This is a genomic window from Streptomyces sp. NPDC093984 (genome assembly GCF_044764595.1).
GTDB lineage: Bacteria > Actinomycetota > Actinomycetes > Streptomycetales > Streptomycetaceae > Streptomyces > Streptomyces cynarae.
The window spans coordinates 57,672-105,661 of sequence record NZ_JBIWIM010000015.1 but is presented as its reverse complement, the minus strand read 5'-3'; the positions used below and the strand labels follow the sequence as shown (position 1 = coordinate 105,661).

At 71.7% G+C, this 47,990-nt stretch carries 38 protein-coding genes and 1 pseudogene; 30 read left to right on the top strand and 9 right to left on the bottom strand.

The genetic code is table 11. The features are described 5' to 3' along the window. The 10 genes and pseudogenes from ACIRC0_RS34520 to ACIRC0_RS34475 form a co-directional block, all read left to right on the top strand. A partial coding sequence (locus ACIRC0_RS34520; protein WP_403624409.1) for a carbohydrate ABC transporter permease occupies positions 1–654 on the top strand: 654 nt, incomplete at its 5' end. A gap of 122 nt (positions 655–776) precedes the next feature. Then, a complete protein-coding gene (locus tag ACIRC0_RS34515; RefSeq protein ID WP_403624407.1) occupies positions 777–3,002 on the top strand; it encodes a WD40/YVTN/BNR-like repeat-containing protein in 2,226 nt (741 codons plus the stop codon). Continuing rightward, a complete protein-coding gene (locus ACIRC0_RS34510) occupies positions 3,002–4,996 on the top strand; it encodes a beta-galactosidase (protein ID WP_403624404.1) in 1,995 nt (664 codons plus the stop codon). Before ACIRC0_RS34515 ends, ACIRC0_RS34510 begins: the two co-directional genes overlap by 1 nt. Further along, on the top strand, positions 4,993–7,245 hold the full coding sequence (locus ACIRC0_RS34505) for a glycosyl hydrolase family 95 catalytic domain-containing protein (RefSeq protein ID WP_403624401.1): 2,253 nt from the start codon (positions 4,993–4,995) through the stop codon (positions 7,243–7,245). The genes ACIRC0_RS34510 and ACIRC0_RS34505 overlap by 4 nt, the downstream gene beginning before the upstream one ends. Then, a complete protein-coding gene (locus tag ACIRC0_RS34500; RefSeq protein WP_403624398.1) occupies positions 7,227–7,940 on the top strand; it encodes a hypothetical protein in 714 nt (237 codons plus the stop codon). Before ACIRC0_RS34505 ends, ACIRC0_RS34500 begins: the two co-directional genes overlap by 19 nt. Before the next feature lie 187 nt (positions 7,941–8,127). Beyond that, positions 8,128–9,897, top strand: coding sequence for an ABC transporter ATP-binding protein (locus tag ACIRC0_RS34495; RefSeq protein ID WP_403624395.1), 1,770 nt, complete (start codon positions 8,128–8,130; stop codon positions 9,895–9,897). Beyond that, positions 9,894–11,687, top strand: coding sequence for an ABC transporter ATP-binding protein (locus tag ACIRC0_RS34490; RefSeq protein WP_403624392.1), 1,794 nt, complete (start codon positions 9,894–9,896; stop codon positions 11,685–11,687). Before ACIRC0_RS34495 ends, ACIRC0_RS34490 begins: the two co-directional genes overlap by 4 nt. A 117-nt stretch (positions 11,688–11,804) precedes the next feature. Next, positions 11,805–12,110, top strand: a pseudogene (locus ACIRC0_RS34485) (class I SAM-dependent methyltransferase); the annotation flags it as partial. 363 nt (positions 12,111–12,473) lie between these two features. After that, positions 12,474–12,596, top strand: coding sequence for a pyridoxamine 5'-phosphate oxidase family protein (locus ACIRC0_RS34480; protein ID WP_403624389.1), 123 nt, complete (start codon positions 12,474–12,476; stop codon positions 12,594–12,596). 66 nt (positions 12,597–12,662) lie between these two features. Further along, positions 12,663–12,860: a hypothetical protein gene (locus tag ACIRC0_RS34475; RefSeq protein WP_403624386.1), complete on the top strand. Its 198-nt coding sequence runs from the start codon at positions 12,663–12,665 to the stop codon at positions 12,858–12,860. A 103-nt stretch (positions 12,861–12,963) separates the two neighbouring features. Here ACIRC0_RS34475 and ACIRC0_RS34470 read toward each other — a convergent pair whose 3' ends face one another. After that, a complete protein-coding gene (locus ACIRC0_RS34470; RefSeq protein WP_403624383.1) occupies positions 12,964–15,006 on the bottom strand; it encodes a TIM-barrel domain-containing protein in 2,043 nt (680 codons plus the stop codon). Positions 15,007–15,137: 131 nt separating this feature from the next. Next, a complete protein-coding gene (locus tag ACIRC0_RS34465) occupies positions 15,138–16,151 on the bottom strand; it encodes a LacI family DNA-binding transcriptional regulator (RefSeq protein WP_403624380.1) in 1,014 nt (337 codons plus the stop codon). A gap of 471 nt (positions 16,152–16,622) precedes the next feature. Between ACIRC0_RS34465 and ACIRC0_RS34460 the strand changes: the two genes are divergently transcribed. The 9 genes from ACIRC0_RS34460 to ACIRC0_RS34420 all read left to right on the top strand — a co-directional run bounded on the left by ACIRC0_RS34460 (position 16,623) and on the right by ACIRC0_RS34420 (position 28,019). Beyond that, positions 16,623–18,563, top strand: a complete 1,941-nt coding sequence (locus ACIRC0_RS34460; protein WP_403624377.1) for an acyl-CoA dehydrogenase family protein — start codon at positions 16,623–16,625, stop codon at positions 18,561–18,563. 238 nt (positions 18,564–18,801) lie between these two features. Continuing rightward, a complete protein-coding gene (gene dxr, locus ACIRC0_RS34455) occupies positions 18,802–20,058 on the top strand; it encodes a 1-deoxy-D-xylulose-5-phosphate reductoisomerase (protein ID WP_403624374.1) in 1,257 nt (418 codons plus the stop codon). Then, entirely contained in the window at positions 20,055–21,359 is a 1,305-nt protein-coding gene (locus ACIRC0_RS34450) for a M50 family metallopeptidase (protein ID WP_403624372.1), read from the top strand. The genes dxr and ACIRC0_RS34450 overlap by 4 nt, the downstream gene beginning before the upstream one ends. A 168-nt stretch (positions 21,360–21,527) precedes the next feature. Continuing rightward, the gene (gene ispG / locus ACIRC0_RS34445; RefSeq protein ID WP_403624369.1) at positions 21,528–22,685 is read left to right on the top strand and encodes a flavodoxin-dependent (E)-4-hydroxy-3-methylbut-2-enyl-diphosphate synthase; all 1,158 of its coding nucleotides are present in this window, start codon (positions 21,528–21,530) and stop codon (positions 22,683–22,685) included. Between the two features lie 331 nt (positions 22,686–23,016). Then, positions 23,017–23,865: a GNAT family N-acetyltransferase gene (locus tag ACIRC0_RS34440; protein WP_403624366.1), complete on the top strand. Its 849-nt coding sequence runs from the start codon at positions 23,017–23,019 to the stop codon at positions 23,863–23,865. Between the two features lie 88 nt (positions 23,866–23,953). Further along, positions 23,954–24,502 (top strand): GNAT family N-acetyltransferase, encoded by a 549-nt coding sequence (locus ACIRC0_RS34435; protein ID WP_200422676.1) that lies wholly within the window; start codon positions 23,954–23,956, stop codon positions 24,500–24,502. Between the two features lie 73 nt (positions 24,503–24,575). After that, positions 24,576–26,279, top strand: a complete 1,704-nt coding sequence (locus ACIRC0_RS34430) for a proline--tRNA ligase (protein ID WP_403624362.1) — start codon at positions 24,576–24,578, stop codon at positions 26,277–26,279. Between the two features lie 265 nt (positions 26,280–26,544). After that, a complete protein-coding gene (locus ACIRC0_RS34425) occupies positions 26,545–27,288 on the top strand; it encodes an ABC transporter ATP-binding protein (protein WP_403624415.1) in 744 nt (247 codons plus the stop codon). Then, positions 27,285–28,019, top strand: a complete 735-nt coding sequence (locus tag ACIRC0_RS34420) for an ABC transporter permease (RefSeq protein WP_403624359.1) — start codon at positions 27,285–27,287, stop codon at positions 28,017–28,019. The genes ACIRC0_RS34425 and ACIRC0_RS34420 overlap by 4 nt, the downstream gene beginning before the upstream one ends. 28 nt (positions 28,020–28,047) lie before the next feature. Here the strand turns inward: ACIRC0_RS34420 and ACIRC0_RS34415 are convergent, their stop codons facing one another. The 4 genes from ACIRC0_RS34415 to ACIRC0_RS34400 form a co-directional block, all read right to left on the bottom strand. Further along, positions 28,048–28,347, bottom strand: coding sequence for a DUF5808 domain-containing protein (locus ACIRC0_RS34415; RefSeq protein WP_403624356.1), 300 nt, complete (start codon positions 28,345–28,347; stop codon positions 28,048–28,050). 109 nt (positions 28,348–28,456) lie between these two features. Next, positions 28,457–29,377, bottom strand: coding sequence for an aminoglycoside phosphotransferase family protein (locus ACIRC0_RS34410; protein WP_403624353.1), 921 nt, complete (start codon positions 29,375–29,377; stop codon positions 28,457–28,459). Positions 29,378–29,434: 57 nt separating this feature from the next. After that, on the bottom strand, positions 29,435–29,923 hold the full coding sequence (locus ACIRC0_RS34405) for a ferritin-like domain-containing protein (protein ID WP_403624350.1): 489 nt from the start codon (positions 29,921–29,923) through the stop codon (positions 29,435–29,437). Next, positions 29,920–30,447 (bottom strand): hypothetical protein, encoded by a 528-nt coding sequence (locus tag ACIRC0_RS34400; protein WP_403624347.1) that lies wholly within the window; start codon positions 30,445–30,447, stop codon positions 29,920–29,922. Before ACIRC0_RS34400 ends, ACIRC0_RS34405 begins: the two co-directional genes overlap by 4 nt. A 262-nt stretch (positions 30,448–30,709) precedes the next feature. Here ACIRC0_RS34400 and rimP point away from each other — a divergent pair, with 262 nt between their 5' ends. The 9 genes from rimP to ACIRC0_RS34355 all read left to right on the top strand — a co-directional run bounded on the left by rimP (position 30,710) and on the right by ACIRC0_RS34355 (position 39,889). Continuing rightward, on the top strand, positions 30,710–31,219 hold the full coding sequence (gene rimP, locus ACIRC0_RS34395) for a ribosome maturation factor RimP (RefSeq protein ID WP_366027799.1): 510 nt from the start codon (positions 30,710–30,712) through the stop codon (positions 31,217–31,219). Between the two features lie 2 nt (positions 31,220–31,221). Then, positions 31,222–32,217: a transcription termination factor NusA gene (nusA, locus tag ACIRC0_RS34390; RefSeq protein ID WP_403624344.1), complete on the top strand. Its 996-nt coding sequence runs from the start codon at positions 31,222–31,224 to the stop codon at positions 32,215–32,217. A 127-nt stretch (positions 32,218–32,344) separates the two neighbouring features. Then, complete coding sequence (locus tag ACIRC0_RS34385; protein WP_403624341.1) at positions 32,345–32,656, top strand: YlxR family protein; 312 nt, start codon at positions 32,345–32,347, stop codon at positions 32,654–32,656. Positions 32,657–32,802: 146 nt separating this feature from the next. After that, on the top strand, positions 32,803–35,865 hold the full coding sequence (gene infB, locus ACIRC0_RS34380) for a translation initiation factor IF-2 (protein WP_403624338.1): 3,063 nt from the start codon (positions 32,803–32,805) through the stop codon (positions 35,863–35,865). Positions 35,866–36,537: 672 nt separating this feature from the next. Further along, positions 36,538–36,831 (top strand): DUF503 domain-containing protein, encoded by a 294-nt coding sequence (locus ACIRC0_RS34375; protein WP_200422685.1) that lies wholly within the window; start codon positions 36,538–36,540, stop codon positions 36,829–36,831. 45 nt (positions 36,832–36,876) lie between these two features. Further along, positions 36,877–37,329 carry a 30S ribosome-binding factor RbfA gene (gene rbfA, locus ACIRC0_RS34370; protein ID WP_366027795.1) on the top strand — a complete coding sequence of 151 codons (453 nt, stop codon included), beginning with the start codon at positions 36,877–36,879 and terminating at the stop codon, positions 37,327–37,329. After that, positions 37,326–38,231, top strand: a complete 906-nt coding sequence (gene truB, locus ACIRC0_RS34365) for a tRNA pseudouridine(55) synthase TruB (protein WP_403624334.1) — start codon at positions 37,326–37,328, stop codon at positions 38,229–38,231. The genes rbfA and truB overlap by 4 nt, the downstream gene beginning before the upstream one ends. A 374-nt stretch (positions 38,232–38,605) precedes the next feature. Beyond that, entirely contained in the window at positions 38,606–39,562 is a 957-nt protein-coding gene (locus ACIRC0_RS34360) for a bifunctional riboflavin kinase/FAD synthetase (protein WP_263232354.1), read from the top strand. 96 nt (positions 39,563–39,658) lie between these two features. Further along, positions 39,659–39,889 (top strand): DUF397 domain-containing protein, encoded by a 231-nt coding sequence (locus tag ACIRC0_RS34355; RefSeq protein ID WP_103845576.1) that lies wholly within the window; start codon positions 39,659–39,661, stop codon positions 39,887–39,889. 120 nt (positions 39,890–40,009) lie between these two features. On the opposite strand, the gene ACIRC0_RS34350 is transcribed toward ACIRC0_RS34355, so the two are convergent. From ACIRC0_RS34350 to eccE, 3 genes are all read right to left on the bottom strand, one after another. Next, positions 40,010–42,874, bottom strand: a complete 2,865-nt coding sequence (locus tag ACIRC0_RS34350; protein ID WP_403624330.1) for an SCO5717 family growth-regulating ATPase — start codon at positions 42,872–42,874, stop codon at positions 40,010–40,012. A 231-nt stretch (positions 42,875–43,105) separates the two neighbouring features. Next, positions 43,106–43,948: a hypothetical protein gene (locus ACIRC0_RS34345; protein WP_403624328.1), complete on the bottom strand. Its 843-nt coding sequence runs from the start codon at positions 43,946–43,948 to the stop codon at positions 43,106–43,108. Further along, positions 43,948–45,264 carry a type VII secretion protein EccE gene (gene eccE / locus ACIRC0_RS34340; RefSeq protein ID WP_403624325.1) on the bottom strand — a complete coding sequence of 439 codons (1,317 nt, stop codon included), beginning with the start codon at positions 45,262–45,264 and terminating at the stop codon, positions 43,948–43,950. The genes ACIRC0_RS34345 and eccE overlap by 1 nt, the downstream gene beginning before the upstream one ends. Before the next feature lie 520 nt (positions 45,265–45,784). Here eccE and eccB point away from each other — a divergent pair. Beyond that, positions 45,785–47,383, top strand: coding sequence for a type VII secretion protein EccB (eccB, locus tag ACIRC0_RS34335; RefSeq protein WP_403624322.1), 1,599 nt, complete (start codon positions 45,785–45,787; stop codon positions 47,381–47,383). Between the two features lie 208 nt (positions 47,384–47,591). Beyond that, a complete protein-coding gene (locus tag ACIRC0_RS34330; protein ID WP_103843682.1) occupies positions 47,592–47,903 on the top strand; it encodes a WXG100 family type VII secretion target in 312 nt (103 codons plus the stop codon). The last annotated feature ends 87 nt before the right edge of the window (positions 47,904–47,990 follow it).

Sequence of the window (47,990 nt, the reverse complement as noted above, 5' to 3'; positions counted from 1 at the left end):
ATGGTCTCGGTCGGCGTCACGCTCGCCGGCACGCTGTTCTCGATGACGGTGTCGGTCCTCGCGGCCTACGGCCTGTCCCGGCCGGGCACTCTGGGCCACCGGTTCTTCCTGATGACCATGATGACGACCATGTTCTTCGGCGCCGGCCTCATCCCGACGTACCTGCTGGTGCAGTCACTGGGGCTCACCGACACCTATCTGTCGCTGATCCTGCCGAGCGCGGTCAGCGTCTTCAACATCCTCGTGCTGCGGGCCTTCTTCATGGGGATCTCCCCCGAACTCACCGAGTCCGCCCGCATCGACGGGGCCAGTGACCTGCGCATCCTGCTGACCATCATCATGCCGCTGTCCCGGGCCGTGCTGGCCGTCATCTCCCTGTTCTACGCGGTCGGGTACTGGAGCGCCTGGTTCAACGCCTCCATCTACCTCACCGACCAGCAGATGATGCCGCTGCAGAACGTGCTCATCCAACTGGTCCAGAAGAACACCGAGGCCCCCACCGGCCTCCAGCAGGCGGTGCGTACGGGGCAGCTCTCCGCACTCGGACTGCAAATGGCCGTCATGGTCCTCGCACTGATCCCCGTCGCGGTCGCCTCCCCCTTCGTCCAACGGCACTTCAAAAAGGGCATGCTCACCGGCGCCATCAAGGGCTGACGCCCGGCGCTCCTCAGTCCCGCCGTGGCCGACCTGTTCCTGCCCCGCGGTCGGCCATGGCGCCTGCAACGCGTCACCTCCCCCCTCCGGGATCTCGCCGAGCCCACAGAACGAGGTAAGTCATGCACGCGTCCCACCCCCTGAGCAGACGTGCCGTCCTCGCCGGAACCGCGGCCGCCGCCGCGCTCACCACCGTCCCCTTCCTCCCCGGGCGCGCGCATGCCGCCGAGACCGCCACGACCGCCGCCGGCCAGGCGTACCGCTGGCGCAACGCCGCCATCGGCGGCACCGGCTTCATCACCGGCGTGCTGTTCCACCCCTCGGTGCGCGGCCTCGCCTACGCCCGCACCGACATCGGCGGTGCCTACCGTTGGGACGACCGTGCCGCCCACTGGACCCCCCTCATCGACCACATGGGCTGGGACGACTGGAACCTCCTGGGCGTCGAGGCCATGGCCGTCGACCCCGCCCACCCCGACCGGCTCTACCTCGCCCTCGGCACGTACACCCAGTCCTGGGCCGGCAATGGAGCGGTGCTGCGCTCCGACGACCGCGGCGCCACCTGGAAGCGCACCGACCTCAACGTGAAGCTCGGCGCCAACGAGGACGGCCGGGGCGCGGGGGAGCGGCTGCTGGTGGACCCGCGGAACAGCGACACCCTGTGGCTGGGCACCCGGCACGACGGGCTGCTGAAGTCGACCGACCGGGGCGCCACCTGGGCAGCCGCGCCCGGATTCCCGCCCTCTCCCTCCGCCTCCGGCCAGGGCGTCGTCCTCCTCGTCGCCGTCGGCCGTACCGTCTATGCCGGCTGGGGCGACTCCGACGGCAGCTCGGCGAACCTGTACCGCACCCCCGACGGCACGACCTGGGAGGCCGTCCCCGGACAGCCCACCGGCACCGCGGCCAAGGTGCCGATCCGCGCCGCGTACGACAGACACACACGCGAGCTGTACGTGACGTACGCCAACGCGCCCGGCCCCAACGGCCAGTCCGACGGCAGCGTCCACAAGCTCCACACCACGAGCGGCAAGTGGACCGAGGTCACCCCCGCCAAGCCGGGCGGCACCGCGAGTGACGGTTCGGCCGACACCTTCGGCTACGGCGGGGTCGCCGTCGACGCCCAGCGCCCCGGCACCGTCGTCGTCTCCACCAACAACCGCTGGGCCGAGGTCGACACCCTGTACCGGACCACCGACGGCGGCCGCACCTGGACGTCCCTGAAGGACAAGGCCGTCCTCGACGTCTCCGAGACCCCGTTCCTCACGTTCGGCGCCGGCAAGCCGAAGTTCGGCTGGTGGATCCAGGCGCTCGCCCTCGACCCGCACGACTCCCGGCACGTCGTCTACGGCACGGGCGCGACCCTCTACGGCACGCGCGACCTGAAGAACTGGGCCCCGCAGATCCGCGGCCTGGAGGAGACGGCCGTACGCCAGCTGATCTCACCCCCGGCCGGAACCGCGCACCTGATCAGTGCATGCGGGGACATCGGCGTGCTGTACCACGAGCGGCTCACGGCGTCCCCGTCGCGCGGCATGGCGACGAACCCCGCGTTCGGGACGGCGACCGGACTTGCGCAGGCCACGAAGAAGCCGTCGTACGTCGTCCGCTCGGGCTGGGGCGACCACGGTAACGGCGCCTACTCGGGCGACGGCGGGCAGACCTGGGCGCCCTTCGCGTCCCAGCCCGCCACCGCCAAGGACGCGCCCGGGCCGATCGCAACCAACGCCGACGGCAGTGTGGTGCTGTGGACCTTCGTGGCCGGGGACGGCACGAGGTACCCGGCGCAGCGTTCGGCGGACAACGGCGCGACCTGGACCGAGATCTCCACCTTCCCGAAGGGCGCCACGCCGGTCGCCGACCCGGTCGATCCCACCCGCTTCTACGTGTTCGACGCCGACACGGGATCGGTCCTCGTCAGCACGGACGGCGGCCTGACCTTCACCGAGGGCGCGACCGGTCTGCCCTTGGGCGACGCCCAGTTCAAGCTGGTCGCCGCCCCCGGGCGCTCCGGTGACCTGTGGCTGAGCACCAAGTGGAACGGGCTGTACCGCTCCACCGACGGCGGTGCCACCTTCTCGAAGGTCAGCAGTTGCTGGGCCTCGTACGTCCTCGGCTTCGGCAAGGCCGCCGACGGCGCCGACTACCCGGCGATCTACCAGGTCGGCTCGACGGAGAGCATCACCGCCGTCTATCGCTCCGACGACGAGGCCAGGACCTGGGTGCGAATCAACGACGACGCCCACCAGTGGGGGTACATCGGCGACGCCATCACCGGTGACCCGCGCGTCTACGGCCGCGTCTACCTCGCCACCAACGGGCGCGGCATCCAGTACGGGGAGCCCGTCTGATGGCCGAAAGAGCACGGCCCACCCTCGCGGACGTCACCCGCGGCCGCATCCTCTTCGGCGGCGACTACAACCCCGAGCAGTGGCCCGAGGAGACCTGGCACGAGGACGTCCGGCTGATGAAGGACGCCGGGGTCAACTCCGTGACGCTGGGTGTCTTCTCCTGGGCGAAGCTCGAACCCCACCCGGGTGCACGGGAGTTCGGCTGGCTGGACACGCTGATGGACCTGATGCACGGCAACGGCATCGGCGTCGTCCTCGCCACTCCCACCTCCTCGCCACCGCCCTGGATGGGCCGGCTGCACCCGGAGACCCTGCCCCGCGACGACGACGGCCGCATCGAGTGGTGGGGCGGCCGTCAGCACTTCTCGCACTCCAGCGCCACCTACCGGCGCTACGCCGCCGCCATCACCGAGGACCTGGCCGCCCGCTACGCCGGCCACCCGGCCCTCACCATGTGGCACATCAACAACGAGTACTGCACCTTCGACTACGGCGACGAGGCGGCCGCGGCGTTCCGCCGCTGGCTCCGCGCCAAGTACGGCACGCTCGAGGCGCTCAACACCGCTTGGGGCACGGCCTTCTGGAGCCAGGGCTACGACAGCTGGGACGGCATCCTGCCGCCCCGGCAGCCCCACTACATGAAGAATCCCACCCAGGTGCTGGACTTCCGGCGCTTCACCTCCGACATGCTCCTGGAGTGCTACGTCGCCGAGCGTGACATCGTCCGCCGGCACACCCCGCACATCCCGGTCACCACCAACTTCATGCCGCTGTGGTTCGGGCAGGACGCCTGGCGCTGGGCCGGGGAGGAGGACGTCGTCTCCGTCGACCTCTACCCCGACCCGCGTGATCCGCTGGGCGCCCAGCACGGCGCGCTCGTCCAGGACCTGACCCGCTCCCAGGCCCGCGGACCCTGGATGCTGATGGAGCAGGCGGCAGGACCCGTCAACTGGCGCGGCGTCAACCACCCCAAGCCCCCGGGCCTGGGCCGCCTCTGGTCCCTCCAGGCCGTCGCCCGCGGCGCCGACGCCGTCTGCTACTTCCAGTGGCGGCAGTCCCGGCAGGGCGCGGAGAAGTTCCACTCGGGCATGGTCAGCCACGCGGGCGAGCAGGGCCGCACCTTCCAAGAGGTCAAGCGGCTCGGCGCGGAGCTGGCGCGGCTCGGAGGCGAGGTGACGGGCAGTCACCTCAAGGCCGATGTGGCGATCCTCCACGACTGGCACTCCTGGTGGGCGGCCGCGCAGGACGGACGCCCCTCCACCGAGATCGACCACTCCGCCGTCCTCCACGCCTGGCACCGCGCCCTCTGGGACGCCCACCTCACCACCGACTTCGCCCACCCCGAGCACGACCTGTCCGCGTACCGTCTCGTCGTCGTCCCGCAGCTCCACCTCCTCACGGACGCCGCGATCGAGAACCTCCTGGGCCACGTCCGCGGCGGCGGCACCCTCGTCTGCGGCTTCCTGACCGGTGTCGCCGACGAGGACGACCGGATACGGCCCGGCGGCATGGACCCACGGCTGCGGGACCTGTTCGGCATCGGCACCCTGCACGAGTGGTGGCCGCTGGACGCCGGGGAGACCGTCGAGTGCGACGGCCCCCGAGGCGGCTTCCGCGGCACCCTGTGGTCCGAAGAACTCGAGGCCGCACGTCCCGACGCCGTGGCCGCCCGCTACAAGGGCGGCGAACTCGACGGACTCCCCGCCGTGCTGCGCACCGGCCGCGCCTGGTACCTGTCCACGCTCCCCGAGCCGGACGCGCTGCGCGACCTGCTCGCGGACATCGCCGCCGACGCGGGCGCACGCCCCGTGCTCGACGATCTGCCCACCGGGGTCGAGGCCGTCCGGCGCGGCGACCTGCTCTTCGTGCTCAACCACCGGCGCGAGCCGGTCCAGGTCACGGTGCCGGGCACCCACCACGACCTGCTCACCGGCGGGACGGTCACGGACACCCTCGCCCTCGGCCGATACGGAGTGGCGGTGCTGCGCCCATGACCGGTGGAGTCATCCATGGAACCTGGGAGCCCCGTCCCGCCGCCCGCTGGGAGGACGCCTTCCTGAGCGGCAACGGCCGACACGGCGCCATGATGTTCGGTGATCCGGAAGACGACCGGGTCATCGTCACGCACCACACCCTCGTACGCCCCAACGGCAGCGAACACGCACGGCCGCCCGAGCTGGCCTCCCGGCTCGCCGACCTCCAGGACCGGCTGCTCGCGGGCGAGACCGCGGCCGCCGAACGCTTCACCGACGGACGGCAGCTGCAGTGGGTGCAGCCGTTCCACCCGGCGTTCCAGACGCGGTTGCGGCGGCCCGCGGCGGAGGGGCGGCGGGACTACCGGCGGTCGGTGGACTTCACCACGGGCGTCACGGCGGCGCGGTGCGCGGGCTGGAGCAGCCGGGTCTTCGTCTCGCGCGCGGACGACGTGATCGTGCAGTACGTGACCGCACCCGGCCCCGTACTCGAGCTGTCCCTCGACCACCGGCTGCCCGGCGCCCCGCGCGACCTGGCCGTCGGCCACGGCACCGTCCTCACCGCCGAGGGCGCCCTCCTCACCCTGCGCGCCCGCTACCCGGGCAGCGACCGCGCCTACACCGGGGTGACGCTGGCCTTCGTCACCGGCGGCACGACCGCCCTCGCCCCGCAGGGCGTACGCATCACCGGCGCCGAGTCGGTGCTGCTGCTGACCCGGGTGCACCGGCACACCGGCGAACTGGACGCCCTCGCGGAGGCACGTGCCCTGCGCGTCCTGCTGCCGTCCGAGGAGCCCTTCGCCGGACTTCTCGACCGCCATCTGGCCCGCCACCGCCCGGCCTACCTCCGCGCCACCCTCGATCTCGACGCGGACGCCGCCGAACGCGCCCTGCCCGGCTCCGAACTCCTCCGGCGCCCCACGAGCGCCGCCCTTGTGGAGCGGCTCTTCGCCGCCGGCCGCTACCACCTGCTCAGCTCCAGCGGCATGCTCCCGCCCCGCCTGACCGGCCTGTGGACCGGCGACTGGAACACGGCGTGGTCCGGTGCGTTCACCACCGACGCCAACCTGAACCTGCAGACCGCCTCCGCGTCGGCGGGCGCCCTGCCCGAGGTCACGGAAGCCCACGCGGCGCTGGTCCACGGCCAACTCGACCACTGGCGGGAGAACGCCCGCGCCGTCCACGGCGCCCGGGGTGTCGTCGCGCCCGCGCACACCGACGGGGAGTCCGGGTACGCGTACCACTTCAGCCGGGAGTACCCGCTGCACCTGTGGACCGCGGGCGCCGACTGGCTGCTCAAGCCGCTCGTCGACCACGACGAGACCTACGGCGGGCAAGACCCGCGCACCGCCGCCGTCCTCGCCGAGGTCGCCGCGTTCTACGAGGACTTCCTCACCCGCACCGACGAGGAGGGACGGCTCGTAGTCGTCCCCTCCTACTCGCCCGAGAACCGGCCTGCGAACGCGAGCTGGGGCGCGATCAACGCCGCCATGGACCTCTCGGCGGCCCGGCACGCGCTGCTCACGGCCGCCTCCTACCACCCGGACCGGGCGGAGGACTGGCGCGCCCTCGCCGACCGCCTGCCGCCGCACCGCGTCAACTCCGACGGCGCGCTCGCCGAATGGGCCTGGCCGGGCCTGGACGACACCTACGACCACCGTCATCTCAGCCACCTCTACGGCGTGTGGCCGCTCGAGGAGATCAACCCCTATGACACGCCCGGCCTCGCCGCGGCCGCCCACCGGGCGCTCGAACTGCGCGGCGCCGAGAACGACTCGGCGCACGGGCACCTGCACCACGCGCTCGTCGCCGCACGTCTGCGCGACGCGGACCGGGTCGCGCACGCCCTCGGCCAGGTGCTGCAAGGCGACTACTTCCATCTCTCCCTGATGAGCGCGCACTACCCGCACCTCGACGTCTACAACGCCGACGCGGCCCACACGCTCCCGGCCGTGCTCATCGAAGCACTCGTCCAGTCGACGCCCGGCCGGCTGGCGCTGCTGCCCGCGCTGCCCGCCGCGTACCCCCGAGGCCGGCTCCTCGGCGTCCGGACCCGGTTCGGCGCCGAACTCGACCTCACCTGGAGCCCCGAGCGCACGACAGCCGTACTGCGCCCCACCCGCAGCTGCCGCGTCGACCTCAGGACTTCCGCCGGCGCGACCCCGCTCGACCTCGTCGCCGGCGAAGACTGCGTCCTCACCCTGGGGCCGCAGGATCAGCAGCAATTCCCCCCACCCATGGAAGGGACACCATGGCAATACGCACGCTGAACAGGCTGACCAAGGCGCTGATCGCCCCCGCGCTCGCGCTCGGCGCCACCGTCGGCATCGCCTCCGCCCCCGCCCAGGCCGCCGTGTGGAACTCCTGCGACCAGTGGGGCAGCACCACACTGAACGGCTACACGCTCTACAACAACATCTGGGGCTCCGGCGCCGGCAGCCAGTGCATCTGGGCCAACTCCGGCACCAACTGGGGCGTGTGGGCGAACCACCCCAACACCGGCGGCATCAAGTCCTACCCGAACGCCAAGAAGGTGATCAACAAGGCGATCACCTCGCTCTCCTCGCTGTCCAGCAGCTACAACGTCACGGTGCCGTCGTCCGGCGCGTACAACACGTCGTACGACATCTGGGACACCGGCTACAAGTACGAGATCATGCTCTGGGTCAACAAGACCGGAGCCGTCGGGCCGCTCGGCACCTCGCAGGGCAACGTGACGCTGGGCGGTCACACCTGGACCGTCTACAAGGGCAACAACGGCTCGAACGACGTCTTCTCGTTCGTCCGCACCTCCAACTCCAGCTCCGGCACCGTCAACATCCTGCCGATCCTCAAGTGGATCAAGGACACCAAGGGCTGGTTCGGCAACGTGACCATCGGAGACGTCCAGTTCGGCTACGAGATCACCTCGTCGTCGGGTGGTCTGGACTTCCAGACGAACAGCCTGACCGTCTCCAGCAGCTGACCGCCGTAAGAAAACCAGGGGCACGGAACCACAGCACCACGGCACCATGAAGCACCGACAGGGAGCCGGTCCCGTCCCGGGGCCGGCTCCACCGTCATCGGAACCCGTGAGGTGACCACTACTGTCCGGCCCACTCACGCAGCGCATCGAGCTGCTCCGCCCGCTCCGCACCGTACCCCGCCCCCTGGTGGCGGGGCTTTCGCTGCTTCTGCTCGCCCAGGCCCTGCTGCCCGCGGCGACCGCGGTGGCCATGGGGCACCTCATCGGCCGCGCCGAACGGTTGACCGGCGACGGAGCCCTCGGCGGCCTTCTATGGCCACTGTCCGCCTTCACCGTCCTCCTCCTCGCCGCGCACCTGCTCGAATCGTTCATCGAACCCCTGGACTGGCTGCTCAAGGCCCGGATCGTCGGCGCCCACCGGGCCGCGCTCCTGCGCCGGGCCGTCTCCGTCCCCACCATCGGCGCCCTGGAGCAGCCGAGGACCCAGCAACTCGTCCAGGCCGCCTCCGCGGACCCGGAGAACTGGACCGAGCGGACCCCGGCCGACGGCGCCGCCGCCCAGCTGCGGTTCATCAGCGCCGCGTGCGGCTTCGTCGCCTCCGCCACCGTGCTGGCCGCCTTCGCGTGGTGGGCGGTGCCCGTGATCCTGCTGCCCGTCGTCGCGCTGCGCATCCGCTCCGTACGCCGCTTCCTGAAGCTGATCCGGCAGTGGCTGACCGGCGCCGACCGCGCCCAGCAGGGCGGGGTGTGGGCGGATGCGGTGACGTCGCCGAGCACCGGGAAGGACGTACGGACCTTCGGCCTGGCCGAGTGGATGCTCGCCGAGCAGCGGCGGCATCTGATGGCCATGTTCGAGCCGCTGTGGCGCCGGACCGTGCGCCTCGTATGGGAGAACATCGGGCACGGACTCGTTGTCCTCGGCTGCCTGCTCGCCGTGTTCGTACCGGCAGCGGCGGGCGGAGCGGACGGCACGCAGTCGGCGGCCCTCGCCACCGCCGTGCTGAGCGCGGGCTGGTCGCTGGTGGCCCTTGTCGACTATGCCGACGGCCGCGATCTCGCCGGGGCCGAGGCCGCGGTCGAAGCCACCGCGGAGCTGGAGAAACTCTTGCCGGTGCCCGTGCCGCGGCAGGGCACCGAGGCCCTCACCGAATGTCCCCTCCGCGTTCGCTTCGAGGGCGTCTCCTTCCGCTACCCCGGCACCGAGCGCACCGTCCTCGATGGCCTGGACCTGGAGATCCGCCCCGGTGAACTCCTCGCCGTGGTCGGTCTCAACGGCGCCGGAAAGTCCACGCTCATCAAGCTGCTCTCCGGGCTGTACGAGCCGACCGGCGGCCGCATCACCGCGAACGGCACCGACCTGGCCTGCCTGGCGCCCGACGCCTGGCGCCGCCTCATCGCGGTTGTCTTCCAGGACTTCGTGCGCTACGAACTCTCCGCCGCCGACAACGTGACGCTCGGCCAGGCCTCCGTCCCCCGCGACGACACCGCGCTCGAAGCCGCCGCCCGCGACGCCGGGCTGACCGCCGTCCTCGAGCGGCTGCCGGGCGGCTGGGACACCCCGCTCGCCCGCTCCCGCACCGACGGCGTCGACCTGTCCGGCGGACAGTGGCAGCAGGTCGTCCTCGCCCGCGCGCTTTACGCCGTGCACACCGGCGCCCGACTCCTCGTACTCGACGAGCCGACCGCCCACCTCGACGTACGCACCGAGTTCGACGTCTTCGACCGGCTCTCGCGGGCTCGCGGCGACGATACCTCCGTCGTCCTGATCTCACACCGCCTGTCCACCGTCCGCCAGGCCGACCGGATCGTGCTCCTCGACGGCGGCCGCATCACCGAGTCCGGCACCCACGACGAACTGATCGCCCGACAGGGCGCGTACGCCGAGATGTTCGCGATCCAGGCCGAACGCTTCCGGCGCGGCCACGAGGACCGCATCGAGGAAGGGGAGTGCCAGTGAGGCGCACACTCGCGCTGTGGGGAGAGCTGTTCGCGCTCTCCTGCCGCCGCATCCCGGCCGCCACCGCGGCCACCCTCTCCGTACTGCTGATCGGCGTGGCCGCGACCACCGGAGTCGCGCTCTCCCTGCGCACCGCCGTGAACGGCGTCACCACCGGCGACCACGACACCGCAGTCCTGGGCGCGGTCTGCGCGGCATGCGCATACGCCGCGACCCACGCCCTGAACAAGAGCGCCCGCTCCCTGATGATCATGTCGACCGAGAAGATCGGGCTGACGGACATCCATGAGGGAATCCACCGCGACATCGCGACCCTGGAGGGCCTGGAGCACCTGGAGCGCACGGACTACCTGGACCGCGTGACCACGGTCCGAACCTCCGCCTGGGGCATCGTCGCCAGCATGTGGAGCGCCATCGCGATCTTCACGGACGTGCTCCAGCTCGTGGTGCTGCTCCTGCTTCTCGGGACGGTCAGCCCCTGGCTGCTGCTCCTGCTGCCCGCCGCCGCGCTCCCGCTGTGGGCCAACGCCCGCGGCCAGCGGCTGATCAACGCGGCCGAGACCGGCACCGCCGAGTACCACCGCGTGCAGCGCCATCTGTTCAAGCTCGGCACGCGCGCGGCGACCGGCAAGGAGCTCAGGGTCGCGGGCGCGGGGGAGGAGATCGTACGGCGGCAGAGCGCGGCCTACGGGAAGGCGGTCGAGGGCCGCTACCGGGCCCGGATGCGCTCCGCATGGCTGCGGGCGGCCGGCTGGACGGTCTTCACGCTCGGCTTCGGCGGGGGCCTCGCGCTCGTCGGCCACCGCACGGCGCAGGGCCTCGGCACGCCCGGCGACCTGGTGCTGACGATCACCGTGGCCGCGGCGCTGCGCCAGTCCGTGCAGCAGGCGGTGATGCGAGCGGGCGGGGCGATCGACTCGATGCGGCTGATCGGCCCGTACCTGTGGCTGCGCGAGTACGCCGCCGAGCACCGGAACCGCACCGCAGGCACGGCGCCCAGCCCGGACGCGCTCCGCGAGGGCATCACCCTCACCGACGTGTCATACGTCTACCCCGGCACGGAACGCCGCGCGCTCGACGGGATCAGCGTCACGCTGCCCGCCGGCGCCGTGATCGCGGTGGTCGGCGAGTTCGGCTCCGGCAAGACGACGCTGGTGAAGCTGCTGTCGAAGTTCTACCGGCCCGACGAGGGGCGGATCACCGTCGACGGAACCGACCTCGCCACGCTCGACACGGACGCCTGGCGGGCCCGGACCAGCGCCGCGTACCAGGACTTCGGGCGCTTCCACACCGTGTTCGCCCAGACCGTCGGACTCGGTGACCTGCCCTACATCGACGACCGCGAGCGGATCGCGGAGGCGGTCCGCGCGGCCGACGCCGAGGGCCTGGCCGCCCGCCTCCCGGAAGGCCTGGACACCCAGCTCGGCCGCGAACTGGGCGGCGTCGACCTCTCCGAAGGCCAGTGGCAGAAGACCGCGCTGGCACGCGCCTCCATGCGCCGCGACCCACTCCTCTTCGTCCTCGACGAACCCACGGCCTCCCTCGACGCCCCGAGCGAACAGGCCATCTTCCAGCGCTACATGGACCGCGCCCGCACCCTGGCCACCCGGACGGGCGCCGTGACCGTCATCGTCTCCCACCGCTTCTCGACAGTGAGCGGCGCCGACCTGATCCTCGTCCTCGACAAGGGCAGACTGACCGAGCACGGCACACACAAGGAACTGCTGGCGCTGGGCGGGCGGTACGCGGATCTGTACGGCATCCAGGCGACTGCGTACGCGGCGCCCTGAGCGGGCCCGGATGCCGGAGGACGGCCCCGATGCGCCCGCCCTCGTCTGATCACTCCCGTCTTCGGCGGGGTCGGACCGATGACCATCGCCGTCCTGCTGGCGCAGACCGTGGAGGGCCGGGCGCAGGAACTGACCGCCCCCGCTGCCCCGGTGACGTTCTCCATCGCGGATGCGCTCACCGGGATCCCCGCCGGTTCCTACGACGCCATCACGTGTGTCGCCGTCATCCACCATCTGCCGTTCACCGACGCGCTCACGACCTTTCGCCGGCACCTGGCACCGGGAGGAACGCTGGTGGTCGTCGGACTGGCTCGCGAGGAGACCCTCGGCGACAACCTGCTCAGTGTCGCCTCCATCCCGCTGAACGCCGCCATGGGCTGGTTCAAGAACAAGGGCCGTACGGCACCACGGCCGGTCTCGATGATCAAGATCTTCTGCGACTGCGCCCCCGCACTCGCCGCCGAACGGTTCCAGCAACGGACCCGCCACCCGGCCACCGGGACCCACAACTGACGCCCGATCAGGTCGCCGAAGGCATCGCCACGATCCGCGCAACCTACCCCGGTGCCTTGCGGCTGGGCGGCCCGCTGCCGACCATCGACACCAGTCAGCCTGTCGACGTCCCGTCGTCGTCAAGGAAGTCCGGGCTCTCCTCGATGCCTGACCGAGGTCCCGACCGAGCGGGCCGGCGCAGGGCGTGGCGGCCTCTGTCGCGGTGCCGGTTGACGGCCGGTATCCGGCCGCCTACCGGATGTCGGCCGCAGGTGGTGAGATGGGCGGATGCTCATGCCCACGCCCGCTGTCCTCGACCGCCTCGCCCGTGAGCGCAACGCCTGGCTGTGCACCGTACGCCCGGACGGTTCTCCTCATGTGACGCCGGTGTGGTTCCTCTACCTCCACGACACATGATGGATCGGTGCCGACGAGGGCGCGGTCAAGGTCCGCAACATCGAGAAGACGTCCCGCGTCTCCCTGGTGCTGGAGGACGGTGACGCGCCCGTAGTGGCGGAGGGCGAAGCGGCTGCGTACCGCGATGCTTTCCCGACGGAGGTCACGGCGGCCTTCACTGCGAAGTACGACTGGGACGTCGCTGCCCCGCGGAGCCCGGGTCGCGGCCGGGTGCTGCTGAAGGTGCCGGTACGCCGCTGGCTGCTGGCGGGCGTCGCCCAGTGACCCCCTTCTGTGCTCCCCGGCCGCGGGGATGACGTCGAGCCCGCACCCACGCATGGCCGAGGGCGGCCGTCCCCCAATGACCGGCCGCCCTCCTCCTATGCGGCTACCCCGCTACCGGCAGCCGCGCCCCGTCCCGCAGGAACAGCGGGATCCGGTCCAGTGGGGCGTCGACCGTCACGGTCGCTCCGCCCTCGTACTCCTCGCCCGTCCAGGCGTCCGTCCAGCGGGCGCCCGCCGGGAGGTACACCGTCCAGGTCGTCGCGCCCGCTTCCAGCACCGGGGCCACCAGCAGGTCCGGGCCGAACAGGTACGCGTCGTCCACCGACCAGGCCGCCTCGTCCCCGGGGAACTCGAGGAACAGCGGGCGCATCACCGGGAGGCCCTCCTCGTGGGCGGCGCGCATCACCTCGAGGACGTACGGCTTGAGGCGTTCGCGCAGGTGGAGGTACTTCTCGAGGATGGCGCCCGCCTCCTCGCCGTACGACCACACCTCGTTCGGGCCGCCCGTCATGTCGGGGCCCAACGGCATGCCCGGGTCGCGGAAGCCGTGCAGGCGCATCAGCGGGGACAGCGCGCCGAACTGGAACCAGCGGACCATGACCTCGCGGTAGGCCTCATCGTCCGGGTCGCCTCCGTGGAAGCCGCCGATGTCGGTGTTCCACCACGGGATGCCGGACAGCGCGGTGTTCAGGCCGGCCGCGATCTGGCGGCGCAGGGTCGCGAAGTCGGTGCCGATGTCGCCGGACCACAGGGCGGCGCCGTAGCGCTGACTGCCCGCCCACGCCGAGCGGTTGAGGGTGACGACGTCCGTCTCACCGGCCGCGACCATGCCCTCGTAGAAGGTGCGGGCGTTCTCGGCCGGGTAGATGTTGCCGACCTCCAGGCCCGGGCCCGCCCAGTAGCGCAGGTTCTCCTGGAAGCCGGGCTTCAGCTCCGGCTCGCAGGCGTCCAGCCAGAACGCCTTGATGCCGTACGCGTCGAGGTAGTTCTCCTTCACCCGTGACCACACGAACTCCCGGGCGTCCGGGTTCGTGGCGTCGTAGAAGGCGACCTGGACGGTGGAGGCGACCTCCTTGTCGGGCCAGTCGGCGTGCGCCAGGGGGCCGTACTGGGTGCCGATGAAGTAGCCGCGCTGCTCCATCACCGGGTGGTTCTCGCTCAGCGGCGACACGGACGGCCAGACGCTCACGACCAGCTTGATGCCGAGCTCGTCCAGCTCCCGCACCATCGCCGCCGGGTCCGGCCACTCCTTGGGATCGAACTTCCACTCGCCCAGGTGCGTCCAGTGGAAGAAGTCGCACACGATCGCGTCGATCGGCAGTCCGCGCCGTTTGTACTCCCTGGCCACGGCGAGGAGTTCGTCCTGGGTACGGTAGCGCAGCTTGCACTGCCAGAAGCCCGCCGCCCACTCCGGGAGCATCGGGGTGCGGCCGGTGACCGCGCTGTACGCGCGCTGCGCCTCGGCCGGGGCGCCCGCGGTGATCCAGTAGTCGATCTGACGGGCCGAGTCGGCCACCCAGCGGGTGCCGTTGCCCGCCAGCTCCACCCGGCCGATCGCCGGGTTGTTCCACAGCAGGGTGTAGCCGCGGCTGGAGGTCAGCACCGGGACGGAGACCTCGGCGTTGCGCTGGACCAGATCGACGACCAGCCCCTTCTGGTCCAGCCGCCCGTGCTGGTGCTGGCCCAGGCCGTACAGCCGCTCGTCGTCGTACGCGGCGAAACGCTGCTCCAGACGGTGGTGGCCGTTGCCGACTGCCGTGAACAGGCGCGGGCCCGGCCACCAGAAGTGGGCGCGCTCCTCGGCCAGCAGCTCGCCGCCGTCCTCCGTGCGCAGGAAGCGGATCAGGCCCTCGGCGTCGACGTCCACCGTGAGCGCGCCGACCGTCAGCCGCCCCCGCCCCTGTTCGATCTTGACGCTGCTCCCGGCGGCCGGCGGCTCGTCGAGCAGGGCGCCCGGCAGCCCGTCGAGGACCGGACCGCCGAGCCGGGCCCGCACGCGCACGGCGTCCGGCCCCCACGGCTCGATGCGTACGGTCTCCTGACGTCCGCTCCACTCCAGCGCACCGTCCCGCTCACGGAAGGTGCCCACGGTGGGGGAGGACTGGGCGAGGCTGACCTTGGGCTGGTTTTCGGCAGGCTGATTCACGGTGGGGTGCTCCTGGAGGGGTGCAGACAGGAAGGTGCCTGGAACTTCGGGCGCCGGGAACGGAAGGCGCCCGCGAGGAGTACGGCGTGGGGTGCCCCTGCGGCCGCGGGGTGCGGCGCGGAGCCCCGGTGTCAGGGCGCGGACGGCGCCGGGCCGGTGCTCGCCCGGACGGTGAGCTCCGGTGCGAGCAGCACCACTTCGTCCGTGCCGTGGCCGTCCAGCTTGGCGACCAGCAGTTCGACCGCGCGCCGGCCCATCTCCTGCGCGGGGATGGCGACGGACGTCAGCCGCACCGACGCCTGGGTGGCGACCTGGTCCGGGCAGACGGCGATCACCGAGACGTCTTCGGGGACGGCCCGGCCCTGCTGGCGCAGCAGCGCGAGCAGCGGTTCGACCGCGGACTCGTTCTGCACGACGAACCCGGTGGTCCCCGGCCGCTCGTCGAGGATCCGGGCCAGCGTCACGGCCATCGCGTCGTACCCGCCCTCGCAGGGGCGGTGCAGCACCCTGAGGCCGAGCTCCCGGGAGCGGGACCTGAGGCCGTCGAGGGTGCGCTCCGCGAAGCCGGTGTGCCGTTCGTAGACGGCGGGCGCCTCGCCGATGACAGCGATGTCACGGTGGCCGAGGACGGCGAGGTGCTCGGCGCACAGCGCGCCCGTCGCCCCGAAGTCGAGGTCCACACAGGTCAGTCCGGAGGTGCTGGCGGGCAGGCCGATGAGCACCGACGGCTGGTCCGTCTCGCGCAGCAGGGGCAGCCGCTCGTCGTCCAGTTCGACGTCCATGAGGATCATGGCGTCCGCGAGGCCGCTGCCCGTGACCCGGCGCACCGCGTCCGGGCCCTCCTCACCGGTGAGCAGCAGGATGTCGTACCCGTGAGCGCGCGCGGTGGTCGCCACGGCGATGGCGATCTCCATCATCACCGGCACGTACATGTCGGTGCGGAGCGGGATCATCAGCGCGATGATGTTCGACTTGTTGCTCGCCAGGGCGCGCGCCCCGGCGTTCGGGTGGTAGCCGAGCTCCCGGATGCTCCGCTCGACCCGCTGCCGGGTGGTCGCGGAGATGGACCGCTTGCCGCTGAGGACATAGCTCACCGTGCTCGCCGACACTCCGGCGTGCTGGGCGACCTCGGCGAGGGTGACCATCCAGCTCTCCAAGCTTGAGTGAAGCGCTTCGACAGTGCGCGCGCCGTGGGACAGGGGCGTGTGAGGGTGGATCGACAGTAGCTTGGCGTGAGTGGGCTGTCCATAGGCTGTCGAAGCGCTTCGACAACCAAAGGAAATTCACCGAGCGACCTTCGGCGAGTTCAGTGGCTCCGGGCGGCCGCTGAACGGGTGTACCCGAACCGTCCCCCGGAAGAGCCCCCGACGCAAGGACTTCGAGGGCGCCGGCCGACTTGACACCGAGGCGTACCCGGTGGGCGCCGGCTGAGCGTTTTTCCGCCGCCGATCGCTGCGCGAGGACTGGTGACCTTGCCCGGATCGGGGTACCAACGATCGAGTAGCACCGGTCAGTAACGTACGCCAGCAAGGTCGTCGTACGGCACCCTTGGTCGCCGTACGACACTTTGAGCGGTGTACGCCCCAAACATCCCGATTCGCGGCGAGGTGAGCCTCATGACCGCACCAACAGCCCCCACTCCCAAGCCAACGGTCACCGAGCGTGAGGCCCGCCAGGTCGCGGAGGCCGCGCGCGAGCAGGACTGGCGCAAGCCCAGCTTCGCCAAGGAACTGTTCCTCGGCCGCTTCCGGCTCGACCTCATCCATCCCCACCCGATGCCCGCCGAGGAGGCCGCGCAGCGCGGCGAGGAGTTCCTCGCCAAGCTGCGTGACTTCTGCGAGACGCACATCGACGGCGCCCGTATCGAGCGCGAGGCCCGGATCCCCGACGAGACGATCACCGGGCTCAAGGAGCTCGGCGCCTTCGGCATGAAGATCGACACGAAGTACGGCGGTCTCGGCCTCACCCAGGTGTACTACAACAAGGCGCTCGCCCTCGTCGGCTCCGCGAGCCCCGCGATCGGCGCGCTGCTGTCCGCGCATCAGTCGATCGGAGTACCGCAGCCGCTGAAGTTGTTCGGCACGCAGGAGCAGAAGGAGACGTTCCTGCCGCGCTGCGCCCGCACCGACATCTCCGCGTTCCTGCTCACCGAGCCGGACGTGGGCTCCGACCCGGCCCGCCTGGCCACCACGGCCGTCCCCGACGGCGACGACTACGTCCTCGACGGCGTGAAGCTGTGGACCACCAACGGCGTCGTCGCCGACCTGCTGGTCGTCATGGCGCGGGTGCCGAAGTCCGAGGGCCACAGGGGCGGCATCACGGCGTTCGTCGTGGAGTCGGCCTCCGAGGGCATCACCGTCGAGAACCGCAACGCCTTCATGGGTCTGCGGGGCCTGGAGAACGGCGTCACCCGCTTCCACCGCGTGCGGGTCCCGGCGGCCAACCGCATCGGCGAGGAGGGTCAGGGCCTCAAGATCGCCCTGACCACGCTGAACACCGGCCGGCTTTCCCTGCCCGCGATGTGCGTGGGCGCGGGCAAGTGGTGCCTGAAGATCGCCCGCGAGTGGTCGGCGGCCCGGGAGCAGTGGGGCAAACCGGTCGCGCTGCACGAGGCGGTCGGCTCGAAGATCTCCTTCATCGCGGCGACCACCTTCGCCCTGGAGGCCGTCGTCGACCTCTCGTCGCAGATGGCCGACGAGGACCGCAACGACATCCGCATCGAGGCCGCCCTCGCCAAGCTGTACGGCTCCGAGATGGCCTGGCTGATGGCCGACGAGCTGGTCCAGATCCGCGGCGGGCGCGGCTTCGAGACGGCGGAATCCCTCCGGGCCCGCGGCGAGCGGGGCGTGCCGGCCGAGCAGATGCTGCGCGACCTGCGCATCAACCGCATCTTCGAGGGCTCCACGGAGATCATGCACCTGCTGATCGCGAGGGAGGCGGTCGACGCCCACCTGTCGGTGGCCGGTGACCTGATCGATCCGGAGAAGTCCCTGTCCGACAAGGCGAGGGCGGGCGCGAACGCGGGCGTCTTCTACGCCAAGTGGCTGCCGAAGCTGGTCGCCGGGCAGGGGCAGGTGCCGGGCGCGTTCGGGGAGTTCCGCCGGGAGGTCGACCTCTCGGGGCATCTGCGCTACGTCGAGCGCAGCGCCCGCAAGCTGGCCCGCTCCACCTTCTACGGCATGTCCCGCTGGCAGGGCCGCATGGAGACCAAGCAGGGCTTCCTGGGCCGGGTCGTGGACATCGGCGCCGAGCTGTTCGCGATGGCTGCGACCTGCGTACGCGCCGAGCACCTGCGCAGGACCGGGGACCACGGCCGCGAGGCCTACCAGCTGGCCGACGCCTTCTGCCGGCAGTCCCGCATCCGTGTCGACGAACTGTTCGACCGCCTGTGGACCAACACGGACGACCTGGACCGCAAGGTGGTCAAGGGCGTGCTGACCGGCACGTACGAGTGGCTGGAGCAGGGGATCATCGACCCGTCCGGCGACGGCCCGTGGATCGCGGAGGCGACGCCGGGTCCGTCGCAACGGGAGAACGTGCACCGGCCGATCCGGTGACGGACGGTTCCGGGCTGCCCGGGGGCATCAGCCACCGGGCAGCCCGGCCGGTGACCGACGCGACGGTCTCCAGGCCGCTGTCGTGGCGCAGCACGGTGAACCCCCGCAGCTCGGCGGTGTCGCGGCGGGAAGCAGATCGACCGCGCCCGCCGAGCGGTGCCGGCCCGCACATGACGAACGACGCAGCCCTCGGGGGGACCCTGTCCTCCCCGCCCCGCCGAACCGCAACAATGGAGGGATGAGCGACAGCCCAGCCCCTCTTGCCGACCCCCATCTCGTCTTCGACCCCGTGGACGGAGTGCGGGACGTCGTGATCCTCGGCTCCACCGGCTCGATCGGCACCCAGGCCATCGACCTCGTGCTGCGCAACCCCGACCGGTTCCGCGTCACCGGGCTCTCCGCCAACGGCGGCCGGGTCGGCCTGCTCGCCGAGCAGGCCCACCGCCTGCGCGTGCGCACGGTCGCGGTCGCCCGCGAGGACGTCGTACCGGCCCTGAGGGAGGCCCTGAGCGCGCAGTACGGGCCGGGGGAGGCACTCCCGGAGATAATCGCCGGGGCCGACGCGGCCACCCGGCTCGCCACCTCCGACTGCCACACCGTGCTGAACGGCATCACCGGTTCCATCGGCCTCGCGCCCACCCTCGCCGCCCTCGAGGCGGGCCGCACGCTCGCGCTCGCCAACAAGGAGTCGCTCATCGTCGGCGGCCCGCTGGTGAAGGCCCTGGCCAAGCCCGGCCAGATCATCCCGGTGGACTCCGAGCACGCCGCCCTGTTCCAGGCCCTCGCCTCCGGCACCCGGGCCGACGTGCGCAGACTCGTCGTCACCGCCTCCGGCGGGCCGTTCCGCGGCCGCACGAAGGCGGAGCTCGCGACCGTGACGCCCAAGGACGCGCTCGCCCACCCCACCTGGGCCATGGGGCCCGTCATCACGGTCAACTCCGCCACCCTCGTCAACAAGGGCCTGGAAGTGATCGAGGCGCACCTGCTGTACGACATTCCCTTCGATCGCATTGAGGTCGTCGTACACCCGCAGTCGTATGTCCACTCGATGGTGGAATTCACGGATGGATCGACCCTGGCGCAGGCGACGCCCCCCGACATGCGGGGGCCGATCGCCATCGGACTCGGCTGGCCCGAACGGGTGCCCGACGCAGCCCCCGCCTTCGACTGGACCAAGGCGTCGACCTGGGAGTTCTTCCCCCTCGACACCGAGGCCTTCCCGTCGGTCGGACTCGCCCGGCACGTCGGGCAGCTCGCGGGCACGGCCCCGGCGGTGTTCAATGCGGCCAACGAGGAGTGCGTGGACGCGTTCCTGAACGGCGGCCTGCCGTATCTCGGCATCATGGATACGGTCACACGGGTGGTCGAGGAGCACGGCACCCCTCGTCAGGGAACTTCCCTGACCGTCGCGGACGTCCTCGAAGCGGAGACCTGGGCGCGCGCCCGGGCCAGGGAACTGACGGCGCAGACGGCAACGGCGGAGGCTCGTGCATGACGACCCTGATGATGATCCTCGGCATAGTCGTCTTCGTGGTCGGCCTGCTGTTCTCGATCGCATGGCACGAGCTCGGGCACCTGTCGACGGCCAAGCTCTTCGGCATCCGCGTGCCGCAGTACATGGTCGGCTTCGGCCCGACCATCTGGTCGCGGAAGAAGGGCGAGACCGAGTACGGCATCAAGGCGGTCCCGCTCGGCGGCTACATCCGCATGATCGGCATGTTCCCGCCCGGCCCCGACGGCCGGATCGAGGCCCGCTCCACCTCGCCGTGGCGCGGGATGATCGAGGACGCCCGGGCGCAGTCCTTCGAGGAGCTGCAGCCCGGTGACGAGGCGCGGCTCTTCTACACGCGCAAGCCGTGGAAGCGCGTCATCGTCATGTTCGCGGGCCCCTTCATGAACCTGATCCTCGCCGTGGTGGTCTTCCTCGGCGTGATGATGACCTTCGGCGTCCAGACCCAGACCACCACGGTCTCCAAGATCTCCGACTGCGTCATCCAGCAGAGCGAGAACCGCACCAAGTGCGAGAAGGGCGACCCGGCCGCGCCAGCGCTGGCCGCCGGGCTGAAGCCGGGTGACAAGATCGTCGCGTTCGAGGGGAAGCAGGTGAAGGACTGGTCCACCCTCCAGTCCGACATCCGCGCCAACCCCGGCAGGGACGTCACGATCACCGTGGAGCGCAAGGGACAGACGGTCGACCTGCACGCCCACCTGATCAAGAACCAGGTCAGCAAGACGGACGGCAACGGCGGCTACGTCGAGGGCAAGTACGTCTACGCCGGCTTCCTCGGCTTCACCCCTGCCACCGGCATCGTGCAGCAGTCCTTCGACCAGTCCGTGCAGCGCATGGGCGACATGATGGAGAACGGCGTCGAGTCGATCGTCTCCCTGCCCGGCAAGATCCCCGGCCTGTGGGACGCGGCCTTCGGCAACGCCCCGCGCCAGCCGGACTCCCCGATGGGCGTGGTCGGCGCGGCCCGGGTCGGCGGCGAGGTCTTCACCCTGGACATCCCGCCGTCCCAGCAGATCGCGATGATGCTGATGCTGGTCGCGGGCTTCAACCTGTCCCTGTTCCTGTTCAACATGCTTCCGCTGCTCCCGCTGGACGGCGGGCACATCGCGGGCGCCCTGTGGGAGTCGCTGCGCCGCAACCTGGCCAGGCTGCTGCGCCGCCCCGACCCCGGACCCTTCGACGTGGCGAAGCTGATGCCGGTGGCGTACGTGGTCGCCGGGATCTTCGTGTGCTTCACGCTGCTCGTGCTGATCGCGGACGTGGTCAACCCCGTGAAAATCTCCTAGCCACGCGGAGTTGGCGGCGGCCGGAAACACCGTCTTCCCGGCCGCCGCCCATTGGGTGGGTTTACGGACGGTGATGTGCTGGCGTCCGCGCCCGTGGCGTAATCTCGGAGCCGGAGCCCGCCCTGTCCGGGACCGGACCTTGATCCACAACTTGGGGTTGCACAGCAGATGACTGCGATTTCACTCGGCATGCCGTCCGTTCCGACCAAGCTCGCCGAGCGCCGGAAGAGCCGGCAGATCCAGGTCGGGCCGGTGGCGGTGGGCGGAGACGCCCCGGTGTCCGTGCAGTCGATGACGACCACCCGTACGTCGGACATCGGCGCCACCCTGCAGCAGATCGCGGAGCTGACGGCGTCCGGCTGCCAGATCGTCCGCGTCGCGTGCCCCACACAGGACGACGCGGACGCCCTCGCGACGATCGCGCGCAAGTCGCAGATCCCGGTGATCGCGGACATCCACTTCCAGCCGAAGTACGTCTTCGCCGCGATCGAGGCCGGCTGCGCCGCCGTCCGCGTCAACCCGGGCAACATCAAGCAGTTCGACGACAAGGTCAAGGAGATCGCCAAGGCCGCCAAGGACCACGGCACTCCCATCCGGATCGGCGTCAACGCGGGCTCCCTGGACAAGCGGCTGCTCCAGAAGTACGGCAAGGCGACCCCCGAGGCGCTCGTCGAGTCCGCCCTGTGGGAGGCGTCCCTCTTCGAGGAGCACGACTTCCGGGACATCAAGATCTCCGTCAAGCACAACGACCCGGTCGTGATGATCGAGGCCTACCGGCAGCTCGCCGCCCAGTGCGACTACCCGCTGCACCTGGGCGTCACCGAGGCCGGTCCCGCCTTCCAGGGCACCATCAAGTCGGCGGTCGCCTTCGGTGCGCTGCTGTCCCAGGGCATCGGCGACACCATCCGCGTGTCCCTGTCCGCGCCTCCGGTCGAGGAGGTCAAGGTCGGCATCCAGATCCTGGAGTCCCTCGGCCTGCGTGAGCGCGGCCTGGAGATCGTCTCCTGCCCTTCGTGCGGCCGTGCCCAGGTGGACGTCTACAAACTGGCCGAGGAGGTCACCGCAGGCCTGACTGGCATGGACGTGCCGCTGCGCGTCGCGGTCATGGGCTGTGTGGTGAACGGCCCCGGCGAGGCCCGCGAGGCCGACCTCGGCGTCGCGTCCGGCAACGGCAAGGGCCAGATCTTCGTCAAGGGCGAGGTCATCAAGACCGTGCCCGAGTCGAAGATCGTGGAGACCCTGATCGAGGAGGCCATGAAGCTGGCCGAGCAGATGCAGAAGGACGGCGCGGCCTCCGGCGAGCCGTCGGTGTCGGTCGCGGGCTGACGCCCCTTCCCGCCCGTCCGACCGGAGCCCCGTCACCGACCGGTGACGGGGCTCCGGCACGAGAACGCTCATCCTCCCGCCTGCCGCACCGCAGGCGTTCCACAGCTGTGTGTGCCGACCTGATCTCTTGACAGGTCCGACGTACGGCGGGGCCTTTGGCGAGTCCAGGGGCAGCAGCTCAAGATCGACGAGATCCGGGTGTCGGTTACGGCCACCCCGTCGGTCACGGCTGACCCGGCTGTCCCACCGCACCGCTCCCCGGGGGCGGCGCGGCCCGGATCCGGCAGGTACAGTGCGGAGATCAGCAGACCCAAGGGTGAGGCTCCCGCACGTGTTGACGCAGACGACCACCCGGGTCCTCGAACCGAGTGACCTGGACGCCGCACTCGCCGTCCTCGACCGCGAGCCGGTCGCGAACGCCTTCGTGACGTCCCGCGTCCATGTCGCGGGCCTCGATCCCTGGCGCCTCGGCGGGGAGATGTGGGGCTGGTACGAGGACGGCATGCTGACCTCCCTGTGCTACGCCGGCGCCAACCTCGTCCCGATCTGCGCCACCCCGCGCGCGGTGCGCGCCTTCGCCGACCGCGCCCGGCGCACCGGCCGCCGCTGCTCCTCGATAGTCGGCCCCGCCGAATCCACCGCCCAGTTGTGGCGCCTGCTGGAGCCGAGCTGGGGCCCCGCCCGCGAGGTCCGTGCCCACCAGCCGCTCATGGTCACCGACCGCATGCCCGACGGCATCGCCCCCGATCCGCACGTCCGCCGCATCCGCAAGGACGAGATGGAGACGATCATGCCGGCGTGCGTGGCGATGTTCACCGAGGAGGTCGGCGTCTCCCCGCTGGCCGGCGACGGAGGGCTGCTCTACCAGGCACGGGTCGCCGAACTCGTCGGCGCGGGCCGCTCCTTCGCCCGCCTCGACGACAGCGGCAGGGTCGTCTTCAAGGCGGAGATCGGTGCCGCGACCCCCCTGGCCTGCCAGATCCAGGGGGTGTGGGTGGCTCCCGAGTACCGGGGGATGGGCCTGGCCGCACCCGGTATGGCGGCGGTGCTGCGCTACGCGCTGACCGATGTGGCCCCGGTGGTGAGCCTGTACGTCAACGACTTCAACACCCCCGCGCGGCGGACTTACCACAGGGTGGGCTTCCAGGAGGTCGGGGCGTTCATGAGCGTCCTGTTCTGAGCGCCGCCACAGGTGCCTCGGGCGCTGAAGGCAAGCGACGGACGGCCCGCACCCGAACACCGCCGCGTACCCCTGTAGGCTCACGACCATGCCTCGTACCGTCGACGACGTCGTGATCGGCCCCCTGGACCTGTCCGCCCGCGTCGACGAGGCGCTCGCCGTGCAGGCCCTCGCGTTCGGGCTGGGAGCCGACGAGGTCGCCGTACGCCGCCAGATCGTGCTGCGGCACATGACCTACCCGGCAGCCCGCGCGTTCGGCGCCACCACCGCGGACGGACGGCTCGTCGGGTTCGTGTACGGCATGCCCAACGACCGTGCGCACTGGTGGTCCACCGTCGTCGAACCGTATCTGCGCGCCCAGGGCCACGACGACTGGCTCGACGACTCGTTCGTGATCACCGAGCTGCATGTCCACCCCCGGTACCAGAACCGCGGCATCGGCCGCGCCCTGATCACCACCATCACCGACGGCGCCACCGAGCCCCGCTCGATCCTCTCCGCGATCGACACCGACAGCCCGGCCCGCGGCCTGTACCACTCGCTGGGCTATGTGGATCTCGCCCGGCAGGTCCTCTTCCCCAGCGCCCCGAAACCGTACGCGGTCATGGGCGCCCCGCTGCCCCTGCGACGCCGTTAACGGATTTCCACCCGCACGGCAAGCCCGGCTAACCTCCTAGCCATCACCCTTACGCGGCAGGAGTACCAGAACCATGGCCAACGCACCGGTCCAGCGCATGTCCCAGTTGATGGCGAAGACGCTGCGCGACGACCCGGCCGACGCCGAGGTCCTCAGCCACAAGTTGCTGGTCCGCGCGGGCTACGTCCGCCGCACCGCCGCCGGTGTGTGGACGTGGCTGCCGCTCGGCAAGAAGGTCCTCGCCAACGTGGAGCGGATCGTCCGCGAGGAGATGGACGCCATCGGCGCCCAGGAGGTGCTGCTGCCCGCCCTGCTGCCCCGCGAGCCCTATGACGCGACCGGCCGCTGGGACGAGTACGGCGCCGAGCTGTTCCGCCTGAAGGACCGCAAGGGCGGCGACTACCTGCTCGGTCCCACCCACGAGGAGATCTTCACCCTCCTGGTGAAGGACCAGGCGTCCTCGTACAAGGACCTGCCGGTGATCCTCTACCAGATCCAGACCAAGTTCCGTGACGAGGCCCGGCCCCGGGCGGGCATCCTGCGCGGCCGTGAGTTCCTGATGAAGGACTCCTACTCCTTCGATCTGGAGGACGAGGGCCTCGCCCGCTCCTACGCCCTGCACCGCCAGGCCTACCAGCGCGTCTTCGAGCGCCTCGGCCTCGACTACCGGATCGTCGCCGCGACCGCGGGCGCCATGGGCGGCTCCAAGTCCGAGGAGTTCCTCGCCCCGGCCGGCGCCGGCGAGGACACCTTCGCGGACTGCCCGAACTGCGACTTCGCCGCCAACACCGAGGCGATCACCTACGCGCTCCAGCCGGTCGACGCCTCCGGTGTCCCGGCCGCCGAGGAGATCCCCACCCCGGACACCCCCACCATCGAGACCCTCGCCGCCTCCCTCGGCGTGCCGGCCTCGGCCACCCTGAAGAACCTCCTCGTCAAGGTCGACGGCGAGATCGTCGCCGTCGGCGTCCCCGGCGACCGCGAGGTCGACATGGACAAGGTCGAGGCGCACTTCGCCCCGGCCGTCGTCGAGATGGTCACCGAGGCCGACTTCGCGGGCCGGCCCGACCTCGTCCGCGGCTACGTCGGCCCGCAGGGCCTGGGGGAGAAGGTCCGCTACATCGCCGACCCGCGCGTGGCGCCGGGCACCGCGTGGATCACGGGCGCCAACAAGGAGCACACCCACGCCAGGAACGTCGTCGCCGGCCGCGACTTCGAGGTCGACGAGTACGTGGACGTCGTGGTGGTGCAGGAGGGCGACCCCTGCCCGAAGTGCGGCACCGCGCTCAAGCTGGACCGCGCCATCGAGATCGGCCACATCTTCCAGCTCGGCCGCAAGTACACCGACGCCCTCAAGCTCGACGTCCTGGGTCAGAACGGCAAGCCGGTCCGCGTCACCATGGGCTCCTACGGCATCGGCGTCTCCCGCGCGGTCGCCGCGCTCGCCGAGCAGACCGCCGACGAGCAGGGCCTGTGCTGGCCCAAGGAGGTCGCCCCGGCCGACGTGCACGTGGTGGCCGCCGGCAAGGCCCTGCAGACCGAGGTGGCACTCGACGTCTCCGAGAAGCTGGCGGCGGCCGGTGTCCGCGTCCTGGTCGACGACCGGGCCGGTGTCTCGCCGGGCGTGAAGTTCACCGACGCGGAGCTGATCGGCGTGCCCCAGATCCTGGTGGCCGGGCGTCGCGCGGGCGAGGGCGTGGTCGAGCTCAAGGACCGCCGGACGGGCGAGCGCGAGGAGCTCACGGTGGACGAGGCGATCGCCCGCCTCACCGCCTGATCCCTGGATCAGGGCGTCCGCCCATGGGCCGAACAGCCCATGGGCGGCGTCTCCCGTCCCTACCGGGCGGGCAGACGCGTCCGCCATGATGAAGCCCGCATCCGCGAGGACTGCGGACCTGTCTCGACGGAGGACGCCCGTGCCCGACATGACCCGCCGACACCGGTACCGGTTCGGCCGCGCCGGGCTGTGGCAGGGGCGTACCCGGCCACCGGCGGGCGCGGCTCCCACCGTGCCGGCGCCGCACCACAGCGGTCTGCGGCCCATGGCGGTCGAGGCCCAGGGGCTGCGGGTGGTCCGCGGCGGCCGGGAGGTGCTCCGCTGCCTGTCGTTCGCCGTGCCCCGGGGCACGGTCACCGGTCTGCTGGGTCCCTCCGGCTGCGGCAAGACCACGCTCATTCGCAGCGTCGTGGGGACGCAGATCACCGTCTCGGGCACGGTCACCGTCCTGGGTGAACCGGCCGGTTCCCGGCGGCTGCGCGGACGCGTCGGCTACGCGACCCAGAGCCCGGCCCTCTACGCCGACCTCACGGTCGCCGAGAACCTGCGCTATTTCGCCGCGCTTCTGCACGCAGAGCCGGACATCGAACGCGTCATCGCCGCCACCGACCTTCAGCGGCAGTGCAACCAGGCGGTCGGTTCCCTCTCCGGCGGCCAGCGGATGCGCACCGGCATCGCCGCCGCCCTGCTGGGCGGCCCGCCGCTGTTGGTACTCGACGAGCCCACCGTCGGCCTCGACCCCGTCCTGCGCAACCAGCTCTGGCAGCTCTTCCACGCCCTGGCGGCGGACGGCACCACCCTGCTGGTCTCCAGCCACGTCATGGAAGAGGCCGGGCGCTGCGAACGGCTGCTGCTGATGCGTGACGGCCTGCTCCTCGCCGACGACACCCCCGACGCCCTGCGCGACCGTACCGGCACCGCCGACCTGGAGCAGGCGTTCCTCCGCCTGATCGAGGGCGTTCCGCCCCACGAGAACCAGCCCCGCGAGGACGAGGAGGCCACGCCGTGACGACTTCGGCGAGCCGCGCCACCACGCGCCGCATCCTGCGCCAGCTGCGCCACGACCCGCGCACCGTGGGCCTGCTGCTGCTCGTCCCGGTCCTGCTCGTGGTGCTGCTGCGCTACATGTTCGACTCGGCGGCCGCGTTCGACCGGGTCGCCCCGGCGCTGCTGGGCATCTTTCCGTTCATCGTCATGTTCCTCGTCACCTCGGTGACCACTCTGCGCGAGCGCACCTCGGGGACGCTGGAGCGGCTGATGACGATGCCGCTGAGCAAACTGGACCTGCTGACCGGCTACGCCTGCGCCTTCGGCCTGCTCGCGGTCGTCCAGGCGCTGGTGGTCACCGGGGTGAGCGTGCAGCCACTCGGGCTGACGGTGTCCGGGTCGATGGGCCTGCTGCTGACGGTCGCGGTACTGGACGCTCTGCTCGGCACGGCGCTGGGGTTGTTCGTCTCGGCCTTCGCCCGGACGGAGTTCCAGGCCGTGCAGTTCATGCCCGCGGTGGTCTTCCCGCAACTGCTGCTGTGCGGGCTGTTCGTACCCCGGGCGCACATGGCGCAGCCGCTCCGCTGGGCCTCGGACGTCTTGCCGCTCTCCTACGCCGTAGACGCCCTCGACCGGGCCGCCGCGGGCACCACCGGCACGGCCGACCTCGTCCGCGACCTCTCGGTGATCGCCGGTTCCGCCCTGGCGGCCCTGGCGCTCGCGGCCGCCACCCTCCGGCGGCGCACTCCCTGACCTCCGGTCCGCCGGGGTCGCGACCCGGTCACTTCTTCGAGCGGGACCGACCGCGCACGGCTTTCAGCAGTCCCCGGCCGAGCCGGGCCAGATTGATCCCGTAGCCGATGCCGAAGGCGTGCGGCGTGAAGAAGGCGTCGCTCTCGGGGTTCCAGTACTCCCGAACGACCTTCTCCATGGTGGGCCTGCGGAAGTCGTACGGCAGCCCGGCGACCCGGCCGGTCCAGGTGCGCTCCGGCGCCGGCCTGCGCAACTGCTGCGCCACGGCCGCAGCGGTGGCCGTGCCGGCCGTGAGGACGGCCAAGGTGTTCAGCGCTCTTCGTCTCATGCCGAGACCGTGCGCCGCCGGCCGTGCCACGGCGTGGAGTCGAAAGGCGCCCGGGGCAGGGCCGTCCGGGCCTTCGGTACGGCTGACCGGCAAGGAAAGGACCGCGGCCCTAGAGCCAGCTGGCGAACTCCAGCAACAGCTCCGCGTCCCCCGGGCGGCCCACCCGGCGCGCCCGCACCCCCGACTCCACCGCCCGGAACAGTGTCCAGCCGCGCAGCCGCTCCTGGTCCAGGTCCAGGGACTCCGCGAGCCGTTTCACCCGGCGGCGGGTGATCGCCGCTCCGGAGGGCGCCGCGATCAGGTCTTCCACCCGGTCGCGCACCAGGCGGGCCAGGTCGAAGGCGCACTCGCCGACCACCGGGTCCGGACCCACCGCGAGCCACGGCATCCGCTCCCCGGCGAGGATCTTGCTCTGCCGGAAGGTGCCGTGCAGCAGCCGCTCCTCGGGCGGCGCGGCGAGCAGCTGCTCACGGGCCGCCAGCGCCGCCTCGACCAGCGGCGCGGCCTCAGGATCCGTCTCCGCGCTCCTCCGCATCGCCTCGGCCTGCCGGCCCGTGCGTGCGGCCACCGTCTCGAAGGTGTGGGCGGCGGGCGGCTCGACCCACAGCCGCCGCAGCGTGCCGGCCGCCTCCAGCAGGGCCTTCGCCTCCGGCAGCGAGCGCACGGACATCTCCGGGTGCAGCCGCTCCAGCAGCAGCACGCCCTCCCCGGCGTCCGAGGTGTCCGGGGCGTTCGCGTCAAGGAGCCGCACGGCCCCGAAGCCGTCCCACCGCACGAGCGCGGCCCGCTCGCTGCCCGGGCGGGCCCAGGGGGGTACCAGCTTCAGCACGGCGGGCGTCCCGTCGGCCTGCCGCACCAGCAGCACCAGGCTGCTGCGGCCACCCGGCGCCTGCACCCGCTCCACGGTCAACTCGCGTAGACCGACGGCCCGCCGGACCAGCTCCGGGAGCCTGCCCAGCCAGTCGGCGCCACCGTCCCGCTGCGTCTCGCCGAGCGCCCTCACCAGGCGCTGCGGCGGTTCGAAAGCCATGCGCGAGTTGTTCCCTTCCAGGTCGGCTTCGCACGCGTACGGTCGAGCGCGTACGCGTCAGGTTCGCGGTGCCGCCGACGCGGTGGGAGTGGCCGCCGCCCGCTCGGCGAGACCAGGGAAGGCTACGCTCTCGCCGCTCCAGCGCACCGCCCGCACCGCGGCTTCCCGCAGCGCCCCGGCGGCGAAGCCGCGCCGCGCACCCGTCGAGGCCCGTACGAGATCCGAGTACACCCCGGCCACCCGCTCCTCCAGCTCGGCGGCCAGCCGCACGGCGGCGGCGGAGTCGGGCACCGGGAACGGCAGCGCGTACGCGGCCGCGGCGGCGTCCGGCGTGCCGCCCAGGTCCCGTACCGCCCGGGCCAGTTCGTCCCGCCGGGCGCGGTGGGCGTCGTAGGCGGCCCGCGCCTCCTCGCGCCGTGCCTGCTGGATGCGGCCGCCGACGACGCCGTAGCCGTACACGGCGGCGTGCTCGGCGCGCAGGGCGGCCCGCAGGGCCGTCAGCTCGTCGCTCACGGGCGTCGGTGTGCCGGTGCTGCTCGTGCTCACTTTCCGCCTTCCGTCAGAAGGTACGCGTGCGCGGCCCCGGCCGCGGCCACGGACGCCATCAGCCGTGCCAGCTCGCCCGGCACCCCCAGCAACGCCCTGCCGCGCCGGTCGGCCAGGGCGCGCTCGGCGGCGGCCAGGCCGGCCAGCGCGGACTTGGCGTCCGCCGGTACCGGGGACGCGGAGGCCGAGGGGGACGCGGAGGTGCCGGCCGAGCCGGCCGAGGGGGACGCCGAGGCACCGGCCCCGCCGCCGAACGCCTGTGCGTGCCGGACGACCTCCGCCCGCAGTGGCCGCAGCCGCGCCGCCAGGTCCGGATGGGCGTCGATGACCGCCGCGTACCGCGCCGCCAGTGCCTCGCTGTCCCGGGCCGCACGCGCGCGTGCCCGGTCGGCGGCCGCCGGGCTGCCGCCCGTGGCGCCCGAATCGGAGGCGTCGGAGCAGCCCGCCAGCAGCGCCGCACCCGCGGCCGAGGCGAACAGGCTCCTTCTGCGCAGCGGGGCGCGTGCAGGCGGGGGGAGGGGCACGGCAGACCGTCCTCGGAGGCTTCGGTACGAACGGATGGGCGGGACCCCAACGAATGGGCGGGAGCCCGATGATCACCGTACCCGCGCACCCCGCCCGTGCCTGCCATCGGCTCGGTTCGACAGCGCGCACGCACGCGTGGCACCCGCCCGACCGCCGTTCGCCGTGCGGCCCAGGTGGACGGCATCACCCCCCTGGACCGGATACCCTTTGACCTGACAGCGACCATCCCACAACAGCACACGCGGCCGAGGAGTCACCCGGATGAGCACCACCCAGAGCGAGAGGCTGCGAGAACTGCTGGAACCGCTCGTCACATCCCAGGGGCTCGATCTCGAGGAGATCGCGGTGGACTCCGTCGGGCGCAAGCGTGTGCTGCGCGTCGTCGTCGACTCCGACACCGGTGCCGACCTGGACCAGATCGCCGATGTGAGCCGCGCGCTCTCGGCGAAGCTCGACGAGACGGACGCGATGGGCGAGGGCGAATACACCCTCGAGGTCGGAACCCCTGGCGCGGAGCGCCTCCTCAAGGAACACCGGCACTACGTACGGGCCCTGGGCCGGCTGGTGAGGTTCCAGCTGGCCGAGGGCGGAGAACTGGTCGCCAGGATTCAGCAGGTCGACGACGACGGTGTCGACCTCGAGGTGCCCGGTGTGAAGGGCCGCAAGGCCACCACCCGCAGACTCGCCTTCCCGGACATCGCCAGGGCGCGGGTCCAGGTGGAGTTCAGCCGCAAGGACACGAAGGACATGAAGGAAGAGGAGGAGGCGTAGCCGTGGACATCGACATGAGTGCCCTGCGGGGCTTGGTACGGGAGAAGGAGATCTCCTTCGACCTGCTGGTCGAGGCGATCGAGGCGGCCCTCCTCATCGCCTACCACCGCACCGAGGGAAGCCGCCGCCACGCGCGCGTGGAGCTCGACCGGGAGACCGGCCATGTGACCGTGTGGGCGAAGGAGGATCCCGAGGATCTTCAGGAGGGGCAGGAGCCGCGCGAGTTCGACGACACCCCGTCGGGCTTCGGCCGCATCGCCGCCACCACCGCCAAGCAGGTCATCCTGCAGCGTCTGCGCGACGCCGAGGACGACGCGACGCTCGGCGAGTACGCGGGGCGCGAGGGCGACATCGTCACCGGAGTGGTCCAGCAGGGCCGCGACCCGAAGAACGTGCTCGTCGACATCGGCAAGCTCGAGGCCATCCTGCCGGTGCAGGAGCAGGTGCCGGGGGAGACGTACGAACACGGCAAGCGCATCCGCTCGTACGTCGTCCGGGTGGCGAAGGGCGTGCGCGGTCCGTCCGTCACTCTTTCGCGCACCCACCCCAATCTGGTGAAGAAGCTGTTCGCGCTCGAGGTGCCGGAGATCGCCGACGGCTCCGTGGAGATCGCCGCGATCGCCCGTGAGGCCGGTCACCGTACGAAGATCGCCGTCAGGTCCACCCGTTCGGGCCTGAACGCCAAGGGCGCTTGCATCGGCCCCATGGGCGGCCGTGTGCGCAACGTCATGGGCGAGCTGAACGGTGAGAAGATCGACATCGTCGACTGGTCCGACGACCCGGCCGAGATGGTGGCGAACGCCCTGTCCCCGGCCCGTGTCACCAAGGTGGAGGTCGTGGACCTCGCGGCCCGCTCCGCGCGTGTGACGGTCCCCGACTACCAGCTGTCGCTGGCGATCGGCAAGGAGGGGCAGAACGCCCGTCTGGCGGCCCGGCTGACCGGCTGGCGGATCGACATCCGCCCCGACACCGAACAGCCCGCCGAGAGGCAGGCCTGAGGCGCGTGACCTCGGCCGGGAATAAATCCCGGCCGTGCGACGCTGAGATCACGACAGTTTTGTGTGCAGCAGCTGTTCGACTCTTGCCCCGAAGGGGTGAGGTCGGCGCGGGGAGGTAGACTTAACCGTGTCTGGCCGGACGCACGCCGGAGCACGCCCTGAACGCACCTGTGTGGGGTGCCGGGAGCGAGCGGCCAAGATCGAACTGCTGCGCACCGTGGCGATCGAGGACGCCTGCGTCCCCGATCCTCGCGGTACGCTGCCCGGCCGGGGTGCGTACGTGCACCCCGCACTGTCCTGTTTCGACCTGGCGGTCCGCCGCCGGGCGTTCCCACGGGCGCTCCGCGTCCCGGGTCCGCTCGACACAAAGGCGTTGCGCCAGTACGTCGAGCAGGAAGAAAGTTGTCAGCAGCACCCAGCTGGGCAGGCAACACCGTAAGACGTGCCGCACGGCTCCCTGTGCGGTCCTGGTACCTCGCGAGTTGAAAGCAGGTCGAGATTGCGATGAGCACTCGATGAGTACGCGATGAGTACGCCCATGAACTAGCGACGGTCCGGCTTCAACCCGGACCTCAAAGGAGCGAAGTGGCTAAGGTCCGGGTCTACGAACTCGCCAAGGAGTTCGGTGTCGAGAGCAAGGTCGTCATGGCCAAGCTCCAGGAACTCGGTGAATTCGTCCGTTCGGCGTCTTCGACCATCGAAGCGCCCGTAGTACGCAAGCTGACCGACGCCCTCCAGCAGGGCAACGGCGGTGGCGCGAAGTCCGCCGCCCCGCGCAAGGCCTCCCCGGCGAAGCCAGCCGCGCCCTCTCCGGCGCAGGCCGCCCGTCCGGCTGCCCCGCGTCCGGCGGCCCCCAAGCCCCCGGCCGCCGAGAAGCCCGCGGCTCCGGCCCCGGGTCCGCGCCCGACGCCGGGTCCCAAGCCCGCGCCGCGGCCCGCCCCGGCGTCCCCGGCCCCGGGTGCCCCCGAGTTCACGGCACCCCCGTCGGCTCCGGCCGCCCCCAGCCCGCGTCCGGGTGCTCGTCCCGGCGCCGCCAAGCCCGGCGCACGTCCGGCCGCGGCCGGTCAGGGGCAGGGCCAGGGCGGCGAGCGGGGCACGCGTCCCGGCGCCCCTCGTCCGGGTGCTCCCGGCCCCCGTCCGGGTGCCCGTCCGGCGGGTCCCCGTCCGGGCAACAACCCCTTCACCTCCGGCGGCTCCACCGGCATGGCGCGCCCGCAGGCGCCCCGTCCGCAGGGCCAGCGTCCGGGTGGTCCCGGTGCTCCGGGTGCCCCGCGTCCGCAGGCCGCCCAGGGCGGCGGTCCCCGTCCGCAGGCTCCCGGCGGCCCGCGTCCGCAGGCCGCGGGCGGTCCGCGCCCGACCCCGGGCTCGATGCCGCGTCCGCAGGGCGGTCCGCGTCCCGGCGGCGGCCCCGCCGGTCCGCGTCCGAACCCGGGCATGATGCCGCAGCGTCCCGCTGCCGGCCCGCGTCCCGGTGGCGGCGGTCCCGGCGGTCGCGGTCCCGGTGGCGGCGGTCGTCCCGGTGGCGGCGGCGGTCGTCCGGGTGGCGGCGGCTTCGCCGGTCGTCCCGGTGGCGGCGGCGGTGGCGGTTTCGCCGGTCGTCCCGGTGCTCCCGGTGGCGGCGGCGGTGGCGGTTTCGCCGGTCGCCCGGGTGGTCCCGGCGGTGGCGGCGGTGGCCGTCCCGGCTTCGGTGGCCGTCCCGGCGGTCCCGGTGGCCGTGGTGGCACGCAGGGCGCCTTCGGCCGTCCCGGCGGTCCCGCGCGTCGTGGCCGCAAGTCGAAGCGGCAGAGGCGCCAGGAGTACGAGGCCATGCAGGCCCCGAGCGTCGGCGGCGTGATGCTGCCGCGCGGCAACGGCGAGACCATCCGTCTCTCCCGCGGCGCGTCGCTCACCGACTTCGCGGAGAAGATCAACGCCAACCCGGCGTCCCTCGTCGCGGTCATGATGAACCTCGGCGAGATGGTCACCGCGACGCAGTCCGTCTCCGACGAGACGCTGCAGCTCCTCGCCGACGAGATGAACTACGCGGTTCAGATCGTCAGCCCGGAGGAGGAGGACCGCGAGCTGCTCGAGTCCTTCGACATCGAGTTCGGCGAGGACGAGGGCTCCGAGGAGGACCTGGTCGTCCGTCCGCCGGTGGTGACCGTCATGGGTCACGTCGACCACGGTAAGACCCGACTGCTCGACGCGATCCGCAAGACGAACGTCATCGCGGGCGAGGCCGGTGGCATCACCCAGCACATCGGTGCCTACCAGGTCGCGACCGAGGTCAACGGCGAAGAGCGCAAGATCACCTTCATCGACACCCCGGGTCACGAGGCGTTCACCGCCATGCGTGCCCGTGGTGCGAAGTCGACCGACATCGCGATCCTGGTCGTCGCGGCCAACGACGGCGTCATGCCGCAGACGGTCGAGGCGCTCAACCACGCCAAGGCGGCCGACGTGCCGATCGTGGTCGCGGTCAACAAGATCGACGTCGAGGGTGCCGACCCGACCAAGGTGCGCGGTCAGCTGACCGAGTACGGCCTGGTGGCCGAGGAGTACGGCGGCGACACCATGTTCGTCGACATCTCCGCCAAGCAGGGTCTGCACATCGACTCGCTGCTGGAGGCCGTGATCCTCACGGCCGACGCCTCGCTCGACCTGCGGGCCAACCCGCACCAGGACGCGCAGGGCATCTCGATCGAGTCCCGCCTCGACCGCGGCCGTGGTGCCGTGGCGACGGTCCTCGTCCAGCGAGGCACGCTGCGGGTCGGCGACACGATGGTCGTGGGCGACGCCTACGGCCGAGTCCGCGCCATGCTCGACGACAACGGCAACAACGTCGCCGAGGCCGGCCCGTCGACGCCGGTCCAGGTCCTGGGCCTGACCAACGTCCCGGGTGCGGGTGACAACTTCCTGGTGGTCGACGAGGACCGTACGGCCCGTCAGATCGCCGAGAAGCGTGCCGCCCGTGAGCGCAACGCGGCCTTCGCGAAGCGCACGCGCCGTGTGTCGCTGGAGGACCTGGACAAGGTGCTCAAGGCCGGCGAGGTCCAGCAGCTGAACCTGATCATCAAGGGTGACGCTTCTGGTTCCGTCGAGGCCCTGGAGTCCTCCCTGCTCCAGCTGGACGTCGGCGAAGAGGTCGACATCCGCGTCCTGCACCGCGGCGTCGGTGCGGTCACGGAGTCCGACATCGACCTGGCGATGGGCTCCGACGCCATCGTGATCGGCTTCAACGTCCGTGCGGCCGGCCGCGCGGCGCAGATGGCCGAACGCGAGGGTGTGGACGTCCGGTACTACTCGGTCATCTACCAGGCGATCGAGGAGATCGAGGCGGCCCTCAAGGGCATGCTCAAGCCGGAGTTCGAAGAGGTCGAGCTGGGTACGGCGGAGATCCGCGAGGTCTTCAAGTCGTCCAAGCTGGGCAACATCGCCGGTGTCCTCATCCGCTCGGGCGAGGTGCGCCGCAACACCAAGGCCCGCCTCATCCGCGACGGCAAGGTGGTCGCGGAGAACCTCACCATCGAGGGCCTGCGTCGCTTCAAGGACGACGTCACCGAGATCCGCGAAGGCTACGAGGGCGGTATCAACCTCGGCAACTTCAACGACATCAAGGTCGACGACGTCATCGCGACGTACGAGATGCGGGAGAAGCCGCGGGCGTAAGCCCGGGTTCACCGCCGGCCGACGGAACCGTGGTTCCGTCGGCCGGCGGTCGCGTGCAGCCGGGCGGCGAGGGGTTTTCGCCCCCGCCGCCCCTTCCCTTCCCGACCCTGGGGGCTGCCGCCCCCAGACCCCGCTGTCGCCGAACTCCCCCCGAGCTCTTCGAGCAGGGGGACCCCAGACGGGCTGAATGATGCCGACCGGCGCTGTACACCAGCCCTCCGGCGGAAATCCAGCCCCTCCGGCGTCTGACTGGTTCCCGCCCGGGTCCATGGCGGAGTCGTGGCGGGCCACTGTCCCGGTCAGGGTCCGTGGCGGAGTCGCGGCGGGTTGCTGGGCGGTGCCCCGTGAGGGGTGCCGGGACGTGGTTCCCGCCCGGGTCCGTGGCGGAGTCGTGGCGGGCCACTGTCCCGGTCAGGGTCCGTGGCGGAGTCGCGGCGGGTTGCTGGGCGGTGCCCCGTGAGGGGTGCCGGGACCTGGTCCCCGCCCGGGTCCGGGGCGGAGCGCCGGTGGGGTCGAAGGGGCGGAGCCCCTTCAGGACGGGAAGGGTAGGGGCGGCGGGGGCGAGAACAATCCCGTCGAGTGGCCCGGAGGGTTCGTTGTACGGTTTTCGTGTCCCTGCCCGCACCGACGGCAGGGCCACCGATCCCGTACCGGCGGGTCATCCGGACACACATGTACGTGGGGACCCTGTCCTTCGACCTCCTCCTCGGCGACGTACGGTCGCTGAAGGAGAAGCGTTCCGTCGTCCGCCCGATCGTCGCCGAGCTCCAGCGCAAGTACGCGGTGAGCGCCGCCGAGGTGGACCACATGGATCTCTACCGGCGGGCCGTCATCGGGCTCGCGGCGGTCTCCGGCGACGCGGGGCACCTGACCGACGTACTCGACCGGTGCGAGCGGCTGGTCGCCGGACGCCCCGAGGTGGAGCTGCTGTCCGTCAGACGGCGCCTCCACGGCGATGACGACTGACGACTGACCGAAGAACAATGACAGGAAAGACAGGGAGACGGACCAGTGGCCGACAACGCGCGGGCTAAGAGGCTGGCGGACCTCATCCGAGAGGTGGTGGCCCAGAAGCTGCAGCGCGGGATCAAGGACCCGCGGCTCGGCTCGCACGTCACCATCACGGACACCCGGGTGACGGGCGATCTGAGGGAGGCGACCGTCTTCTACACGGTGTACGGGGACGACGAGGAGCGGGAGGCCGCAGCGGCCGGCCTGGAGAGCGCCAAGGGCATTCTGCGCTCGGAGGTCGGACGCGCCGCCGGCGTGAAGTTCACCCCGACCCTCACCTTCGTCGCGGACGCCCTCCCGGACACCGCCCGGAACATCGAGGACCTCCTCGACAAGGCGCGCGCCTCCGACGCGAAGGTGCGCGAGGCGGCCACGGGCAAGTCGTTCGCCGGTGAGGCCGACCCGTACCGGAAGCCCGGCTCCGACGACGAGACGGACGACACCGCCGAATGACCCAGCAGCGCACCACGCCCGACGGCCTCGTCATCGTCGACAAGCCGTCGGGCTTCACTTCGCACGACGTCGTCGCCAAGATGCGCGGGATCGCGAAGACCCGGCGCGTCGGCCACGCCGGCACCCTCGACCCGATGGCGACCGGCGTCCTCGTCCTCGGCGTGGAGAAGGCCACCAAGCTCCTCGGCCACCTGGCACTGACCGAGAAGGAGTACGTGGGCACCGTCCGCCTCGGGCAGACGACGGTCACGGACGACGCCGAAGGGGAGGTCACCTCCTCCACCGACGCCTCCACGGTCACCCGGGACGCCATCGACGCCGGGATCGCCAAGCTGACCGGCGACATCATGCAGGTGCCGTCCAAGGTCAGCGCCATCAAGATCAACGGCGTACGGTCGTACAAGCGGGCCCGGGACGGCGAGGACTTCGACATCCCGGCCCGGCCGGTCACCGTCTCGTCCTTCGCGGTGTACGACGTCCGGGACGCCGTCGCCGAGGACGGCACCCCGGTGCTCGACCTGCTGGTGTCCGTGGTCTGCTCGTCCGGCACCTACATCCGGGCCCTCGCCCGCGACCTCGGCGCGGACCTGGGCGTCGGCGGCCACCTCACCGCGCTGCGCCGCACCCGGGTGGGGCCGTACAAGCTGGACGCCGCCCGCACCCTGGACCAGCTCCAGCAGGAGCTGACCGTGATGCCGATCGCCGAGGCCGCCGCGGCCGCCTTCCCGCGCTGGGACGTGGACGCCAAGCGGGCCCGGCTGCTCGCCAACGGCGTGCGGCTGGAGATGCCCGACGCGTACGCGGGCGCGGGCCCCGTCGCCGTCTTCGGCCCCGAAGACCGCCTCCTGGCGCTCGTGGAGGCCCACCGGGGCAAGGCGAAGAGCCTGGCCGTGTTCGGCTGACGCACGCCGTGCCTGCCCGTGGAGCGGCGATCGCGGGATGCCGGTCGCCGCTCCACGGTCCCCCCTCGGTTCCCCCTCACAGAGGTGTATCCATCCACCCGTGTCCATTCACCCCGGGGAGCAGGCGCTCGGAGTGAACCGAGGGAGCGGAAGGGGGCGCGTTCACCGCACGATCGTCCCGGCCGGTGCCACGGGCCCCGCACGGCGGGCGCCTGCCCGCCGTCCACCCCGTGATCTGCCTGCCGACTCCCCTCGATACGACGTGCCCCCCGTCACAGCCCCCATGCCGATGCGGGCCGACGCCGCCCGGCATGGCACCCTTAGACCTGCGTACAAGGCAGAGACGGACACGGGTTCGACAAGGAGCGGTCACAGTGCAGCGCTGGCGTGGCTTGGAGGACATCCCCGAGGACTGGGGGCGCAGCGTCGTCACCATCGGCTCCTACGACGGAGTCCACCGCGGTCACCAGCTGATCATCCGGCATGCCGTGGAACGCGCCCGTGAGCTGGGCGTTCCCTCGGTCGTCGTGACCTTCGACCCGCACCCCAGCGAGGTCGTGCGCCCCGGCAGCCACCCGCCGCTGCTCGCCCCGCACCACCGCCGCGCCGAACTGTGCGCCGAACTGGGTGTCGACGCGGTCCTCGTCCTGCCCTTCACCACCGAGTTCTCCCGGCTCTCGCCCGCCGACTTCGTGGTCAAGGTGCTGGTGGACAAGCTGCACGCCAAGGCCGTCGTCGAGGGCCCGAACTTCCGCTTCGGCCACAAGGCCGCCGGCAACGTGGAGTTCCTGGCCGAGCAGGGCAAGACGTACGACTTCGAGGTCGAGGTCGTCGATCTCTACGTGACCGGTGAGGCAGGCGGCGGCGAGCCCTTCTCCTCCACCCTGACCCGCCGGCTGATCGCCGAGGGCGACGTCGAGGGCGCGCGCGAGATCCTCGGACGTCCGCACCGGGTGGAGGGTGTGGTGGTACGGGGCGCCCAGCGCGGCCGCGACCTCGGCTACCCGACCGCCAACGTCGAGACGCTCCCGCACACCGCGATCCCGGCCGACGGCGTCTACGCCGGCTGGCTGCAGGTCGAGGGCGAGGCGATGCCGGCCGCGATCTCCGTCGGGACCAACCCCCAGTTCGACGGCACCGAGCGCACCGTGGAGGCGTACGCCATCGACCGGGTGGGACTGGATCTGTACGGGCTGCACGTCGCCGTCGACTTCCTGGCGTTCGTCCGCGGCCAGGCCAAGTTCGACTCGCTGGACGGGTTGCTGGCACAGATGGCCGAGGACGTGAAGCGCTGCCGTGAACTGATCGCGGCGGCCGGAGACCCCGCCTGAACAACGGCCGCGTCCGTTCGCTCGCAAACCCCCCGCCGCCGCCCCGAGTTGTACAATTCCCCTCGTCCGTAAGGTCGGTGGAACGGAGTGGACCCGGTGGCGACCGAGCAGGAGAAGGAAGCGCTGTACGCCATGGACATCAGCGGCGTCGAGTGGGTCGGCTCCCCCGATGGTCCCCAGGACGAGCGGGTGGAGATCGCCTACCTGCCGGGCGGCGCCGTCGCGATGCGCAACTCCGCGGACCCCGACACCGTGCTCCGCTACACCGCGGCGGAGTGGCGGGCGTTCGTACTCGGGGCGCGCGACGGGGAGTTCGACCTGAAGTAGTGCTGAAGTAGTGCTCCCGGAGTGCTACCGGGGACACGTGCGCTCGCGCCGTGACGTAGGCGAACGCCGGAGGGCCGGCACCGTGAAGGTGCCGGCCCTCCGGCGTCGCGGGCCGGTTCGCTACTGCTGCGTCCAGCCGGGCGGCACGGCGCCTTGCTGGGGCTGCTGCGGGCTCTGGTCCGGGGCAGGCTGCTGCTGCCAGCTCTGGCCCGGCCCGGGCTGCTGCTGCCAGCCCTGCCCCGGTGCCGGCTGCTGCGGGGGCTGCTGCCAGCCCTGCCCCGGCTGGGCGGCGCCGCCGGGCTGGGCGTAGGGCTGCTGGGCCTGCGGCGGGGCCGCGTATCCCTGCGGGGGCTGCTGGAAGTGCAGGTTCGGGTTGCCGAAGCCCTGCTGCGTACGGGCGATGTCCTCGGCGACGACGGCGGCGAGGTCGAAGTAGGCCTCGCGGGTCTTGGGACGCATCATGTCGAGGTCCACCTCGGCGCCTGCCGCGAGGTGTTCGTCGAAGGGGATCACGACGACACCCCGGCAGCGCGTCTCGAAGTGCGCGACGATGTCCTCCACCTTGATCATCTTTCCGGTCTCGCGGACACCGGAGATCACGGTGACCGACCGCTGGACGAGATCGGCGAAGCCGTTCGCCGACAGCCAGTCCAGTGTGGTCGAGGCGCTGCTCGCGCCGTCCACCGAGGGCGTGGAGATGATGATCAACTGGTCGGCGAGGTCAAGGACTCCGCGCATCGCGCTGTAGAGCAGACCGGTACCCGAGTCCGTGAGGATGATCGGGTACTGCCGGCCCAGCACGTCGAGCGCGGCACGGTAGTCCTGGTCGTTGAAAGTCGTGGAGACCGCCGGGTCCACGTCGTTGGCGATGATCTCCAGCCCCGACGGCGCCTGCGAGGTGAACCGGCGGATGTCCATGTAGCTGTTCAGCCGCGGGATCTCCTGGACCAGGTCGCGGATGGTGGCGCCGGTCTCGCGCCGCACCCGTCGGCCGAGGGTGCCGGCGTCCGGGTTGGCGTCGATCGCCAGGATCTTGTCCTGACGCTCGGTGGCGAGCGTCGCTCCGAGCGACATGGTCGTCGTGGTCTTGCCGACGCCGCCCTTGAGGCTGATCACCGCGATCCGGTAGCAGGACATCACCGGCGTACGGATCAGCTCCAGCTTCCGCTGCCGCTCGGCCTCCTCCTTCTTGGCGCCGAACTTGAAGCGGGACGGCCCCGTGTTGTTCTTCCGCGCCTTGGGCTGATGGCGCAGCAGCCGGTCGGAGGAGAGCTCCACGGCGGCGTTGTAGCCGAGCGGCGTGCCGGGCGCGGCCTGCTGCTGGGGGGCACCGGGGCCCGCCTGGGGGCCGACCGGGGCGGTCCAGCCCTGGTTGCCGTAGGCGGCGGGCGGGGCGGCGGGAGGCTGCTGGGGCGCCTGCTGCTGCGGCAGTGGCTGTGCCGGGGGCTGCTGCTGCGCCGGAGCCGGCTGCTGGGCCGCGGGCTGCTGGTGCGGCGCGGGCTGCTGCGGCTGGGCGGGCTGCTGGTGCGGCGCGGGCTGCTGCGGCTGGGCGGGCTGCGGGTAGCCGTAGCCGGCCTGCTGGGGCGGGTAACCGTAACCGACCGGTCCGGGCTGCTGCTGCGGCAGCGGCTGGGCGGGCGGCTGAGGGTAGCCGTATCCGGCGGCGTACGGCTGCGGGGGCTGGGGCGCCTGCCGCGGGTCCACCGATGCGGGCTGCGCGCCCTGCGCCGGGTGCGCGGGAGGCTGGGCCGGGTACGCGGGAGGCTGAGCCGGGCCGAACGTGCCCTGCGGAGGCGTCGGGTACCCGGGCTGCCCGGCTACCGGCTGGGCGGGCGGCTGCGGGTAGCCGTATCCGGCGGCCTGTGCGGCTGCCGCCGCGGCCTGCTGGTCCGGCTGCCCCGCCTGCTGCGTTGCACCCTGAGCGGGCTGTGCGGGCACGTAGCCCTGGGGCAGCGGCGGAAGCTCCTGGCCGCCGGCCTGGGGCTGAGCGGCCTGGGGCGCGGCGGGGGCCTGTGCGGTTGGCGCCGCCTGCGGCTGCTGCCCCTGCTCCGCGGGCGCGGGAGCGGTGGGCGCCGGCTCCGCCTCTGTTTCCGGCTCTGCCTCCCCGGTCGCCGACGTGGCCTCGGCATCGGTTCGCGCGGCGGATTCCGCATCGGAACGGGCGTCCGCCGTCTCGTCGGCCTCCGCACCGGAGACGCCGGATTGGGCGGAGTGACCCGGCTCCGCCTCGTCGCTCCGCCCCTCCTCCGGCTTCTCGTCGTCGTCGGCTCCGCCGAACAGCCTCGCCGCCTCGGCGTCGGCGGCGGCATGGTCGAGCTCCGCCATCGGCTGCTCGGGCATCGGCTGCGCGGGGGCAGGCTGTTGGGGAGCGCCCGCCGCCGGGGCAGTGGCCTGGGCGTCCTCGTCGACGGGCCGCAGCACGGGGAAGCCCGGCGCGGGCGGCTGGGCCGGCGCCTGCGGCTGAGGCTGTCCGTGACCGCCCGGCGTGTCCGGGCCCTGCTGGGGCGCGCCCGCTCCCGTCTGCTGGGGGTAGCCGTACCCGCCCGGCGTCGGCGCGCCTCCCGCCGCCTGCGGGGTGCTCGGAGCGGACTGCTGCTGCGGAAAACCGTAGCCACCCGTGCCGTTCGGGTTCGCTCCGGGCACGCTCTGCGCGGGCTGCTGCGGAACACCCTGGGCGTACGGCTGCGCCGGCGCGGTCGCCTGGGGCGCGGGAGGCTGGGGTGCGGGAGCCTGCGGTGCGGGAGCCTGCGGTGCGGGGCCGCCCGGGGGTCCCGTGGGCGGTCCGACGGGTGGGCCGGGCGGCGGAGGCGGCGCGGTGGGTCCGGCGTCGCCCTGTCCGCCGGCCGTGGAGCCACCCTGCGTGCTTTGGGCGTACCAGGCGGGAGGGGTGTAGACGATTTCGAACTCGCCGGTGAGGTCCACGTCTTGATCGTCCCCGTCCGAGGACGGGCTGCCGCCGTTGTACTCGGACCGATCGCTGTTCACTGCTTGCCTCCTGGTCAGCCACTGCTGCTGAGTTGGTCGTCGTCGCGGCCGGGCGGACCGAGTGGCGATTCCCACGCGGCTGCGATCGTCACCGCATCACCAGAAGAGACTAATCACTTGGATCGCGGTACGGAAAAGTGACTGTCGACCCGACCGGCAGGCACCGCGATCCGGGGACGACAAGGCGTCGGACGACCCGCCGTATGGACTGACGAGCCGTCGGACGACGCGTCAGTCCATACGGCGGGCCACGCCCAGCAGGCCCGTCTCCGCATCGGTGGGCTCGGTCATGACGAACTTGCGATGCTTACGCGTGCACCACAGGGCGACTCCGTCGTAAAGCGTGGGCAGCAGCTGGAGATGCTCATCCGGAATGCCCAGAGTGTCGCGCACGATCTCGGTCTCCTGGGGCGAGATGCGCTGGATGCCGACCAGTTGGGCCTGGGCCAGCCAACGCGGCGCGTGCTCGCCGACGAACGGCAGCACCGTCACCACGGCCTGCCACGGCAGGGAGGTGACCCGCCCGCGGGGCGGACGAACGCCGCAGTCCCGGATCAACACCACCGGGCTCGAGACGGAGGGGCCCTGCGCGGGCACCCGTCCCACCGGATAGACCGTCACACACTGCTGGCCGCCGCCCGCGACCTGGGCCAACTGCTGCCAGGCCTGTGGACGGCCCGTCTCGACGCCCACACGCGCCCCCGTCGCGGCGGCGCGCAGCGCCAGCACCTGGGCGAGCCAGAGGCCGCCCACGAGTACGACGTCGAAGGCAGTGGGACGGGACAGGCCGAGCACGGCCGGCTGCGACTCCGGGTCGGTGCCGATGATCACGCCGTCGTCGCCGATCGGCATGCTGATGGCAGCCAGCTCGTCGACGGTGACGACATGGCGGTTCCGGCGCGGGCCGCGCAGCCCGAAACCCGGGCTGAAGATGCGCCGTTGCTGCTGCGGAGACTCCGGCTGCCGGATGACGGGGATCATGCCGGTGTCGGTGGGCGAGGCCACGTGCGCCGGCGTGCGTCCGGAGGCCCGGCCGTGCTGCCGCGGGTCCGTGGCCGTGGCGGGGTGGGACATCAGTACGTACCTCCGAGCGGCAAAGTGGCGAGGGCTCCAGGGACCTGTTCCCGGTCGAGGCGGACCAGACCGACCTTCGCGGCACTCGCGGCCCGTTCCAACTCACGGGCGACCTCGGCCAGTTCGCTGTCTCCTCGGGCGGTGACGCGCAGGTGCCCGGCCAGGGAGACGCCCCGGCTGCCGGCCTTGCCCAGCGTCACGCTGAACGTCGTGGCGAGCACCGGGAGCGAGGTGAACCGCGTGATCAGCTCGGGCAGCGCCACACCCCCGTTCCCCAACTGGGGCCAGCGGGACAGCCAGTACGTCGTGTGCCACCGGTCGTCGACCCGCCAGCTCCGTACCGACTCGACCGTACGCCGCTGGGGAGAGCGCCCGTCCTGAGCATGCTGCGCGTTGGCCCGCGGGTTCAGGCAGCTGGAGGTCGCGAGCGCCTGCACCAGCTCGGTCTCGTCCAGGATGGTCGCCTGGAAGCCGGCCCCGGCCAGCCGGCTCGCCAGCTGGTCCGCCACCCGCAGCAGTGCGCGCTGCGCCCCGGGAACGCCGTCCCCGCGTGCCTGAACCGCCTCCGGGCACAGTTCCGGGTCGAGCTTGAGGGCGACCCAGGTGAGCCGGAGCGCGGGCGAACCCGTCTGCGCCTGGAGGGGGCCGTACGACCGCGCGGCGACCGACTGCTGGGGCAGATGCGGCGCGGGCGCCGGCTGGGTGTGCTGCACGACCTGTGCGGACGCCAGACGGATCCCGTCGACCTCCAGCGCCTCCTGGATCAGGTGCAGCGGCAGTTGCCGCCCGGCGGACTCGGGACGCAGCGGCTGGTCTCCCGGCTGCACGAAGAGCACGGTGGTCAGGAAGGTCCCGTCGCCGATCATGCCGATCGAGCGATCGTCACGGGACACGAAGCGGTACGTCCGCAGGGCCGGGTCGCACTCGACGGTGGGGGCCAGCATCGGGTCCGTCCCGGGCGGGACGGGCAGCTTGGCCTCCCGCCGACGGCGCCTGAGGGCGCGCGTCGTCTCGTACCACTCGGGCAGCGGGCGGCGGCCCCGGCGCAGGACCGCCAGGAGCAGCAGCAGCGCCGCCACCCCACCGGCCGGGGCCAGCAGCCAGGACGTGTCCGCGGCCCAGGCGGCCAGCATGACCGCCGCCGCGAGCTCCACCAGGATGAGCTGCTGCAGCCGCAGCGGGCCCATACCGCCCGGGCTGGGCAGCATGCGCGGCGACGCGGCGGCGGGGGCCGGAGCCGGCCCGCGTCTGCGGCCCGGACCGTCCTGTTGCTGCTGTGCGCGGCCTCCGCGCCGAGTGCTCGTAGCGCTGGTCATCCCCCGGGACATCCCTTTCGCGAAGTAGTGGCCACATGTCGGGCGGAGATCCTCTGTTGGAGATCCCGGCGACGGGCCAGGGGCACCGATGGCCCACATCATCCATGCGAGTGGCTCACGGTACCCGCTGCTGCACGCGGGCGGACACAGGGGACACCGAAACCCCAGGTGGCCAGCCTTTCACGGACCGGCCGCGCATGGTGGGGCGCAGGGGTTGAGGCTCTGTGAAGATGCCGGGGCCGCCAGGTACCTGATGGAACGTCGCCCGGCGGCACAGGGCATAGTAAGTGCCTGCTCGGCCGAGTCGGCCTTTCGAGCACATCGAGCAGTTCCGTCGGGCAGTTCGGTCGGGCGGTTCCGTCGGGCAGTTCGGTCGGGCGGTTCCGTCGGGCAGTTCGGTCGGGCGGTTCCGTCGGGCAGTTCGGTCGGGCGGTTCCGTCGGGCAGCTCCATCGATCAGTTTGATCGAGCACCACATCGAGCAGCACATCGAGCATCACACAACGGGAGACCTGGGGACCATGGCAAAGCGTCGCGATGAGCTCGCTGCCTACACGTTCGCTCGCAAGCGCACCGTCGCGGCGTTCCTGGCGCCATCGCCGGGGGGCTCCGACGAAGGCGCGCCGCGTCCCATGCAGACGGTGATGCCCAGCCTCGCGGTGGGCGTCGTGCTGGTGGTGGGCTTCATCGCCTGGGGCGTGATCAAGCCGTCGGCGCCGGCGGGCTGGGACACTCCCGGCGAGTACATCATCGTCGACAGCGACTCCACGACGCGCTACGTGGTCCTCAAGGACAAGGCGACGAACGGCAAGGAGATCCCGACACTCCACCCCGTCCTCAACTACGCCTCCGCCAAGCTGCTCCTGGACAAGGGCAAGGGCAGCGTCATCGAGGTTCCGGGCAAGGAGATCGACAAGAGCGGCATCCCGCACGGCGCGACCCTCGGCATCCCGTACGCCCCCGACCGGCTGCCGGCCGCGGCGGACGCGGAGAAGGCCAAGACCTGGGCGGTGTGCGAGCGGCCGGCCCCCGGATCGGACGACGCCATCGACCGTGCCGTCTTCGTCCTCGACGCCGACGACGCGAAGGCGCTGGGGAACGAGGGGAAGGTCGACGCCCGCGAGGCCCTGTACGTCATCGACCCCAAGACCTCGCGCGAGTACCTGATCGACGGCAAGGGCAACGCCTTCCTGCTGGGCGGCCCCTCCGGTCTCGACAGCACCACCATGGAGCAGCTGCGCGCCGCGGTCATCGGCACCACGGCCAAGCCCCAGCCGGTGAGCCAGCAGTGGCTGCACACCCTCAACGAAGGCGGCGTCATCACCTTCCCGGAGGTTCCGTCCGCCGGCCAGCGGACCTCGGTCTCGGGGCTTCCCCAGGAGGCGCGGACGGTGGGCCGCGTACTCAAGGCCCAGGACGCGCAGGGCACCCAGTACTACGTCGTCCTGCGGGACCGGGTCGCCGCCGTCACGCCGTTCGTGGCCAACCTGCTCAAGAGTGCGCCCTCCGCCAAACTGGCGTACGGGACGGAGACGATCACCGACATCCGGGTCGACACCCCGGACATCATCGCGGCCAACGGCGGCCAGGCGGACACCTTCTACGCGGACAAGGGCTGGCCCCAGGCCGTTCCCCGGCAGGCCAACCCCGCGGCGACGGGGACCGAGGAGGCCCGCACCACCTCGTGCAGTGTCTACAACGGCACCATCGGGGAGGACCGGAAACCGCAGCTCGCCACCTGGGCCGGGGCGGCCTACCCGAAGAAGGTCGTCGCGGATTCGCTGAGCGCCTACGTCTCCTCCGGCTCCGGGCTGCTCTTCCAGGAGGTCACGGGGACCGCGCAGGGTGGCGGTGCGACGTATCTGCTGACGGACACGGGCCTGCGCTACTCCCTGCCGGCGAACAACGACAGCGCCGCCCAGGGCAGTGGCGCCGGCTCGTCCTCTTCGGGAGACGCGAGTTCCTCTTCGGAGGGGGCGAGCGAGACGGACAAGGCGCGCACCCGGCTGGGCTACGAGAAGGTGTCCAACCCCGCGGTCGTGCCGCAGTCCTGGGCGACGTTCATCCCCAAGGGACCCACCCTGGACACCGGCAGCGCGGCACAGCCGCAGAGCCAGTGACAGGCCAACTGGCCGAAAACAGACGCTACTTGGCCGTAGTGGATCACAGGATCATCGCTCAACTGTGTGAACCCTGTAACGCCTAGGCCTTGCTTGTGGATGTGTGACGGCCGGACGATAGAGTGCTTTCAGCGCTCATGGATGGGCCGCTTCTCCGGGTACTGGTGCAGGTTTCCCGGATCAACGACGACATGGGGGAAGGTTCAACATGGCCGGCCAGTTCCGGGTAACAGAAGATGAACTGACCAAGCTCTCCGGCGACATCAACACCGTGAACGGTCAGCTTCAGGGCGAGATCCGTCGCCTCAACGGAGTGATCGACCAGATTGCGGGCGGCTGGCAGGGCCAGGCGGCCCAGTCCTACCACCAGCTGCAGGAACGCTGGAACGCGGACGCGAAGAGGATGAGCGACATCCTCAACGACATCAAGGAAGCCGTGGACTCCACGCGGAGCAACTACTCCGCGTCGGAAGAGCAGCAGAACTCCGAGATCAGCAAGATCATGTCCGACTTCGGCTGAGCCGAACGCTCAGGACTCGACTCTTCCTGCTCTCCAGAGCTCTTCACCACTTTCCGCGGTGGTCACCGGTTGCCGCCGATTGTGACC

Coding starts and splice junctions, on each gene's coding strand:
- rimP (WP_366027799.1), top strand. CDS start 30,710: ATGAGCACCACCCAGAGCGAGAGGCTGCGAGAACTGCTGGAACCGCTC.
- ACIRC0_RS34505 (WP_403624401.1), top strand. CDS start 4,993: ATGACCGGTGGAGTCATCCATGGAACCTGGGAGCCCCGTCCCGCCGCC.
- ACIRC0_RS34460 (WP_403624377.1), top strand. CDS start 16,623: ATGACCGCACCAACAGCCCCCACTCCCAAGCCAACGGTCACCGAGCGT.
- ACIRC0_RS34375 (WP_200422685.1), top strand. CDS start 36,538: ATGTACGTGGGGACCCTGTCCTTCGACCTCCTCCTCGGCGACGTACGG.
- ACIRC0_RS34415 (WP_403624356.1), bottom strand. CDS start 28,347: ATGAGACGAAGAGCGCTGAACACCTTGGCCGTCCTCACGGCCGGCACG.
- truB (WP_403624334.1), top strand. CDS start 37,326: ATGACCCAGCAGCGCACCACGCCCGACGGCCTCGTCATCGTCGACAAG.
- eccE (WP_403624325.1), bottom strand. CDS start 45,264: ATGACCAGCGCTACGAGCACTCGGCGCGGAGGCCGCGCACAGCAGCAA.
- ispG (WP_403624369.1), top strand. CDS start 21,528: ATGACTGCGATTTCACTCGGCATGCCGTCCGTTCCGACCAAGCTCGCC.
- ACIRC0_RS34480 (WP_403624389.1), top strand. CDS start 12,474: ATGCCCACGCCCGCTGTCCTCGACCGCCTCGCCCGTGAGCGCAACGCC.
- ACIRC0_RS34430 (WP_403624362.1), top strand. CDS start 24,576: ATGGCCAACGCACCGGTCCAGCGCATGTCCCAGTTGATGGCGAAGACG.
- ACIRC0_RS34515 (WP_403624407.1), top strand. CDS start 777: ATGCACGCGTCCCACCCCCTGAGCAGACGTGCCGTCCTCGCCGGAACC.
- ACIRC0_RS34465 (WP_403624380.1), bottom strand. CDS start 16,151: ATGGTCACCCTCGCCGAGGTCGCCCAGCACGCCGGAGTGTCGGCGAGC.
- eccB (WP_403624322.1), top strand. CDS start 45,785: ATGGCAAAGCGTCGCGATGAGCTCGCTGCCTACACGTTCGCTCGCAAG.
- ACIRC0_RS34345 (WP_403624328.1), bottom strand. CDS start 43,948: ATGTCCCACCCCGCCACGGCCACGGACCCGCGGCAGCACGGCCGGGCC.
- ACIRC0_RS34330 (WP_103843682.1), top strand. CDS start 47,592: ATGGCCGGCCAGTTCCGGGTAACAGAAGATGAACTGACCAAGCTCTCC.
- dxr (WP_403624374.1), top strand. CDS start 18,802: ATGAGCGACAGCCCAGCCCCTCTTGCCGACCCCCATCTCGTCTTCGAC.
- ACIRC0_RS34410 (WP_403624353.1), bottom strand. CDS start 29,377: ATGGCTTTCGAACCGCCGCAGCGCCTGGTGAGGGCGCTCGGCGAGACG.
- ACIRC0_RS34450 (WP_403624372.1), top strand. CDS start 20,055: ATGACGACCCTGATGATGATCCTCGGCATAGTCGTCTTCGTGGTCGGC.
- ACIRC0_RS34435 (WP_200422676.1), top strand. CDS start 23,954: ATGCCTCGTACCGTCGACGACGTCGTGATCGGCCCCCTGGACCTGTCC.
- ACIRC0_RS34510 (WP_403624404.1), top strand. CDS start 3,002: ATGGCCGAAAGAGCACGGCCCACCCTCGCGGACGTCACCCGCGGCCGC.
- ACIRC0_RS34500 (WP_403624398.1), top strand. CDS start 7,227: ATGGCAATACGCACGCTGAACAGGCTGACCAAGGCGCTGATCGCCCCC.
- ACIRC0_RS34425 (WP_403624415.1), top strand. CDS start 26,545: ATGGCGGTCGAGGCCCAGGGGCTGCGGGTGGTCCGCGGCGGCCGGGAG.